We start from the raw sequence: 40526 nt of genomic DNA on the forward strand, positions 1-40526 counted from the left end.
CGGTTGAACAAGCTGCTGACTAATTTAAAATTAGTTTAAGATTAAATTAATGGGCTATTCGCTGCCTTAACTCATATATTTGCAAAAATTAAAAAATGATGATGAAACGTATTTTAATAACATTTTTTTCGGTTTGTCTTCTTCTGTCTTGTAGTTCAGACGACGGTGGTACGGATATCAACAATAATCCAACGGATGGTTTTGACCGACAAGCCATGTTGACCAACTGGGCGGATAATATCATTATTCCAGTATATTCAGACCTTAATGCCAAACTCGGAAATATAGTCAATGCGAAAACAAATTTCATAGATCACCCAACTCAGGCAAAACTAGATAATTTACGAATGGCCTGGCAAGAAGCTTACAAAGTTTGGCAACATGCAGAAATGTTTAATGTTGGTCTTGCTGAAAGCACGAATTATATTTTTCAAATGAATGTGTATCCAACCAATGTCAATGATATTGAAAGTAATATTCAATCTCAAAATTATGATTTAGGAAGCGTAAATAATAACGATGCTGTAGGGTTTCCGGCTGTTGAATATATGTTATATGGATTGGCCGAAACCGACTCTGAAATTTTAAGCTTCTATACCTCATCTACAAATGCTGATAATTATAAAACCTATTTGTCAGACTTGGCAGACAGAATGAAAACCCTAACCCAAAGTCTTTTAGATGATTGGAATAACGGATTTCGTGACAGTTTTGTTGCTAATACTGAAAACTCGGCAACAGGTTCTATCAATTTGATGGTTAACGATTATATTTTTTATTACGAAAAGGGTTTTCGAGCCAACAAATTTGGTATTCCAGCAGGTAATTTTTCGCCAAATCCACTGCCAGACCGTGTTGAAGCTTTTTATAAAACTGATTTTTCTAAAACCTTAGCTTTGGAAGGTATTGATGCTATTCAAAACTTCTTTAATGGTCGTGCATACAACAGCAGTGCTGATGCCGAGGGTTTGAAAGACTACCTCGACTTTCTCAACACCATTAAAGAAGGTGAGGATTTAAGTTCACTCATCAACAATCAGTTTGATGAGGCTCGACAAAAAATCAATACTTTAAATGAAAGTTTTGCCCATCAGGTCGAAACCAGTAATGTTGCTATGACCGAAACCTTCGATGTCATTCAATTGGCTGTAGTTTTGCTAAAAGTTGATATGCTCCAAGCTTTAGATATTAGCGTAGATTTTGTTGATGCAGATGGCGACTAAACTTAAGTAAAATAAAATTGAATCAAATTTTAAAGGGATTTTCTATACATGAAAATCCCTTTTTAAAGTTTAAAGCATGTCAATAAAAACCTATTTTGAGAAAACAACATCATCAGCACCATTGGCTGTGTTTCGAATAGGTTTTGGTGTAATGATGCTCATCAGTATAATTCGATTTTGGAGTTATGGCTGGATCGAAAAACTATACCTTAAACCGCAATTTCATTTTTCTTATTACGGTTTCGAGTGGGTCAAACCAATTGGAGATTGGACATACTTCATTTTTTTCATTTGCGGATTGACTGCGTTTTTTGTAGCCTTAGGCTTAAAATATCGCTTGTCCATCATCTTGTTTTTTTTGAGTTTTACCTATATCGAACTCATGGACAAAACCACTTATCTCAATCATTATTACTTCATTAGTATTCTCAGTTTTCTGATGATATTTCTACCCGCAAATGCTTATTTTTCATTAGACAATTATTTTAGACAAAAACAATACACCCAAATTCCAAAATGGACAATCGACAGCATTAAACTTTTACTTGGCATTGTGTATTTCTATGCAGGTTTGGCTAAAATTAATAGCGATTGGTTGTTTAAAGCTATGCCTTTAAAAATCTGGTTGCCCTCTAAATATGATTTACCATTTATTGGCGAAAACCTCATGCAACAAGAATGGTTTCACTACGTCATGAGTTGGAGTGGAATGCTGTATGACTTGAGTATTCCGTTTTTATTGTTGTATAAAAAAACGCGCGTTTTTGCTTTTGTTCTGGTCGTGTTTTTTCATGTGTTTACGCGTGTGTTGTTTCCTATTGGTATGTTTCCTTACATCATGATCGTCGGCAGTCTAGTATTTTTTGATGCTAAAGTTCATTTAAAAATTATCAATTTCATCCAATCACTGTTGAGATTATTCAAGATAAAAAGTCAAAATATACCGATTTCAAGTTTTCAATTCCCAAAACAAAAGATTGCAGTTGCTTTCTTAATGCTGTTTTTTGTTATTCAATTATTGATACCATTTAGGTATGTGCTTTATCCAGGTGAATTATTTTGGCGGGAAGAAGGCTATAGGTTTTCTTGGCGTGTAATGTTGATGGAAAAGCGCGGTTATGCCAATTTTAAAGTGGTTAACCCAAAAGACAAGACCTATTTTTATGTGGACAATTCAGACTTTTTGTCTTCTTTTCAAGAAAAACAAATGAGCACCCAACCCGATTTTATTTTAGAATATGCACATTTCTTAGGTAAATATTTTAAGTCACAAGGTCATGAACCAATAGAAATTTATGTTGAAAGTTATGTTGCCATCAATGGAAGACGAAGTCAAGCCTACATCGACCCAGATGTGGATTTATTAAAACAATATGAATCACTCCAACCAAAAAGTTGGATTTTAGCTTTTAAAGATGATATCAAAGGATTTTAGTTTATGTTTATTTATAGGTTTTTTATCGTTAAGCCTTTTTAGTCAACATAAAATTGAGGGTTATGTTATCGACCAAGCCAAGCAAGAGCCATTAAAAGCTGTCAAAGTTTACGATAAAACAGAAGGCTTTCTTTCTCAAACAAATGCTTCGGGGTTTTTTAGCTTTGAAACACAGAAACAAGATATCACATTGGTTTTTTATGCTTTTGGCTATCAAATCCTTGAAAAAACAATTCAATCAAACGATACAGCGCGTTTAAATATTCAGCTCGAAACCCTTTCTGAGGAACTCACTGAAGTTGAAATCATTGCCCAAAACAATAAAGTTTTTGAATTACAGCGTCTAAAAGATGTGGAAGGCACAGCAATCTATGCAGGAAAAAAAACAGAGGTCATTCAAGTTGACCAATCCATGGCCAATTTGGCGACAAATAACGCAAGACAGATTTACAGTCAAGTGGCGGGTTTGAATATCTATCAAAACGACGATGCAGGCTTGCAACTTAATATTGGTGGTCGTGGGTTAAACCCCAACCGGACGGCTAATTTTAACGTACGTCAAAACGGTTACGATATCAGCGCCGATGCTTTAGGCTATCCCGAAAGCTATTACACACCAGCATCTGAAGGTCTCGAGCAAATTCAAATCATTAGAGGTGCAGCGTCTTTGCAATATGGCACTCAATTTGGCGGATTGATCAACTTTAAAATGAAACAACCCAACCCCAACAAGACACTAGAAATTATCACCAGAAATACTGCTGGAAGTTATGGGCTTTATACCAATTTTACAAGCCTGAGCGGCACCAAAGACAACTGGAGCTACTACACTTATGTCAATTACAAGCGCGGCGATGGATTTAGACCCAATTCTGAATATGAATCTATCAATATTTTCTCTCATGTCGGCTACAAGTTTAATGATAAAACTAAACTCACAGGCGAAGTGACTTATATGAATTACCTCGCACAACAAGCCGGTGGATTGACCGATGACATGTTTGCTGAAGATCCGTTTCAGAGTAACCGAGAACGCAATTGGTTTGAAGTAGATTGGCTTTTGTATAATTTAAAATTATCACACGAATTTTCAAAACAAACCAATTTTACCTTTAGCTTTTTTGGTTTGAATGCCCGTCGAAGTGCACTCGGGTTTCGAACCAATCGCGTCAATCAAATTGATCCGCTTGAAGAAAGGGATCTCATAGAAAGCGATTTCAATAATTTTGGATTTGAAGCCCGATTACTTAGTAAATATAAAATTGGAGAGAAGAACGCCACCTTCTTAATTGGCTCAAAACTGTATAATTCAGACAATCAAGAACGTCAAGGACCAGGTTCAGATGGCTTTGGTGCTGATTTTAGTTTTAGAAACGAGGAATTTCCTAACTACCCCAATCAATCTGAATTTGACTTACCAAACATAAATGTTGCGGTGTTTGGTGAAAATATTTTTTATCTCAGCGATAAGTTTTCAGTCACTCCGGGATTTAGGTTTGAATATATTAAAACTGAAAGTGACGGCTTTTTTAAGCGCATTAATACCGATGCTGCGGGCAATGTAATAGACAATGAAACTATACAAGACCAAAGGGAGTTTGAGCGTTCGTTTGTGTTACTAGGTTTAGGCTTAAGTTATAAACCCAATGACAATCTTGAAGTTTACGGTAATATTTCTGAAAATTACCGTTCTGTAACCTTTTCAGATATTAATATTACAAATCCTGCTTTTGCTGTTAATCCTGACATTACAGATGAGGAAGGCTTTACAGCCGATATGGGGTTACGAGGAAATTACAACAACTTTGTGTCTTACGATTTGGGTGTTTTTGCGCTGTCGTATGAAGGTCGTATTGGTTTTGTTCAAAAAGTTTTGGAAGACAACCGTATCATAAGTGAACGTGGCAATGTAGGCGATGCCTTGATGTATGGCGTAGAATCTTTAGTTGATTTTAATTTTAAAAAACTTTTAAGTTTGAATTCAAATTATCAGTTTAATGTTTTTGTGAATACCTCTTTTATCAATTCAGAATATACCAGTTCTCAACAACTTGGTATAGAAGGCAATGAAGTGGAGTTTGTGCCAGACCTTAACCTTAAAGCTGGATTTAGGTTTGGTTATAAAGACTTTGCAGCAAGTATGCAATATACCTATTTATCTAGTCAATTTACAGATGCGAGTAACTCTGAGGAATCAAGCCTGAGTGGTGTGATAGGGGAATTACCTGAGTATGATGTTTTAGATATGTCATTGTCTTATCGCTATAAACAATTTAAATTAGAAACAGGAATCAATAACATTTTAGATGAAAAATATTTTACCAGACGAGCTACGGGCTATCCGGGACCTGGTATTATTCCATCAGCACCACAAAATTGGTATGCGACTTTGGAAGTGAAGTTTTAAATGAATTCTAAACTTAATAATAATTCATTTTGAGTGTATCATTTTTAATGCATCTTCTAAGATGGTTTTATGGTCAAAAGCTAGATGTTCTAAGTCTTTGATATCTTTCCATTTTGCAGTTTCAGCATCGTCCTTTCCTTTGACGGTAACTTCATTTTCAATTATAGCTGTAAAAGCAAACGTGATGGTTCGTCCACGCGGATCTCGTTGAGGCTCATCGTAAAAGTTAACAAACTTCAACTCTTCAGTCTTGATGCTAAGACCTGTTTCTTCTGCCAGCTCTCGTTGACAAGCCTCAATCACCAATTCTCCCTGATCTACAAATCCACCCGGAAAAGCATAAACATTTTTAAAAGGTTCATTTTTACGTTTGATAAGCAAAACCTTAAACCCTTGTTTGTGTCTATAGAACACAATAGCATCTGCAGTAATATTGATCTGTTGTTTCATGTTTGCGATGTTAATGCGTATACGAAATTAACAATCTCGTTGAGTTCTCCATTTTAAAATCAATAACTTTGAATATATTTATAAAATGCCTTTAAAACGACACGAAGCTTTAAAAAACCTTAGCCGAGAGCATCACGATGGCTTGGTGTTTGCACTGAGATTGCAAAAAGGAATCTCTAAAAAAGCTGACCTTAAAGCTCTTGAAGCCTATACTGATTGGTTTTGGAAAAATTACCTCCATCCGCATTTTCAATTGGAAGAACAACATTTATTTCCCATGTGTGTTGAGTCAAATGATTTGGTTTTAAAAGCCAAAGCACAACACGGTGACATAAAAAGTTTGATAGACACCCAGCCCAAAACTTACCAGGTTTTGAAAAGTCTTTACCAACATATCCAAGCCCATATCCGGTTTGAAGAGCGGGTATTTTTTATGCGTATCCAAGACCAGCTCTCAGAAGAAGATTTAGCAAAGTTTCACAAAATACATTCAAAACAAAGCGAATGTGGACTTTGGCTAGATCGGTTTTGGGATTAATTACTTTGCTTTTGTTTCTTAAAAACAAAAAAGACCATCTCAATTGATGGCCTTTAGAAAATTAAAAAAAATGAAGTTAAAACTAATCTACATTATCGTGTAAGAACGAGTTATTGTTTCGTAAGGTAATTTCATCATCATCATTGTGCAAAGTTGTTCTAGACAGCTTACCTTGCTTGTCTTTAGGGTCATCCAGCTCAACACCGGCGCGTTTGTATGCAGGTTGTTTTTCAATTTCATCAATGTTTTGATTTTGACTAAATCTGTAGTTAAACTGCTTCATTTTAGCTCGTCGCTCAGCAGCTCTCGCTTTCAACTCTGTGATAGAAGCATTTAAAGGATCTACTTGTTTTGGCTCCTCATCCTGAGTTGGAGTCTGTTGAGGTTTAGTTTTAGTTTCAAACTTTAAGTTTTCATCTTCATCAAATTTAGACTTATTTTGAGAATTCTCTGATTCAGGGTCTTCTAATTGATAGGTTTTTACTTTTTGGGTAGACTCAGGCTTAACTTCTTCAGGTTCATTGACTTCAATCGATCTGATATCTTCATCCAGATCAAAAATAATTTTAGGATTTTGTGACTCTTTTTGAGGTTGTTGATTTGTTGATGGAGATTGTTCTTCAAAAACATTTTTTGTGTCCTGCTGAAACAAATCAAAAGTCAAGTGCTGGTCATCATCATCTGGATTTTTTTCTGTTTTGTCTTCAGTTTTATCAGTGATCTCAAAATCATCAACCTCTAAGTATTCAGCTTCAACCTCAATATTTTCAATGGTTTCAGTAGTGTCTATTAAAGGATTTTCTTCAGCTTTAGAGTTTTGTTTGTCGTCTTCTTCAATATCTTCAAGCTGATGAACAATTTTGTTTTGTTTTTGAGGGCTTTCGTCATCTATACCCAAAGATCTGTCTTGAAAGTTTTCTTCATTCTCGGTTAAGTCAATTTCAGCTTTTTGCTCATCTTCAAGGGTGTGAATAATTTTTTTAGCTTCTGTATTGACAATATCGTCTTGCTGTTCAGAATTAAACCCTGTGGCAATAACAGTGACTGAAATAGCATCATCCAATTCTTCATCTTCACCAACCCCCATAATGATGTTTGCAGAATTACCGGCTTCGTTTTGGATATGGTCATTGATTTCACCTATTTCATCAATGGTAATTTCATCTCTGCCCGAAACAATGAGTAACAATACATTTTGAGCACCTGTAATTTTATTGTCATTCAGTAAAGGAGAATCTAAGGCTTTTTCTATGGCCAATTTTGAGCGATTGGTGCCTGATGCACTGGCAGATCCCATAATCGCTGTTCCACTATTGCTTAAAACTGTTTTTGCATCGCGAAGGTCAATGTTTTGGGTGTAATGGTGGGTAATTACTTCGGCTATACCGCGTGAAGCTGTAGCCAGGACTTCATCGGCTTTGGAAAACCCGGCTTTAAAGCCCAGATTTCCATAAACTTCTCTCAGCTTATTGTTATTGATAACAATCAGTGAATCTACATTTTCTCTTAACTTTTCAACGCCAGATTGCGCTTGTTCGTTTCGTGTTTTACCCTCAAATTGAAAAGGCACCGTTACAATACCGACGGTGAGGATATCCATTTCTCTAGCTTGCTTTGCAATAATTGGAGCAGCACCTGTTCCAGTACCACCGCCCATTCCTGCAGTAATGAAGACCATCTTGGTGTTTTTGCTTAACAAATCTTTGATATCTTCAAAGCTTTCTACGGCAGCTTGTTCTCCAATCTCAGGATTGGCGCCAGCGCCGAGCCCTTCAGTAAGATTGACTCCCAATTGAATTTTGGTAGGTATTGGTGAATTTTCTAAGGCTTGGGCATCGGTATTGCATATGACAAAATCAACGCCATTGATCCCTTGTTTAAACATGTGATTGATGGCATTTGAACCACCACCACCTACACCGATAACTTTGATGACGTTAGATTGATTTTTGGGTAAATCAAAAGAAATGTTGCTTAAATTTTCTGTGCTCATAATATTCTATTTTGTGCGTTTATTCTGCGTTATCTAAAAAGTCTTTAAGTTTGTCTACAAACTTCTCCATAAATGATTTTCTGGGTTTATGGATGGTTTCTTTTTGTTGTGCTGTATTCTCTTGAGGTTGTTCTTCATTTTCATCGGTTTCTACTTGCTCTTCAATATCTTTTTCGTGTTGCTCCTGTTTATTAAGGCTGTTCATAACTAGCCCAACGGCTGTAGCATAAATCGGGCTTGCGGTTTCTTTATCCGTATCGCCTGCGAGATGCTCATTTGGAAAACCGACTCTTGTGTCCATGCCGGTAATATATTCAACGAGTTGTTTAAGATGTTTAAGTTGAGCCCCACCACCAGTTAAGACAATACCAGCAATCAATTTTTTTCGCTTTTCTTCATGGCCGTAATTTTTAATTTCTAAAAAGACCTGTTCGATGATTTCTACAGCTCTATAATGGATGATTTTAGCTAAGTTTTTAAGCGAAATTTCCTTAGGTTCACGACCGCGTAATCCAGGTATAGATACAATTTCATTTTCTTTGTTCTCTCCAGGCCAAGCAGAACCAAATTTAATTTTAAGCAATTCTGCTTGTTTTTCTATAATAGAACATCCGTCTTTGATATCTTCAGTAATAATGTTGCCACCAAAAGGAATCACTGCGGTATGGCGAATAATACCATCTTTAAAAATTGCCAAATCTGTTGTACCACCACCGATATCGATTAAGGCAACACCAGCTTCTTTTTCTTCCTGGCTGAGTACTGCATTGGCAGAAGCTAAAGGTTCTAAAGTGACACCATTCAATTCTAGCCCGGCACTTTTGATACAGCGTCCAATATTTCTAATCGACGAAATTTGACCGACAACCACGTGAAAGTTGGCTTCTAGTCGACCACCGTACATACCTATGGGTTCTTTGATCTCTGCTTGACCGTCAACTTTATATTCTTGAGGCAGTACATGTATTATTTCTTCTCCGGGTAACATGACAAGTTTATGGACTTGATCACATAAGGCATTGATATCATCTTCACTGATAACTTCGTCAGCATTTTGTCTTGTAATATAATCACTGTGTTGTAAACTTCTGATGTGTTGACCAGCAATACCAACAGTAACTGCAGATACCTCCTTTGTTGCGTTTTCTTCAGCTTCTTTTATAGCCAGTTGAATAGATTGAATGGTTTGCGTAATGTTATTGACTACACCGCGATGAACGCCTAAACTCTTGGTTTTACCTAAACCTAATATCTCCAACTTTCCAAACTCATTTTTACGACCAATCATGGCTACAATTTTAGTTGTACCAATGTCAAGTCCTACTGCTATATGTTCGTTTTCCATAGTTTAAGATTCAATTTTTTCGCAGACAACTTGGTTGCCATACTGTAAGTCTATTCTTTTATATTTTTTCAAAAGGTTGTCTTTTTTAGCTTTCACATAAAAGGCTTTAAAATTCATAAACTTTTGATTGAGATGATCAATTTCACCAATAAATATTTTAAAATCTTGTTTTCTGAATCTCAGGCCAAATTGCGTGTTAGGATACACTCTTATTTCTGTGATATTTTGCTTTAAAAACAGGTCACGTTGAATAAAGTTTAGCAGTTTAAAAACCTCATGAATTTGATGGTTTTTTATCCCCCAAACTATAGGCACTCTGGCAGAGTAATTTTGTGACAAAGGCATCTTTTTACCATTTATATCAATGTAATATTGTTCTTCACTAATCACACGTGCGATAGGTTTTCTTTGCTTTATCTTGGCGTGTAATGTGCCATCAATATCTAAAAAAACTTCTGCATTTTCTATCATTGGATGTGCTTGTACATGGGATTCTATAACATTCAAATCTAAGTGTTCTTGGCTTAGATTCTCAACGCGTTTTTTATTTTGTATTAACAATTTATTAACCGTTTGTTTATCCACAAAAAATTGATTTTCTTGGTGATATGTGATATCAATAGCCTTAATTTTTTTTGAGCTATGGCGATGATTTGTAAAAGCTGCTAATATCACCATCAAGATGAGCATACAACTGATTTTTATATAAATCCATTTATTTTTCATCTTTGTAATAGTTTTTGATGTGTTGAGCTTCAACACCAATATCACCAGCACCCATAAGTACAATAACTTTACAACTGCTGGTTCTTACCGTGTGTAAAATATCAGTTTTTTGAATGAGTTGCTTGTGTGAAACATTTACTTTTTCAAGTAAAAATTTCGCATTTATTCCCTCTATCGGGTCTTCTCTAGCGGGATAAATGTCTAATAGTTTGACTTCATCAAACCGACTTAATTGTCGAGCAAAATTATCTGCAAAATCTCTTGTTCTAGAGAACAAATGGGGCTGAAAAATACCCATGACTTTTTGTTCAGGATGCATTTGTTTTGCCGCTTCATAGACAGCATTAATCTCTGAAGGATGATGTGCATAATCGTCTATGATATTCAAATCAGCTCGTTTGACGATATAGTTGAACCGCCTCTTCACACCTTTAAAATTGGTTAATGATTGCGCAAAACGCTCTCCCATTTCGGGTTTATAAGCTATTGCTAAGCATAAAGCGCTAATGGCATTAAACAGATTGTGATAACCCGGCATGGTGAGGCTTATATTCTTAATTTTTTGATCTGGACCAACCCAATCAAAATAGTAAGTCCCATCCTTGAGATTTATATTTTCTGGATGAAAATCAGCAGAATTATTTATACCAATTGTTTTACCACCAAAATTTAATTTGTCTTGATGGTATAATTGGGTTTTGTCTTTTAATTGTTCAACAAATTTATGAAAACACTGTTCTAATTCTTCTTTTGTATTGTAAATATCTAAATGATCTGCATCAATATTGCTGATTAATGCATAATCTGGCTGTAAGTTTAAAAAAGACCGATCAAATTCGTCTGCTTCAATCACAAATATATCATCTCCATTATGGATATAATTTGAATTATAGTTTTCTGCGATACCACCGAGAAAACCTGTAACGGGTAGATTATTGTCTTTTAGTATGTAACTGAGCATACTTGTAATTGTAGTTTTGCCGTGAGTTCCTGCTACAGCAATACATGTTTTGTCTTTGCTCAGCTGTCCTAAGATCTGTGCTCTTTTGAAAATTGAATATCTGTTGGACTTGAAATATTTATAAATTGGATGGTTTTCTTTTATTGCCGGTGTGTATATCACTAAAGTATTGTTTTTACGGGTTTTTTTAGCGATATTAAGATTTTCATCGTACTCTATTTTTGCTCCTTTCTTTTCAAGTTGTTCAGACATTGCGTTAGGTGTTTTATCAAAACCAAACACCTGCTTATTCATTTTTAAAAAGTGAAAAGCTAAGGCGCTCATCCCTATACCGCCTATACCGATAAAGTAAACTTTTTTGATATGATTTAAGTTTATCTTCATGCGTTATTAATTATTTTTTCTGCTATATCTACAATATCTTTTGTAGCCTGAGGTTTTGCCAAGGATTTTATGTTAATTGAGAGTTGTTGTTGCTTGGCTTTGTCTTCAATTAATTCATTCAAAGTAGTTTCAAACTTTTGATCCAATTCATGTTCTTCAATACAAATTGCTGCCTGATGTTTGGCAACAGATTGTGCATTTTTAAATTGATGATTTTCCGCAACATTAGGTGATGGTATAAAAATCACAGGTTTTGCTACCAAACTCAATTCACTAACTGCGCCTGCACCAGCGCGCGAAATAATAATATCGGCTGCAGCATAAGCTGCTTGCATGTTTTCTATATACTTCAAAATTTTTATGTCATCATTAGACAGATGTTTGTATTTTTCAAAATAAAAGGCGCCACATTGCCATAATAGATTGCAGTTGAGCTTCTTTATCAGTTTTAAATGCTTGGATATAGTTTTGTTCGGAACTGATGCGCCCAAACTACCACCAATGACCAATAAGGTTTGCTTTTGTGGATTTAAGTTAAATTCTGAAAGCGCTTCCTGTTTTGATAGTTTGTTGCCAATTAAATCCTGCCTCACGGGGTTGCCTGTCCAAGTAATTTTATCCTTTGGAAAGTAGCGATCCATATTATCATAAGCTACACAAATCGCGTTGGCTTTTTTGGCGACCCATTTGTTGGTCACCCCAGCATAAGAATTTTGCTCTTGAATTAGCGTAGGAAAATTCATCATATTTGCCATTTTCAATAGTGGCGCACTTGCAAAACCTCCTGTACCGATGACTATATCGGGTTGATGTTTTTTGAGGATTTGCCTTGATTTTATCAAACTATGTAACAATTTTACAGGGAAGAGTAGATTGGATAACGTCAATTTTCTTTGCAATCCACTTATCCATAATCCAATTATTTTAAATCCTGCTTTTGGTACTTTTTGCATTTCCATACGATCTTTGGCTCCAACAAATAAAATATCAGCATCTGGTTTACGTTTTTTGATTTCTTGAGCAATAGCAACTGCCGGGTAAATATGACCTCCGGTTCCACCGCCTGATATGATGACTTTCCAATGTGTCATATGGTTTGACTCAATACATCTAAGGGGTTTTCTTGTTCTTCGTCTTTATATTGTAGTTCTTTTTCACTGTAATCTTCATTGGATTTTGAACTTACACTGAGTATAATCCCAATACCAACACAGGTCATCCAAATGGAAGAACCACCGCTACTAACTAATGGTAATGTTTGACCTGTGACAGGAAATAAATTTACTGCTACACCAATGTTTATAAAAGCTTGAAAAACTATTGGTAATCCAACTGCGGCAACGAGAAGTTTAGCATATATGGAGTCTCTTTTCGTAAAAATAATAGCTATTCTCAGTAGGATAAATAAATAAAGAAGAAGAACAAAAAAGCCGCCTATTAAACCTGTTTCTTCAATAATTATAGCATAGATAAAATCTGAAGAAGACTGTGGTAAAAAATTTCTCTGTACGCTTTTACCTACACCTTTGCCTGTGAGGCCACCTGTAGCAATAGCTATTTTTGCCTTTTCGACCTGATACTGCTCTTGCTGAACATCATCAGATATAAAATTTTCGATTCGACTAGTCCAGGTATCTACACGATTTGGGAGCAAGCCTGGAAATGCTTTTGAGGTTAAAATAAATAAACTGGCTATTACAACTGTGGTACCAAGAATGTAACCACAATATTTTAAGGGATAACCGCCAAGATAGGCTAGAAGCAAAACCATGCAAAAAATGATTGCTGCAGTCGAGAAGTTTGCAGGAAATATTAATCCTACAATAGTTAAAACTGGAACCCAAAGTGGCCAAATCGTTTCTTTAAATGTTATTTTCTTAGATGCTATTTTTGATAGATATCTTGCTACATAAACCATCAATACAACAGCAGCAAAACTTGAGGTTTGAAAACTCATATTAAAAACCGGAATCGTAATCCAACGACTGGCATAAGCCCCATCTATAGTAGTGCCCTTTAAAAGGGTAAAGACTAATAAAATTATAGTAACAGGCAAAAGTAATATTGAAATACCTCTGAAATATTTATAGGGAATTTTGTGTACAGCAAATATGATGATAAATCCCATAAAGAGGTGAACAAAATGTTTGATAAGATAACTTATGGTACTTCCATTACCACCATTAAGATATGCTAAATTACTACTTGCGCTATATACTGGAATAAACGAAAATACAGCCAGCAAGGCCACTAAAGCCCAAATGGCTTTATCGCCACTCAGATTACTATTAAAAAAATGTACTAAAGAGTTTTTCATAGTATCTACAGATTATGAACAGCTTCTTTAAATTGTCTACCGCGATCCTCGTAATTATCAAACAAGTCAAAACTGGCACAAGCCGGTGAAAGCAACACCGTATCATCTTCTTGGGCAATGTGGTAAGCTATTTTTACACATTCCTGCATAGATTGAGTCTCGTAGATGTCTTCTACGCAAGATTTGAATGCGTTGATAATTTTTTTATTGTCAAGACCTAAGCAGATGATAGCTTTGACCTTTTCATTAACTAAAGGCAGTAAATCTTCATAGACATTTCCTTTGTCTACACCTCCTACAATCCAAATTAAATCTGAGCCTACAGAGTCTAAAGCATAAAATGTAGCATTGATGTTAGTGGCTTTAGAATCATTGATATAATTTACTTTGTTTATTTTTAAAACATGTTCTAAGCGATGCTCTACACCGTGAAAGGTTTCTAGTTTTTCCCTTATAGTTTCTTTTCTGATTTTTAGCAAATGTGCTACTGTTGAAGCAGCCATTGCGTTTTTTGTATTGTGTTTTCCTTTAACTTCTAAAGCGGATATTGGCATAATATGTAATTTTTTATTGAGGTTTATAATAATTTTATTGTCTTTAAGATAAGTTCCGAATTTCAATTCTTTTTCAGTTGAAATAGGAATACAGGTCGATTTTACAGGATGTTTTTTGAGCCAATTGCACAAATGTTCTTCGTCAGCATTGTAGATTAGGAAATCTGTGTTGAGTTGGTTTTCTGCAATTCTAAATTTTGAAGCCGTGTATAGATCAAAATTATTTTGATAACGGTCTAAGTGGTCTGGCGTAATGGATGTAATTATAGCTATATGGGGTTTGAATTTTTGAATACCATCAAGTTGAAAACTGCTAACTTCCAGTACATAATGTTTTGCTTTTTTCTCAGCTACAGTTTTTGCAAAACTCAATCCCATATTCCCTGCCAAATCTACATCTTCAAGTTCATCTTTCAGCAGATGATAAACCATATGTGCGACAGTAGTTTTACCATTTGAACCTGTAATACCAATAATATTGGCTTTGGTATGTTGAAAAGCAAATTCAATTTCTGAAATAACCGGAATTTGTCTCTTGTTGAGTTGTTTTACAATTTGAGCATCGTCAGGAATCCCCGGACTTTTTACAATAAGGCTAGCCTTGGCTATTTTTTTGAAGCTGTGCTGATTTTCTTCATATTCAATATTGAGGTTTTTAAAGCAATCAATTTTGGGTTGGGAAATGTTTTGTGAGTCACTCAGAAACACCTTATAGTTTTTCTTTGATGCCAGAATTGCTGCACCAAAACCGCTTTCACCACTCCCTAAAATTGCTATTTTTTGCATTATCTAACTTTTAAAGTAATGATTGATATGACGGCTAATAAAATTCCTATAATCCAAAACCTCACGACAATTTTACTTTCGTGAAATCCTTTCTTTTGAAAATGATGATGTAATGGAGACATCAGAAATATGCGCTTTCCTTCACCCAATTTTTTCTTGGTGTATTTAAACCATCCGACCTGCATCACTACTGAGAAATTTTCTGCAAGAAAAATTCCACATAGTATTGGTAATAAAAGTTCTTTTCTTGTGGCTATTGCTATAACTGCAATGATTCCGCCAATAGTTAAGCTTCCGGTGTCGCCCATAAATACTTGTGCGGGAAATGTATTATACCATAAAAATCCTATAAGAGCGCCCGTGAAGGCAGCAATAAAAATGGTCATTTCACCAGACCTAGGAATATTCATAACATTCAAGTAATCTGAAAATATAACGTTGCCAGACACCCAAGCAAATATGCCTAACGTCAAAACTATAATGGCAGAAGATCCGGCGGCTAAACCATCTATGCCATCAGTTAGATTTGCTCCATTTGATACAGCTGTTACAATAAAAATCACTATTGGGATGAAAATGATCCAAGCATAAGAGGCTAAATCTTCACTAATCCAGGTAATGATTTTAGAATAATCAAGTTCGTTATCTTTAAAAAAAGGAATAGTTGTGGTTGTTGATTTTTCTTCATTGGTTATCTGTACAATTTGGTTGGTTTTAGAATCGAGTTGAATATCGTTTCTCACTGTAATATCATCATGAAAATACATAGTTAAACCTATTATTATACCTAGACCTACTTGTCCAAATACCTTAAATTTCCCTTTTAACCCTTTTTTGTCTTTTTTAAAAACTTTGATATAGTCATCAAGGAAACCAATACTTCCCATCCATAGTGTGGTCACGATAAGCAAGATGATGTAAATATTGCTTAAATCTGTAAAGAGCAAAACAGGAATAAGTGTTGACATAATAATAATAAGACCTCCCATCGTTGGTGTACCTGCTTTTTGGATTTGACCTTCTAGACCTAAATCTCTTACACTTTCACCTACTTGTTGTTTTTGCAAAAACTTGATGATACGCTTACCAAAAATTAAAGAAATCAATAGGGATAAAATTGCTGCTATTGCTGCTCTAAAGGAAAGGTATTGATACAAACCTGCACCAGGAAAGTCATATAAGCTATCGAGATATTTTAAAAAATGGTATAGCATATTTATTTTTTAAAAAGGTTTAAATAAGATTTCACAATTTTCATGTCATCAAAATCTTTTCGAACACCTTTAACTTCCTGGTAAGTTTCGTGTCCTTTGCCAGCAATCAGAATAATATCATTGGTGTTGGAAATTTTGCATGCTGTTTTTATGGCTTCTTCTCTATTGGTGATGCTTAGTATCTTTTGTTGGTGTTGAGCCTCCACACCTTGCTCGATATCCTTGATGATTTCGTCGGGATCTTCGTTTCTAGGGTTATCACTTGTAAAAATCACTTGGTCACTAAACTTAGCTGCTATTTTGCCCATTTTAGGTCTTTTGGTTTTATCCCTATTTCCTCCACAGCCAACTACTGTTATCACTTTTTCATTTTTAGTTCTAATACTATTTATGGTCTCCAGCACATTTTTTAAGGCATCTGGAGTATGGGCATAATCGACAATTGCAGAGATGTTTTCGGTTTGACTTCTGAAATGTTCAAACCGACCATCTACAGGTTGAAGTTGGCTTAAAAATTTTAAGCTTTCCAGTTCATCTAAATTGAGCAAGTGTGCCACAGCATAAACGGCAAGGAGATTGTAGGCATTAAATTGACCAATGACTTTAGTCCAAACATCTTGATCGTTTATTTTTAGATGCAATCCACTAAAACTATTTTCAACGATTTTGGCTTTGTAATCTGCATAAGATTTTAATGCGTAAGTGTAGGTTTTGGCTTTACAGTTTTGAAGCATATAGCTTCCATTTTTGTCATCTATATTGGTGATGGCAAAAGCGGTCTTTTTAAGTTGGTCAAACAATTGTTTTTTGACATCTCTATAGGCTTCAAAAGTTTTGTGATAATCTAAATGATCATGGGATAAATTGGTAAAAACCGCAGCGTCAAAGTCTAATCCAAGTGAACGTTTTTGGTCTATGCCATGTGAGCTCACTTCCATAAACACATATTCTACACCATTATCATGCATTTGGCTTATATATTTGTTTATAGTCAAAGAATCTGGAGTAGTCAATTTTGTAGAATACTCATCGTCATTAATCAGAATCCTAACCGTAGAAATTAGACCAACGGGATATCCTAATTTCAAAAACAGCTGGTACAACAAGGTCGAGACTGTGGTCTTTCCGTTGGTTCCAGTCACCCCAATGAGCTTCAATTTTGAAGATGGATTATCATAATAATTAGATGAGATATAGGCGAGTGCTTCTCTGGTGTCTTTTACCTTGATATAAGTAACACCGTTTATTTTCAGCTTTGGAAACTCTTCGCAAACTATAGCAATAGCTCCTTTATCTACCGCCTTTTTGATGTAATCATGGCCATCAGAATGTGTCCCTTTTATGGCAACAAATATATCGTTTAGACCAATTTTTCTCGAGTCAAAATGTACGTTGGTAAAGGATTGGTTTGTTGATCCTTCAACCGCTTCAATACTTACTCTATACAATATGTCTTTTAATGTATTCAACCTAAAATGAGTTTGACGTTTTGATTCTTTTTTATTTTTTGACCTTTTTTGATTGACTGTTTAATCACTTTACCTTCACCTATAAAGCGGACGTTCAAATCCATATTTTCTAGTACAGATAATGCATCCATTAAAGACATTCCTTTGAGGTTTGGCATCGTATGGATTTGTTCTTGTATATTGGCTATTCTTTTATCCAAAAGGGATTCGTTTTTAAGCGCGTTGATAATGTCTATTTTGACTTGGTCTTTAATTGGGGTTTTGGTGTAGATTTTTTCAGCTATTTCTGCAAATACCGGAGCTGCAACTTGACTGCCGTAAAACCCTATTTTTGTATCTGGTTTATGAATAGTTACAATACAGGAGTATTTTGGATTTTCAGCAGGGAAATAACCAGCAAATGAAGCAATATATCTGCCACTTTCAATCCAATATTCAGTTTGGCATGTTCCTGTTTTTCCAGCCATAGAAAAACTCTCATTATAAATATTATCGGCAGTTCCTTTTTCTACTGTTTTCTTTAGTAATTCTTGTAAAATATTTGCAGTTTCTTTTGAACAGACACTATTTTGAATGATAGGTTTATTGTAAGAATTAATAACCTCTCCTTTGTCCATGACCTGTTTGATAAATCTTGGCTTTATTCTAATACCATCATTAGCAATAGCGTTGTAAAAGCTTAAGATTTGAAGTGGTGTCATTGATACACCATAACCAAAAGACATCCAAGGTAGAGTAGTGCCATACCAATTTTTGTCATCAGGGTGCGGAATTGAGGGCTGACCTTCACCTTTTATTTCAAGACCGATTTTTTTGTTTAGCCCCATATTTATTAATCTGTCGACAAATTTTTCAGGTTGGTCTTTGTAGAAATCATTAATTATTTGGGAGAAAGCTGTATTTGAAGAAACAGCGAAGGCTTGACCTACTGAAATTTTTCCATAACCACCTTCTCTTGAGTCTCTAACTGTTCTGTTGTAGTACTTAAGAATACCGTTTTGGGTATCTACGATTTTGGTGGTATCAACGACTTTATCTTCTAGGGCCACAGCGAGACTCATCAATTTAAATGTCGAACCGGGTTCATGACTTTCCCAAACAGCGTAATTTCTTTTTTCAAAGTAGGTGTTGTCTTTGGTTCTTCCCAAATTTGATATGGCTTTTATTTCGCCTGTTTTGGTTTCCATGACAATGACACTGCCGTGGTCCGCTTTAAATTTTTCAAGTTGTCTCAATAAAGCATGATGTGCAATGTCTTGTACGTTGACATCAATGGTAGACACGACATCTAAGCCATCCTGTGGCTCTACACTATTGCTATCATCAAGAGGTTTCCATTGGCCTTTGGATATTTTCTGTTTAAATTGTCTACCCTTTTTGCCCTTGAGGTATTCGTTAAAAGCACCTTCAAGGCCAACATTGTTATAACCTACTGTTCTTCGGCCAACTTTCCCCATAGGATGTTCTCGTTCTATACTTTGTTCAGCAATAAACCCACCTCTGTAAGGTCCTAATTTGAAAAGCGGAAAGGATTTAATCGTTTTGTATTCACTGTAGTCAACATTGTCAGCTATAAATAAATAACGGTTTTTCTGCTTCCTTGCATTTAATAATTTGTTTTTGTAATAAGAGACAGGTAGGTCAGAAAATTTTGAAAGTGCTTTTGATAAGGGTATTAGATTTTTATCAAAATCTTCTTTAGAAACTGTTACTGCGTCAAACCTAATTTCATATACGGGTACAGAGGTGGCTAATAAGTTTAAATTGGTGTCGTATAGATTGCCTCGGTTAGGTTCTATGATGAAGCTTTTGTATACACTTTTATTTGCAATATCTTTATAGTGATCGCCATCAATGATTTGAATTTGGATGATTTTATAGACAATAAAACCTGTAAATAAAACCAATGCCACAAGTATGACATAGAATCGCTTTAGTATGTTTTTTTGTTCTATCATTCAGACTTTGATTTTACAATAATTTCGTAAGGCGGTTCTTCAGAAAGTTTGATGCCTCTCTTGGTCATTATTTTTGTAACATTAGATTCCATTTTGAGTTGCATGACATCTTTTTTGGTATCCACAAACTCACTACGAAGCGCTTTCATTTGGGTTTTGAGTTCGGCAATCCGATACACTTTTCGGTCTGCACTATGAGAGCTGGCAATCATTACTAAAGCCAAAATGGCACAAAACAGAATAAAACTCCAATTTTTAAATGCACCATCTTGAATTAAAAATTTTCCTTTTATGATATCAATGACGCCTTTGCTCATATCTATATTTTTTCTGCAATCCTCAATTTTGCACTCCTTGAGCGATTGTTGTTTTCTGTTTCTTCTTGACCTGGCACTATTAGCTTACCTACTTTTTTAAATGGTTTCTTTACATTACCATAAAAATCTTTTTGGATATCATCATCAAAATTTCCACTTCTTATAAAGTGTTTCACTAACCTATCTTCTAGAGAGTGATAAGAAATTAAACTTAATCTACCTCCGGGTATTACAACTTCAGCAGTTTGCATTAGAAAATCTTTTAAAGCTTCAATCTCTTGATTGACTTCAATCCTCAAAGCCTGATATATCTGAGCTAGAAATTTATTCACCTTAGTCGAAGGCAAGAAAGGCTCTAAGACAGCGTTAAGTTGAAAAGTAGTTTCTATAGGCTGCGTTTGTCTGGCAGAGACAATTGCCGATGCCAGCTTTGGCGCCATTCTTAACTCTGCATATTGCTTTATGATTTTTGATAAGTGGTCTTCGGTATATGTATTGACAATTTGGTTTGCGTTGAGGTCTTGACTTTGGCTCATACGCATATCTAAATCTGCATCATACCTTAAAGAAAATCCACGCTCTGCTGTATTAAATTGATGAGAAGAAACGCCAAAATCTGCCAAAATACCATTTAAACAGTCAATTTTATAAAATTTTAAAAAGCGCTTGAGGTATCTGAAGTTTTCAGGGATCAATAAAAATCTCTTATCATCTATTTTATTGTTTACAGCCGCTTCATCTTGATCAAAACCAATTAATTTACCCTTAGCATTCAACTGACTTAAAATTTCACGAGAATGCCCGCCACCGCCAAAAGTTGCATCAACATAAATTCCATCAGGTTTTATGTTGAGCCCTTTAACGCTTTCCTTGCGCAATACAGGTATGTGGTAATCATTCTGTGTCATTATCGTTTCCCATTACGTTTTCAGCTAATTCAGCAAAATCATCGACATCTTCAATAGACGTTTCGTAAAGATCTTTATCCCAGATTTCAATAATATTAATGGCTGAGGATAACACGATATTCTTGCTCATGCCGGCAAAGGCTTTTAGGTCTTTTGGTATGAGTAGTCTTCCGTTAGTATCAACTTCGAGCACCTTGACACCAGCTGTAAATTTTCTGATGAAGTCGTTGTTTTGTTTTTTAAACCTGTTGAGTTTATTGATTTTCTCCATTAAGACATTCCACTCTTCCATGGGATAGAGTTCGAGACATTTTTGAAATACGGAACGCTTTAAAACGAAACCCTTTTCCAAATGGGAGTGCATTTGTTTTTTTAGAGCAGAAGGCACTAGCAATCGTCCTTTTGCATCTATTTTACACTCATATGTCCCAATATAATTTATCATTGACCCTATTGATTAGGTCAAATATATCAAAAAAATTACCACAATTTACCACTTTTACCCACATTGTTGATAAGTTTTTGAAAAGAAGCATTGGTTTTTATCCAGTTCTGCGTGACAAAGGTGCAAAACTAAGGCGATCAGCTTTTATCAAACATATTGAAAATCTAAGATAAATTACCTCTATTTTATTTAATTATATTTGATAATTAATCAACTATATATTTCAATCTACCATAATATGAATGATAAATTCGCAATTGTTTTAACAATACTTTTTTGTATATGTGTAATACAAATACCTCAAGCTCAGGTAAAAGTTGATTTGAAAAATGGGCAATGGTCTTTTTATATAAAAGATAAACCCTTTGATGTAAAAGGTGTTACATTTAGTTATAATGAAAGTAATAATTATGATAAATATTTTAAAGAATTAACCACTTTAGGTGTTAATACTATAAGAACTTGGGGAACAGATAACAACACTAAACACCTTCTTCATACAGCTCATAAGTACAACATAAAAGTTATGCTTGGTATTTGGATGCGTCATGGACAGCCAGGTATGGAAGCTGACGATAGTTTTGATTATTTAATTGATGAGCAAGGCAAACAAGATATGTATGATAATGCGATTAAAGTGGTAAATCAGTTCAAAAATCATCCTGCAATTCTAACATGGGGTGTTGGCAATGAAGTATATCTCAACACATCTACCGATGAGGAAAAAATAGCTTATTCAAAACTTTTAGAAAAAATTTGTTCAAAAATAAAAACTCTAGATCCTAATCATCCGGTAACATCAATTGAGGCTTGGACTTTTGGTGTTAAATGGTGGGAAAATTATGTACCATCCTTAGATTTATATGGCATTAATACTTATGGTAATGGCGCTGATGTTCTACATGAAGAATTGAAAAAGAAGAACGCCACAAAACCTTATGTCATTACAGAATTTGGAGTAAGAGGAGAATGGGAAATGAAAGCAGATGAAAATGGTGTAAAACCAGAACCATCAGTCCCTGAAAAATATGAAGCTATTGTTAAAGGCTATAATGAGTGGATTAAACCAAAACCAACTTGTCTTGGGGTATATATTTTCAGTTATGGCACAAGTGATGAATTTGTTGGACCATGGCTGCTCACCCATTTTAAAGGCATGACAAGACCGCAATATTGGGCAATTAGAGAAGCCTACACAGGTCAAAAACCTAAAAATTACGTGCCAAAAATTAAGTCTTTTGATATGCCTGATGCTAAAACCAAGAGCAAAACTTGGATACCTGTAAATCTAGAAGCAAGTGATAAAGAAAATGAAAAACTTGAGGTTTCTTTTTATTACAACCAACGCAAAGGCAGTCGAAAAAGACGAGATCAAATTTTAAAACTAAACTCTAGAGGTAATTTGGATTCTGGCTTTGAAATACAATTGCCAATTGTTCATGGCGGTATACAAGTATATGCTGTAATAAAAGACAGCTTTAATAATGCTGGTATAGCCACACAATCTATTTTTGTTGAAGACAAAAAAGAAGCCAAAAGGGAATTTCTCGTGCCACGTGTAGAATTACCATTTTATGTTTACAAAGACAATTCTGATTTGCCTTACACATTTTCTGCTTATATGGGAAATTACAAAGATGTTGAGGTTGACTTAGGACATACAAAAACAGTAAAATCTGGCGAAACGGCGATAAAAATCAGTTACAAATCAAAAAAAGGGTGGTATGGTTTAGGCTTTGTTGACCCTGCAAATGATTGGGGCGATATTCTTGATGGTTATGACATTGGCGACACTGAAACATCTAGCTTTTGGGCGAAAGCCAGTTATGGCGATTTAAACACTAAAATTGGATTTGGATTAATTGAAGATGATAAACCATACCCGGATTCTGATATAGAACTTATAGAAATTAAACTCACCAAAGAATGGAAAAAATATAGTATAAAAACCAAGCGCTCGGACTTGAGTTATTTCCGCTCAGGATTTGTGATTTTTACATCAGGCGAAGGTTTAACCCATGAAATTTTTATAGATGATATAGTATTTGAGTAATATTGGTTAAAATGGAGAGTATTTTATTGTTTTTCAATTGTATATACATTTAATAATACTAATTTAGGTTTATAATTAATAAGGACTACTATTAAAATCTAATTAAATTAAATAAAAATATTTAATTTTATAATCTATTAAAAATCATTTGCTATGATAAGCGATTCAACAGTTGATAAGGCATTGAAGATATTTGCCATTATTTTATTTTCTGTTTTAGTTATGGGTGAAATTGCTGAGTCGATAGGAGAACTTTTGGCTTTAGCATTATTAAAATAACACAATAAGTAATAATACCAATCAAAGTCTTAATTATCAACCTCATTTATTTCTTCCGCATATAAATATCAATAGGAACACCTTTAAAATCAAAATTTTCTCTGATTTTATTTTCAAGAAAACGTTTGTAAGGATCTTTGATGTATTGTGGTAAATTACAGAAAAAGGCAAACTGTGGATGATGTGTGGGAAGTTGAGTGATAAATTTAATTTTAACGTATTTGCCTTTAACAGCTGGTGGTGGAAATTTTTGAATCACGGGCAATAACACATCATTAAGTTTTCGGGTTTTGATGCGTTTACTTCGGTTTTGATAGACTTCAACTGCGGTTTCAATAGCTTTAAAAATTCGCTGTTTATTCACTACTGAAATAAACACAATCGGCACATCCGTAAAAGGTTCAATTTTGTGAAGAATGTGGGCTTTAAAATCTTTAACCGAATTGGTTTCTTTTTCGACCAAATCCCATTTGTTGACTAAAATCACAATCCCTTTTTTATTGCGTTGGACCAACCAAAAGATATTTTGCACTTGTCCATCAAAACCGCGTTGAGCATCAACTAGAAGCATACAAACATCTGAGCTTTCTATAGCTCTTACGCTTCGCATGACGGAATAAAATTCCAGGTTTTCTTTAACTTTTGCTTTTCGACGAATGCCAGCGGTATCTACTAACTTAAAGTCGAATCCAAATCGGTTGTAATGGGTGTCTATGGCATCTCTTGTGGTGCCGGCAACATCAGTTACAATATAACGCTTTTCACCAATTAAAGCATTTATAAAAGATGATTTTCCGGCATTTGGTCGACCTACAACGGTAAACTTGGGTAGGCTTTCATCATTTTTAAGAGTTTTTTCTGGTAGTGCTTTAACAAGGTCGTCTAGTAATTCTCCTGTACCGCTACCATTAATAGCAGATATGTTGTAATATTCACCAAGACCTAATGCATAAAACTCCATGGCATCCTGAATGTTTTTACTACTATCTACTTTATTAACAACAAGGAAAACCGGCTTCTTAGACCTCCGTAGAAGTTGTGCAACATCTTCATCCATTGCCGTAAGCCCATCTTTAACATCAACTAAAAATACAATCGCATCAGCTTCTTCAATGGCTAAATGCACTTGTTTATCAATTTCATTTTGAAAGACGTCATCACTGTTTTCTACATATCCACCAGTGTCTATTAAAGAAAATTCCTTACCATTCCACTCTGATTTGCCGTAATGACGGTCTCGCGTGACACCGCTTTCTGCATCAATAATGGCTTCACGTCTTTGAATCATACGATTAAAAAACGTAGATTTTCCCACATTTGGGCGACCAACAACTGCGACGATATTCGACATTAAATTTTAAAATTTTTGCAAAGATACATTTTTAATGTGGTAATTGTTTAATGCGTTAATTTGATAATGCGTTAATTTGATAATGCGTTAATTTGCTCATGCGTAAATTTTCAAATCCTTATCATTACAATAAGAACTTATAAATATTATTTAATGTGTTAATTTTTTTCTTTGGTTTCTTTTTGAACTTGAGATGATTGAGGATAGAATTTTTTTAATTTCTAATAAATCATCTTCTAAGCCTTCTGGATTTGGGTAAGTTTTTGAAAATTTACAAAGCCTCAACCAATAGCTAACTTCATTAGCTTCTTTATCAGCTATTTTTAATTTGTGAATAAAATCTAATCGACTTTCTGCACTTTGAGCCTCGTTTATGTTAGCACCAATTGACGTCCCTGCTTTTAAAACTTGGGTAGCAATAACATATTTCCTTTTGGATTCCAATAATTCAGCGTATTCAATAATATTTAAAGCAAACTCAAAACTCTTTTGTAAAATGATATTTTCCATGATTTAAATATTTTATTTAATTATAATTAAAATAACATCATTACAATCAAACAAATACTTCTAAATTTAATTTTTATAGTAATTATTTTTGTTTCCTAAAACCATCTAATTAACACATTATCACATTTTAAAATTATCACATTATTAACTCCCAGTACTCCCAAATCCGCCATCGCCACGTGAAGTTTCATCAAGTTTTTCAACCAATTGGAATTCGGCTTGTTCAAATTTAGCAATCACCATTTGCGCGATGCGCTTGCCGTTGGTAATTTCAAAATCATCTTGAGACAAGTTAACTAAAATCACACAAATTTCACCGCGATAATCTGCATCGATGGTGCCGGGTGAATTTAAAACGGATATACCGTGTTTAGCAGCGAGACCACTACGAGGTCTGATTTGTGCTTCATAACCTTCTGGTAATGCAATATGCAATCCTGTTTTAATGATTTTTCGTTCAAGAGGTTTTAATACGATAGGACTATCGCATACCGCTTTTAAATCTAAACCTGCTGAATCTTTAGTTTCGTATTGCGGTAAATTGTGTTCAGACGTATTGATAATCGGAATAATCATAGTTATGTTTTTTTAAGATAATGTAACAATTCTTGTTTTTCAAAAGTATAGGCTAAAATTAGATACCCCAAAATAAATAAAACGCCAATCCAAACTTGTTCTCTAAACAGATAAAAGGATAATGCAGAAAATGTAATGCCTAATAGAGTATAAATGGCTAAACGTTTTAATGGATATTTGATTTTATAATATTTTTGACCCAAAGTGTAAGACAACAGCATCATGCTACAATAAGCACATAATGTGGCAATAGCTGAAGCTTTAAATCCATAAAGTGGAATAAAAATAATATTGATGGCTAAAGTAACAAATGCCCCGATACTCGAAATTATTGCTCCAAACCTAGTGCGGTCAGTGATTTTATACCATACCGAAAGATTGTGATAAATCCCTAAACACAAATTTGCCAAAAGCAAAATGGGCACAACGTCTAAAGCTTCATAAAACACATCGTTTTGAATAATCAGCTTGAGATAATCTATAAATACTACAACAAACAGTAAGATAAAAATCCCACAAATCACAAAGTATTTGGTCACTAAAGCATAAGCTTTTTTTGGGTTTTTGGTTTGCGAATGGCTAAAGAAAAAAGGTTCTATACCGAGACGATAAGCCGTTGCAAAAAGCGTCATAAACATCGCTAATTTATAGCAAGCACCGTAAACACCAACTTGAGACTTTGCGATGTTTTCAGGTAATAAGTAGTTTAGCAAAATTTTATCTAAAGTCTCGTTGATTGAAAACGCCAAGCCTGCAATCAAAACAGGTAATGCATATTTCATCATGCTTTTCCAAAGCTTTGGGTCAAATTGATATTTCAGTTTTAAAAAAAATGGAGATAAGAGTAAAAACGTCAAACCGCTTGAAATGACAAAAGAAATAAAAATGTATTCTATTCTAAAATCAGCAACATAAATGCGGTTTAAAAACTCAAAATCATTTTTCCATGTGGGTAATTTTAAAAGTAAAAATAGATTCAACCCTAAATTTATAACGACATTGATGATTTTAATCACAGCATAACGAATTGATTTTTTATTGATACGCAGATAGGCAAAAGGAATCACACAAATGGCATCAAAAAATAACACCCAAACAATAAGTTTATAATGATAAGCATTCAGGTCTAAAGCTGTTGAAATTTCTGCACTAAATATTACTGACAACACTAAAAACAATAGACTCGAAAACAATATGGAAAGTGTTGCTGTACTGACAACTTTGCCTTTTTGATCTTGCTTGGTGAAAAATCGAAACACTGTGGTTTCCATCCCGTAAGATAAAATCACATTAAAAAAAATCAGATAAGAAAACACCAATGTAATGATTCCGTAATCTGAATCTGAAAAGAGTTTGGTGTAAAGTGGTACCAATAAAAAACTTAGCATTCGGGGTAAAACCGTCGCTAAGCCATAGACAAAGGTGTGTTTAAAAAGCGTTTTAAAAGGGTTCAATACCTCTGAATTTTCGGTAAAGGTAAGAAATGAGGTTAAATTTTATAACTGCAATGAAGTATTGTTTTGTGTTGGACTTTATGAGTCTATTGATTTAGAAAAATAAATTAAACTAAAAAAATGATGATAAAATTAGTAATGTCATGTTCTTTCACTTATTTTTTATTGAAAAATTTAATATGTACAAGGTTGTCAATACTTTGTGAATTGAAATGTAAAAATTGTAATAAAGATATAAAAGATTACGCCAGATTTTGTGAATCTTGTGGAGCGAAGGTTATGGATACCAAGATAAGTCTAGCGGTTTTGTTTCAGGAATTTATGTCTACTTATTTTGGTTGGGATATCAGTTTTGCTAAAAATTTAAGAGGATTGATTACCAAGCCTCACTTTGTCATCTCAGAATATTTGGGCGGTGTGAGAAAACGATACATGCCTCCGATAGTGTTTGTGAGTTTTGGAGTAGCTTTGTCTTCTATTGTGATGAATATCTACTCAGATGAATATTTAAATTTGACAAGTAGTTTTGGAGAAACACAGTTAGAAATCATTCAAGATAGTTATGACGAAGGGGTAATTGATGAAAAACAATATCAGGTTCAGCTTGACAGTATAGGAACTTCAAAAGAAATACAAAAAATAACATTAAAGTACTTTAATATAATCTCTTTCCTTTTACTACCTATTTATGCTTTATTCACATTATTGATTTTTTGTAGAAAGTACAATTATGGAGAACATTTAGTCATTAACAGCTATCTATTACTCTTGGACATTTGCAAAGCTTTTGAATTATGCACCAGGTAAAGCTGTATTAAAATTTTTGATACTTATCTTTCTACTTTTAGGTTTATTTATTATGACTAGTTTACTAATAGCTGTTTATATGATAACAAGTGAAATTGCGTAAGGTATATTGTTTTAAACAATTTGACAATTTTCAATTCATTTATCGATTGTTTTTTCGTTGCATTTCAGCTTGCCGCATCGGCATACTGTCAATGCGTTTAAAAAGTGACTTAGGGCTTACAGGCTCATTTCGCCTAAGTTTTATGGTGCCATCTAAGCCAACCAAGATGACTTCAAACGACTTTTGGAAAGAAATTTGGTCTTTTAAATACGCTAAAGGATTGTGTTTAGTTTTTGGATAATTAAATACTGGAGTAGCACCTTTGCTTGTCCAATGCATAATTCCGATTCTTCGCTCAATAGCTGAGGATTTGTCTGCTGTAATAGATTCAATCTGTTTTTGGTAGGCTGGATCATCTCGCTCAGCAACAACAATAAGCCAACGTCTGTTGGTCTGGTTTTGGGATAACATGGCAGTGCTTATTAATAATAAAATGATAAGGTAAAGCTTATTTTTTGAATCCATATTATAGGGTGTTTTTTATTTATCTTGATATGATACAGACTATTTAAAAAAATTACAGCTTAAAAATATCGGTGTTTTAATTGTGTCGACTTAGGCGACCCAATCTTCTAGCAAGTCTAAATTTTTAGGTTCGTTTTCTTGGAAAACTTCAGTTTTTGCTCTCAAGATAGCTTTCAAATGGTATTTAATAATTTTATCACGACCTGACTTCGTGTTTAGGATGTTTTGAAACTCCTCTAGGTTGTCAATAAAAAAATTTTCGGTTAATACAGCCGGCATCTTAGTTTTGGTCAAAACATAGAAACGTCGTTCTTTGTCCAGGTCGCCATCAGAAAAACCTGTTCTTAGTCTTCGGTCAGGAAATTCTTTTTTGTATTCTTCTCCAAAAATACTTGCTATTTGATCACTTTTGGTCACTCCAGGTGAGGTAAAAAATTCACAACCATGACCACCGCCTGCATTACTGTGAATACTCAAGTAAAAACTTTTTTTGGTTGGGTATTTATTAGCCCACCTTACTCTTGTATACAAAGTTACATCGCGATATTCCGGTGCAATGTTAACGTATGGAATTTTCAAAAAAGTTAATTTTTCAATCAAACCGTTGACAATGGCACGATTGAATTAGCCTTCGTAAATCACTCCATCTTTACCCCAGTTTTTTCTTTTGCCCGGTGTCACGTATTTACCATTAATAAGACCGCCATGACGATTATCTAATAAAACAATCATAATGTGTAATTTGATCTTTAAAAATACTAAAAAATTTTTGAGTGTCTTTTATACCTTGATTCTTACTTTAATAAATCAGAGCAATTGAACTTATATATGGCTAAATTGTCATAATTCATTTTCTCATGCTTACCTTTGTTAACTTATAATTGCGTAGATTGATATGAAATACTACATCATAGCCGGTGAAGCTTCGGGTGATTTACATGCGTCTAATTTGATGAAAGCCCTGCGACAAATCGATAACAACGCTGATTTTCGGTTTTGGGGTGGCGATTTGATGGCTGAAGTTGATGGAACTTTGGTAAAACATTATAGGGATTTAGCTTTTATGGGTTTTGCCGAAGTGGTGATGAATTTGAGAACCATTTTTAAAAATATAAAGTTCTGTAAGCAAGATATCCGAAGCTTTCAACCGGATGTTATTGTGTTTATAGACTATCCCGGGTTTAATTTTAGGATTGCCAAATGGGCGAAAGCACAAGGTTTTAAAACCCATTATTACATTTCTCCACAAATTTGGGCATGGAAAGAAAATCGCATCAAAGCCATCAAACACGATATTGATGAAATGTATGTCATTTTACCGTTCGAAAAAGACTTTTATGAACAAAAGCACAATTTTCTAGTACATTTTGTAGGCCATCCGTTGTTGGATGCCATTCGTGATTTTAAACCTAAAAGCTTCCAAGCTTTTACCAAAGAACATCAACTTTTGGATAAACCCATTATTGCCCTTTTGCCCGGAAGTCGTAAGCAAGAAATTTCAAAAATGTTGAGTATCATGTTGAATGTAGTTGATGATTTTCCAGACTATCAATTTGTGATAGCGGGTGCTCCAGGTCAAGATGCTCAATTTTATGAACAATTCAACGCCAAGAAACGCGTCTCTTATGTGCAAAACAAAACCTACGATTTACTCAGTGTTTCAACAGCAGCTTTGGTGACATCTGGGACTGCAACATTAGAAACTGCTTTATTTAAAGTTCCTGAAGTTGTTTGCTATAAAGGGAGTTTTATTTCTTACCATATTGCTAAACGCATTATCAGTTTAGATTATATTTCTTTAGTTAATCTCATTATGGATAAACCTGTTGTTAAGGAGTTGATCCAAAATGAATTGAATACTGTAAATTTAAAATCTGAACTTCGTAAAATTTTAGACACTGAACACAGAAAACAACTATTTTTAGATTATTACGAGTTGGAACAAAAACTCGGTGGAGCCGGAGCTAGCCAAAAAACCGCACAACTGATATTTGAAAAAATACAGTAAATTCGCAAATTATGACTAAGAGTATTCAATTATCCCACGGAAAATCGGCTTATTTTGCTAGCGATAGCCATCTCGGAGCACCCAATCAAGAAGCGAGCAGAGTTCGTGAACTAAAATTGGTGAGTTGGCTTGACGGAATAAAAGAAGATGCAGAAGTCATCTTTCTACTCGGCGATTTGTTTGATTTTTGGTTTGAATATAAAACAGTTGTCCCAAAAGGGTTTGTAAGGATTTTAGGAAAATTAGCTGAATTGTCTGATGCCGGAATACCCATCCACTTTTTTGTAGGCAACCATGATTTATGGATGAAAGACTATTTCCAAAAAGAACTCAATATACCGGTTTATCATAAACCGCAGATTTTCTTAATCAATGATAAGCTTTTTTTTATCGGTCATGGTGATGGCTTAGGACCAAATGACAAAGGCTATAAACGCATGAAAAAAGTGTTTACCAATCCATTTTGTCAATGGTTGTTTAGATGGTTGCACCCGGATATAGGTGTGCGATTAGCGCAACATCTCTCTGTTAAAAATAAATTGATTTCAGGTGAAGAAGACGCCAAATTTCTCGGCGAAGACAAAGAGTGGTTAGTGCAATACGCTAAGCAGAAACTAAGAGAAAAACATTACGATTATTTTATATTTGGACATCGTCACTTGCCTTTAAATATTCAACTAAAACCTAACAGTCAATATATTAATCTTGGAGATTGGATTAATTATTATACCTATGGAAAGTTTGATGGTAATAAATTTTTACTTGACGATTTAAAGTAATGAATAGCTTATTTTAAATTCTTTTTATCGTCATCAGGGGTTTTATCATCTTCTTTAGAAGCATCTTTAAACTCTTTTATACCACTACCAAGACCTCTCATTAATTCTGGTATTTTTTTACCACCAAAGAGGAGTAAAATAGCAATACCTATAATAACCCATTGCCAAGGTCCCATTGCGAATATTACATTAAGTGAATGCATGTCTTATATTTTAAGATACAAATTTAATTAATATCTAGTGATAATATGTGTTTATGACTTAAAATTAATTAAATAGTTGAAACAGTCAATTTTATTTCTTTTAATGATTTTTGAAAATTATAAAATATGTTAACCTCCTATTAACAGCATATAAGTACAACTTTCGTTAATTTTGTATAAATCTTTAAAATATATATATTATGTCAAATAACACTGGAAATACTATCGTCGCTTTACTTACCGGAGCAGCCATTGGTGCTGGTTTTGGTCTGTTATATGCTCCACAAAGTGGAAAAGAAACAAGAGAGCAACTCAAAGAAGAGGCAGGAAAAGCCAAAGATAAATTGAGTAAAGAATACGATGATTTATCTGCTCAAGTCTCAGATTTTGCAGATTCTGCAAAAAGTAAATTTGAGAAACGTGTCGATAAGCTTTTTAAATCTGCAAACAATCAAGCTGATGATATATTAGCTAATATGGAATCAGAATTAGAAAGTTTAAGAAAAAAAAACGCCGACTTAGTTAAAGAGTTAGATAAATTAAAAGCTTAGAATGTCTAATCAAAACATGGGTGAGCATCTCAATAACCTATCTGATGATGCTAAAACTTATATTGAAAGTGAAATAGCTTACTACAAGCTCGATGCTTATAAAAAATTAATAAAGGCAACGTCATCTTTGCTGAAATTCCTTATAAACGCTGGAATAGTCTTGCTCATTTTTGCATTTCTTTCAATTGGTTTAGGTTTACTATTAGGTAAATTGATAGGGTATTATTATGTAGGGTTTTTTATTATTGCAGGAATTTATTTTGTAATACTTTTATTAATATTAATTTTTGGAAAACCTTTTATAGAGAAATCCGTATTAAAAATTTACAACCAAATATTTGAGGACATTTAAATTATAGAATTTTGAGAAATTACCAGTCTATGGAAGATATCGATAAACACCTTAAAATTTTAAGGTTGCAAGCCGATATTCATAAACAGCGAGCTGAAATAGATTTAAAGTACATCAAGCACACTTTAAAGCCATCAAACCTTTTTGCTGAATTTGTGGCAATGTTAAGCCAAAAATATCTATACAAAAAAATTGTACAGATCATTGTAAATAAATTTAGAGCATAAAAAAAAGCACTTTCAAAAAAGTGCTTTTTTTTATTAGTAAAATAAATATTATTATTCCACTTCGATGTCTTCAGTGTTGTCTATCAATACTTGACCTCTATAATATAATTTGCCTTCATGCCAATGCGCTCTATGATATAAATGCGCTTCTCCGGTGGTTGGGTCAGTAGCAATTTGAGGCATTTCGGCCTTAATATGAGTACGTCTTTTATCTCTACGTGTTTTAGAGGTTTTTCTTTTTGGATGTGCCATTTTCTAATCTTTTAATAATTTTTTTAATTTATCCCAACGAGGGTCTATTTCTGGATTTTCAGTATTTTTTTGATTGATGCTATGACGATTTAATTTGTCAAGAATTTCAGAATCTAAAGTACCGTCTTCTACTCCAGGATGAACTTTTTTGGAAGGTAAAGCCAAAACTACGCATTCATAAATGAATTGTTCAATTTGTATTTCATCCTGTCCGAAGGGAATAATCAACAACTCTTCGTTTATCTCTTTGTATTCATCTCCAAATTTTACAACTAAAGATAAACTGTTTTCTATTGGCAAGTAAAAATGCTCTAAAGTCAAGTCACACTCGACTTCCACTTTACCTTCAATGTGAAAATCAAATTCGAGATGGGTATTTTTTTTGACCAAATAGATATCAACCTGAATATCTGATTTCAAAAATTCTTGGTAATCAAATTCATCAAAGAACGTATTATCTATCTTATACTCAAATTGATGTTCTCCTTCCTTTAGGCCAACAAAACGAATGGCATAATCTTCAAGATTCAACATCATCACATCAATTTTGAACTTACAAATATAAAAATTATTTAGAAATTATCTGATTTAAAATTTAATTTTATGAACCTAACCTCGATTACTTGACTTTAAGCGGGTTTTTAGTCAATTGCTTATATTCTGTTCTATTGTTATTAATTTTAATAGCCTCAAAAACTGCTTTTGTAAACGAACTTGGGTCTGCTTTACCTTGACCTGCGATATCAAAACCTGTTCCATGATCTGGAGAAGTTCTTATATAATTTAAACCCGCAGTAAAATTCACACCGTGTCCAAAAGATAAGGTTTTGAATGGAATTAAACCTTGATCATGATAAGCTGCAACAATGGCGTCAAAATTTTTATAGTTCTTAGATCCAAAAAAACTATCAGCAGCATAGGGGCCAAATACATAAGGCTCAGTTTTGTTTATTTCAGACAAAGTAGGTCTTATAATATCATCGTCTTCTTTACCAATAACACCATTATCTCCAGTATGTGGGTTGATACCTAATACAGCTATCTTTGGGACATCAATTTGATAGTCTTGTTTTAATGAGTTTTTGACTGTGTTTATTTTTTGTTTTATGCGATCTGGAGTGATATGCTTTGAAATATCTTTTACAGGCACATGATCTGTAAGTAATCCAACTTTTATAGGGTCTGAGACCATAAACATCAAGGCATTACCACCGAGTTCTTGTTCTAAAAAATCGGTGTGGCCCGGAAATTTAAAGTCGTCTGCCTGGATACTGTTTTTATGTATAGGTGCGGTCACTAACACATCGACATGCCCTGCTTTTAAAGCATTTGTCGCAGAACGTAAAGATTTAATAGCAAAAACTCCTGCGGCTTTGTGTTCTTGACCAAATTCTATTTTAGGGTTATTTTTCCATGAATTGACCACATTGATTTTTCCTTCAATAATCTTTTCCGATGATTTTACACCTTGAAATTTTAAGTTGAGTTTGAAATGTCTTTTTAAAAAAGACAACATTTTAGTATGTGCGAATATCACTGGTGTACAAAACTCAAGCATCCGCTCATCCTCAAAGGTCTTTAAAATAATTTCAGAACCAATGCCGTTGATGTCGCCAATACTTATACCGACTTTTGGAAGACTTTTTGAAGATTTTGTAATTTTTTTTGTCATAAATTCAGATCTCAATATACGCTAAATAAAAATTAACATAAGACTTTAAATAGATAATACTTTTTATTTAAACTAAATTTGCATGCAAAGATAATTAAATAAATCTGCTTTATGTTTACAGGAATCATTGAAGAAATTGGCGAAGTTATAAATATAGAAAAGGATAAAACCAATGTCAATTTTGACATTAAAGCCCAAATAGCAAAAGAACTCAAAATTGACCAAAGTGTCTCACATAACGGTGTTTGTCTTACGGTTGTTTCGGTAGATTACTCTAAAAGTACTTATAGGGTAACTGCCATTGATGAGACGTTAAAAAAAACCAATTTTGGAAAATTGACGGTTGGTAGCAAGCTCAACTTAGAACGTGGCGCTTTAATCAATTCTCGTCTTGACGGTCATATTGTTCAAGGTCATGTTGACCAAACGGCTCAATGTATTCAAGCTGAAGAGATAGGCGGAAGCTGGGTTTTTCGTTTTGAGTATGACTCAAAGTTTAATAATGTTACCATTGAAAAAGGATCGATTACAATCAACGGTGTAAGTTTAACCGTTGTCGATAGCGAAATCAATTCCTTCAGTGTTTCAATTATCCCTTACACTTACCATCACACCACATTTAAGACACTTGAAGCTGGTGAAATTGTCAATCTTGAGTTTGATGTCATAGGTAAATATGTAAAAAGGCTTTTCGAGTTAAAAAACGATTAGAGTTTTCATCTTTACTTTCATTACAGACTAGTTTAATTTCAGATTTAGGATTATTTTATTGATATATATCCAATTAAATATTGCCTATTGTATTCATGACAAAATATATTAATATCCAAAAATAATTTAGAACGCATATTAATCTTGATTTTAACAGAAAAATATCTTAAAATTTAATAATATTGGACTTTTAAATTTTGTGTCATTCCATTGTTTTATGAAAATTAATTTATACCCATATAGCCTAATTTTATGTTTTTTATGTTTTTTATGTTTTTCAAATTTAAGTGCACAAGATGATGAGGAATGTAATACTGGATTAGACATTCATATTGCAAATGATATTTCGGGTTCAGTAGATGCAACAGAATTTCAGCAATCAAAGGATTTTATAACTCAATTAGGGCTCTCTTTCGCTGGCTCCCTTGGAACTGACGATTCGGAAACAAGAATTTCAATTAGTAACTGGTCATCGGGTCCAGGTAACTTTTTAGAGTTTAATTTTCCTATAGCTGGTCCAAATTATACAACCGAAATTTCAGATGTGGTGGCATTTGGTGAATCTACCAGACCCTTTTCTGGTGGCACTGATATCTATACAGCACTTTTAAATGCTTTTAATTGGGTTAATCAAAATCCCGTAACAGACAGAAGTGTTCCTAAGGTCATTGTACTTTTAACCGATGCGTTTTGTGATCAAGTCCCAGCAAACCTAACCAATCTTGCGACTCAAATTAAAAGTCAAGGCATCATAATTATTTTATTAGCTGTAGATACTGCCTCTGGTTGTACAGAACTTCAAGGAACTAATGTGGCCTCTCCCAATGGCTACTTTAGTGCACCTAATTATACAGCGCTTCAGAATAACGCTGTAAATTTCGTTCAAGATATTACGCAAGTAGGTTGCGATGGTGACCCGCCAGACCTTTCAAATGCATTCGATCTTACTATTGAACTTTCTAACTATGAACTTATAAATTGTAATCCAGGACCACCAGAAGGCTCAGTGCAATACACCATAACAAACAATGATTTGCTAAATCCTTTCAATGATGTTTTAAAGATATCATATTATGATGGTGACCCTACTGTGCCGGGAACGCAGTATTTATTTACTGAAGATTTAAATGTGCAAAATATTCCTGCCAACGGAGGTACTTTTAATAGTTTAGTTACGAGCCAAACATTTTTAAGTGCTACACAATTGTATGCTGTGGTCAATTTTGATGGTAGTACACCTGGAAATGAAGTCCCTTTATTGTTTTCTGACCTGCCAGATCAAGTTGAAGTTGATTCTGAAGAGCAAGTTGCCAACAATATTTCTGATCCGATAGATCGAGTCGATGATGGCAATTGTGCCGAGTTTGCAAATATTGATGTTCAAGTCACAAATTCTGGTGTGGGTTGTGACGCACAAGTGTTTTACACAGTTGAGGTTTGCAATATAGGTACGGGAAATGCAGTAATGGACGCCAATGATATAAATCACCTACCACCAAATGGATTTAACCTCCAATCTTCTGATTTAGTTGGCTCAAATCCTTTTATTTCAGATATTGCTATTGGACCAGAACAAATTGTATCGATAAATGAAAATGATGAATTGGGTGATGTTTTTGCTGCAGATCTAGATGGCGATGGCGATCTAGATGTCATTTCCGCAAATTTAAATGACGAAAAAGTTGCCTGGTACGCCAATGACGGTGCGGGTAATTTTGGTGCTCAGCAACCCATCTCTTCAAACATGGGAACGGCAAGATTGGTTTATGCTGCCGATCTTGACGGTGATGGTGATCAAGATGTTTTAGCTGCCGGAGATTTTCCCAACGAAATCACTTGGTTTGAAAATGATGGTGCAGGTAATTTTACTAACCAAATAATTGTATCATCATCACTAGAAATCCCAAATGATATTTCAACTGCAGACTTAGATAATGATGGGAATTTGGATATATTAGTCGCTTTTGGTGATGACGATAATGTCGCTTGGTATCAAAATGACGGCACTGGTAATTTTGGTCCACAACAGATTATAACAGCAAATGCTATTGGAGCGAGTTCTGCTGCTGCAGGAGATTTTGATGGCGATGGTGACTTAGATGTCGTTTCAACTTCAGCAACTGATGATAAAATAGCTTGGTACCAAAATGATGGCTCCGGAAATTTTGGACCTGAACAATTTATAAATATATCTGCTTCTACAGACGAAGAAGTTAAGGTAGCAGATATAAATGGCGATGGTGCAATTGATATAATTGCTACCGGTGCAAATCAAGTCACATGGTTTGAAAATGATGGCAGTGGAAATTTTGGACCAGAAGTCTTTATAAGCAATACTGCAAATTCTGCTCAGTCCATATTTACAGTAGATTTTGACAGTGATGGTGACTTAGATGTATTAGGTTCTTCTGGAACATTTACATCTCAATCTAAAATAAGCTGGTTTGAAAATGATGGCAGTGGAAATTTTGGTGCAGAACAATTTGTCACCGGTAATATTAATGAGCCACAGACTGTTTTTGCTGGAGATTTTGATGGAGATAATGACCCTGATGTACTTTCTATATCAACATCAGAAGATAAAATTGTTTGGTATGAAAATCTTATCGTAACAAAGCTTCCAGCTCAGACTTGTGCTACTTATGAATATGTATATGACATTAATGGTTTACCCGCTGGTGATTATGATTATACTGTTGCTGTAGAGGCGACAGCCGAAGCTGGCATAAACCCTTTTGTCATCTTTAATCCAAACACAGATTTTAGTTTTGGTACTGAGACAGGCTTAGATGGTTTCGATGGTACAGCAAATACTAGTGATGATCTTACATTTAATGGAACTACATCAGATTGTGTGCCTGGAGAACAAATTACAGTTGATGTTTCAATGACTGGAGACGGAAGCTGTCCTGATGATTTTAGTACTGCTACAATAACGATTAACAACCAAAGCGGTTTAACCCTTAACAATACTGTGCTTACTTTAGACCTATCTGGAACAGGTACCGTTTTTAATGGAGAACCATATAATTTGACAAATGGACTTGTTCTTGCAGAACCTAATATTTTTGATCCGAATTATCCTAATGTTCCCAATGCCCTATCTCAACAAAATGGTATTCAATCTCTCGATATTTTCAACTTACCTGGAGGAATTTCAACATTTGATGTGGACATTTTTATCGGAACAGATCCAATTGATTTATCGATTGAGGTCTCTCAAATTCCAACAAATATTAATGACACAGGCGTTGCTTCAGGCGCAGATAGTATAACACCCGCAGCTCTCCCGACTATTACTGGATCTTGCCCGGGTGATGTCACCATCTCTGACACTACGATAGATTTGAACTTCACAGTTTCTAATGCAGCATCCATAACTTGGACTTCTGGAACTCAGGGCGATTTTACAAATCCGAATTCCGGTACAACTACATATCTTATAAGTGATCAAGATTTAGCAAATGGATTTGTAAACTTATCTTTACAAGCAGTATCTGCTGGAGGTTGTTTAGAGATATTTGATTGTCAAGTCAACATAACTGGAGGTCTATTTGATTATGGGGATGCTCCAATCACTTATGATTTGAATGAAAATAGTGTCCCAGTTGCAGCAGGAGCCTTAATTAATTCAGATGTATTTTTTGGCTCAATTTTACCAGGTGATGAACCAACAAATCAACCTACTCCTGATGCGACAGGTGATGGAAATGAAGAAGACGCTATTTCATTATTTTTATTTACAAATCCTTCACCTGGCGGGACTTTTGAAATAGATGTAGAAGTGACCAATAATAGTAATGAGCCAGTATTTGCACACGGCTTTTTAGACTGGAATGTTGATGGTGATTTTATAGCTGACACTGACGAGAAATCTGAACTTTTAACTATTCCTGCAAACTCTGGTTCAGACACCTATCAGCTTATTTTTAATGTTCCCAATAACTTTGACACCTCAGTTGAAAATAAATTTTTGAGATTAAGATTAAGTAGTGATGAATTGGCTGTTGGCTTACCTTATGGTTCTGCCGCTAACGGTGAAGTTGAAGACTATTTACTTACGATTAACGAGGATGGTTGTGCGTCCTTAGAAAATGATATTTCTGATCCAACACCTATCGAAGTTTGCCAAGCTTCATCCGGTGGAGACTTAAGTGATGAAACTGCAACATTTGACTTGAGCACTAAAATTAATGAGATTACACAAGGTGACACAACACTAGAAGTTGAGTTTTTTGAAAGTCAAGTCGATTTAGACAATGATAATCCGATCAACCCGATAAATAACTTCGTCAACACCGTAAACCCACAAACATTAGAGGTCAGAGTTTTTGACCCCTCAACGGGTTGTGAAGCATTCACAAACTTGACTTTAGTTATCAATGTTTTACCAAACTTACCACCAGATTTTGGCACATTAGAAGAATGTGATGATGATGCCGATGGTCAAGTAATTTTTAATTTGACGTTAGCTCTTTCTGATTTTTTAACTAATAATCCTAATTATAACGCAACATACCACATTTCCCAACCCGACGCCACCGGCGGAGTCAACCCGATTGGCGATCCTACGACCTACCAAAACACGAGCAATCCTCAAACCATTTGGGTAAGACTAGAAAACCAAGGCGATACAAGTTGCTTTGAGGTAGCCAGCTTTGAGCTGTCAGTGACAGACTCAGCCCCAGTCAACTTAGACCCACCGGATTTGGTCGAATGCGACGATGACAACGACGGGTTTTT

Annotated in this window: 39 protein-coding genes and 1 pseudogene (1 of these 40 cut by a window edge); 16 read left to right on the forward strand and 24 right to left on the reverse strand. The window is 34.5% G+C overall.

Features of this window, described 5'->3' with window-relative positions; all coding sequences use genetic code 11:
• The 4 genes from FCN74_RS04300 to FCN74_RS04315 form a co-directional block, all read left to right on the forward strand.
• Positions 1-23: the end of a DUF4856 domain-containing protein gene (locus FCN74_RS04300; RefSeq protein ID WP_138931344.1), read on the forward strand. Its footprint begins 1174 nt before the window's first position; only the last 23 of its 1197 coding nucleotides appear in the window; its start codon lies off the left edge, out of view; its stop codon occupies positions 21-23.
• 78 nt (positions 24-101) lie between these two features.
• Complete coding sequence (locus FCN74_RS04305; protein WP_317128761.1) at positions 102-1223, forward strand: imelysin family protein; 1122 nt, start codon at positions 102-104, stop codon at positions 1221-1223.
• 76 nt (positions 1224-1299) lie between these two features.
• Positions 1300-2658: an HTTM domain-containing protein gene (locus FCN74_RS04310; RefSeq protein ID WP_138931346.1), complete on the forward strand. Its 1359-nt coding sequence runs from the start codon at positions 1300-1302 to the stop codon at positions 2656-2658.
• Entirely contained in the window at positions 2639-5065 is a 2427-nt protein-coding gene (locus FCN74_RS04315) for a TonB-dependent receptor domain-containing protein (protein ID WP_138931347.1), read from the forward strand. Before FCN74_RS04310 ends, FCN74_RS04315 begins: the two co-directional genes overlap by 20 nt.
• A 24-nt stretch (positions 5066-5089) precedes the next feature.
• On the opposite strand, the gene FCN74_RS04320 is transcribed toward FCN74_RS04315, so the two are convergent.
• A complete protein-coding gene (locus tag FCN74_RS04320) occupies positions 5090-5515 on the reverse strand; it encodes an NUDIX domain-containing protein (RefSeq protein WP_138931348.1) in 426 nt (141 codons plus the stop codon).
• Between the two features lie 85 nt (positions 5516-5600).
• Here FCN74_RS04320 and FCN74_RS04325 point away from each other — a divergent pair, with 85 nt between their 5' ends.
• Entirely contained in the window at positions 5601-6053 is a 453-nt protein-coding gene (locus tag FCN74_RS04325; protein WP_246062549.1) for a hemerythrin domain-containing protein, read from the forward strand.
• Between the two features lie 82 nt (positions 6054-6135).
• On the opposite strand, the gene ftsZ is transcribed toward FCN74_RS04325, so the two are convergent.
• The 13 genes from ftsZ to mraZ are packed head-to-tail and all read right to left on the reverse strand — an operon-like array spanning position 6136 to position 21430.
• Positions 6136-8046 (reverse strand): cell division protein FtsZ, encoded by a 1911-nt coding sequence (ftsZ, locus tag FCN74_RS04330; RefSeq protein WP_138931350.1) that lies wholly within the window; start codon positions 8044-8046, stop codon positions 6136-6138.
• A 19-nt stretch (positions 8047-8065) separates the two neighbouring features.
• Entirely contained in the window at positions 8066-9391 is a 1326-nt protein-coding gene (ftsA, locus tag FCN74_RS04335; RefSeq protein ID WP_138931351.1) for a cell division protein FtsA, read from the reverse strand.
• A gap of 3 nt (positions 9392-9394) precedes the next feature.
• Positions 9395-10117 carry a cell division protein FtsQ/DivIB gene (locus FCN74_RS04340; protein ID WP_138931352.1) on the reverse strand — a complete coding sequence of 241 codons (723 nt, stop codon included), beginning with the start codon at positions 10115-10117 and terminating at the stop codon, positions 9395-9397.
• Entirely contained in the window at positions 10107-11462 is a 1356-nt protein-coding gene (gene murC / locus FCN74_RS04345; protein WP_138931353.1) for a UDP-N-acetylmuramate--L-alanine ligase, read from the reverse strand. The genes FCN74_RS04340 and murC overlap by 11 nt, the downstream gene beginning before the upstream one ends.
• Positions 11459-12553: an undecaprenyldiphospho-muramoylpentapeptide beta-N-acetylglucosaminyltransferase gene (gene murG / locus FCN74_RS04350; protein WP_138931354.1), complete on the reverse strand. Its 1095-nt coding sequence runs from the start codon at positions 12551-12553 to the stop codon at positions 11459-11461. Before murG ends, murC begins: the two co-directional genes overlap by 4 nt.
• Entirely contained in the window at positions 12550-13779 is a 1230-nt protein-coding gene (locus FCN74_RS04355) for an FtsW/RodA/SpoVE family cell cycle protein (protein ID WP_138931355.1), read from the reverse strand. The genes murG and FCN74_RS04355 overlap by 4 nt, the downstream gene beginning before the upstream one ends.
• A 5-nt stretch (positions 13780-13784) precedes the next feature.
• Positions 13785-15119 (reverse strand): UDP-N-acetylmuramoyl-L-alanine--D-glutamate ligase, encoded by a 1335-nt coding sequence (gene murD, locus FCN74_RS04360; protein ID WP_138931356.1) that lies wholly within the window; start codon positions 15117-15119, stop codon positions 13785-13787.
• Positions 15119-16333, reverse strand: coding sequence for a phospho-N-acetylmuramoyl-pentapeptide-transferase (gene mraY, locus FCN74_RS04365; RefSeq protein ID WP_138931357.1), 1215 nt, complete (start codon positions 16331-16333; stop codon positions 15119-15121). The genes murD and mraY overlap by 1 nt, the downstream gene beginning before the upstream one ends.
• 2 nt (positions 16334-16335) lie before the next feature.
• Positions 16336-17802 (reverse strand): UDP-N-acetylmuramoyl-L-alanyl-D-glutamate--2,6-diaminopimelate ligase, encoded by a 1467-nt coding sequence (locus FCN74_RS04370; protein ID WP_138931358.1) that lies wholly within the window; start codon positions 17800-17802, stop codon positions 16336-16338.
• Positions 17799-19760 (reverse strand): penicillin-binding protein, encoded by a 1962-nt coding sequence (locus tag FCN74_RS04375; RefSeq protein WP_138931359.1) that lies wholly within the window; start codon positions 19758-19760, stop codon positions 17799-17801. Before FCN74_RS04375 ends, FCN74_RS04370 begins: the two co-directional genes overlap by 4 nt.
• Entirely contained in the window at positions 19757-20077 is a 321-nt protein-coding gene (locus FCN74_RS04380) for an FtsL-like putative cell division protein (RefSeq protein WP_138931360.1), read from the reverse strand. The genes FCN74_RS04375 and FCN74_RS04380 overlap by 4 nt, the downstream gene beginning before the upstream one ends.
• 2 nt (positions 20078-20079) lie before the next feature.
• Positions 20080-20985: a 16S rRNA (cytosine(1402)-N(4))-methyltransferase RsmH gene (gene rsmH / locus FCN74_RS04385; RefSeq protein ID WP_138931361.1), complete on the reverse strand. Its 906-nt coding sequence runs from the start codon at positions 20983-20985 to the stop codon at positions 20080-20082.
• Positions 20972-21430 (reverse strand): division/cell wall cluster transcriptional repressor MraZ, encoded by a 459-nt coding sequence (gene mraZ, locus FCN74_RS04390; RefSeq protein WP_138931362.1) that lies wholly within the window; start codon positions 21428-21430, stop codon positions 20972-20974. Before mraZ ends, rsmH begins: the two co-directional genes overlap by 14 nt.
• Positions 21431-21668: 238 nt before the next feature.
• Here mraZ and FCN74_RS04395 point away from each other — a divergent pair, with 238 nt between their 5' ends.
• A complete protein-coding gene (locus FCN74_RS04395) occupies positions 21669-23483 on the forward strand; it encodes a glycoside hydrolase family 2 TIM barrel-domain containing protein (RefSeq protein WP_138931363.1) in 1815 nt (604 codons plus the stop codon).
• A 153-nt stretch (positions 23484-23636) separates the two neighbouring features.
• On the forward strand, positions 23637-23762 hold the full coding sequence (locus FCN74_RS12275) for a hypothetical protein (protein WP_262710017.1): 126 nt from the start codon (positions 23637-23639) through the stop codon (positions 23760-23762).
• 46 nt (positions 23763-23808) lie between these two features.
• Here FCN74_RS12275 and der read toward each other — a convergent pair whose 3' ends face one another.
• The 4 genes from der to FCN74_RS04415 all read right to left on the reverse strand — a co-directional run bounded on the left by der (position 23809) and on the right by FCN74_RS04415 (position 27653).
• A complete protein-coding gene (gene der / locus FCN74_RS04400) occupies positions 23809-25113 on the reverse strand; it encodes a ribosome biogenesis GTPase Der (protein WP_138931364.1) in 1305 nt (434 codons plus the stop codon).
• Positions 25114-25263: 150 nt separating this feature from the next.
• The gene (locus FCN74_RS04405) at positions 25264-25623 is read right to left on the reverse strand and encodes a four helix bundle protein (protein ID WP_138931365.1); all 360 of its coding nucleotides are present in this window, start codon (positions 25621-25623) and stop codon (positions 25264-25266) included.
• Positions 25624-25767: 144 nt separating this feature from the next.
• Positions 25768-26199 (reverse strand): dUTP diphosphatase, encoded by a 432-nt coding sequence (dut, locus tag FCN74_RS04410; RefSeq protein ID WP_138931366.1) that lies wholly within the window; start codon positions 26197-26199, stop codon positions 25768-25770.
• Positions 26200-26201: 2 nt separating this feature from the next.
• Positions 26202-27653: an oligosaccharide flippase family protein gene (locus FCN74_RS04415; RefSeq protein ID WP_138931367.1), complete on the reverse strand. Its 1452-nt coding sequence runs from the start codon at positions 27651-27653 to the stop codon at positions 26202-26204.
• A gap of 138 nt (positions 27654-27791) precedes the next feature.
• Between FCN74_RS04415 and FCN74_RS12400 the strand changes: the two are divergent.
• A pseudogene (locus FCN74_RS12400) lies at positions 27792-27926 on the forward strand (zinc-ribbon domain-containing protein); the annotation flags it as partial.
• Positions 27927-27932: 6 nt separating this feature from the next.
• Positions 27933-28460, forward strand: a complete 528-nt coding sequence (locus tag FCN74_RS04420; protein ID WP_246062550.1) for a DUF3667 domain-containing protein — start codon at positions 27933-27935, stop codon at positions 28458-28460.
• A 142-nt stretch (positions 28461-28602) separates the two neighbouring features.
• On the opposite strand, the gene FCN74_RS04425 is transcribed toward FCN74_RS04420, so the two are convergent.
• Together FCN74_RS04425 and FCN74_RS04430 are read right to left on the reverse strand one after the other, a co-directional pair.
• Complete coding sequence (locus tag FCN74_RS04425) at positions 28603-29028, reverse strand: DUF4174 domain-containing protein (protein WP_138931369.1); 426 nt, start codon at positions 29026-29028, stop codon at positions 28603-28605.
• Between the two features lie 90 nt (positions 29029-29118).
• Positions 29119-29607 carry an N-acetylmuramoyl-L-alanine amidase gene (locus FCN74_RS04430; RefSeq protein ID WP_246062551.1) on the reverse strand — a complete coding sequence of 163 codons (489 nt, stop codon included), beginning with the start codon at positions 29605-29607 and terminating at the stop codon, positions 29119-29121.
• 316 nt (positions 29608-29923) lie between these two features.
• Between FCN74_RS04430 and lpxB the strand changes: the two genes are divergently transcribed.
• Both lpxB and FCN74_RS04440 read left to right on the forward strand, forming a co-directional pair.
• A complete protein-coding gene (gene lpxB / locus FCN74_RS04435; protein ID WP_138931370.1) occupies positions 29924-31036 on the forward strand; it encodes a lipid-A-disaccharide synthase in 1113 nt (370 codons plus the stop codon).
• 11 nt (positions 31037-31047) lie between these two features.
• Positions 31048-31815 carry a UDP-2,3-diacylglucosamine diphosphatase gene (locus FCN74_RS04440; RefSeq protein ID WP_171047099.1) on the forward strand — a complete coding sequence of 256 codons (768 nt, stop codon included), beginning with the start codon at positions 31048-31050 and terminating at the stop codon, positions 31813-31815.
• 8 nt (positions 31816-31823) lie between these two features.
• Here FCN74_RS04440 and FCN74_RS04445 read toward each other — a convergent pair whose 3' ends face one another.
• Positions 31824-32018, reverse strand: coding sequence for a Sec-independent protein translocase subunit TatA/TatB (locus FCN74_RS04445; RefSeq protein ID WP_138931371.1), 195 nt, complete (start codon positions 32016-32018; stop codon positions 31824-31826).
• A gap of 200 nt (positions 32019-32218) precedes the next feature.
• Between FCN74_RS04445 and FCN74_RS04450 the strand changes: the two genes are divergently transcribed.
• Genes FCN74_RS04450 through FCN74_RS04460 form a run of 3 tightly spaced genes read left to right on the forward strand, consistent with a single transcriptional unit; the run spans position 32219 to position 33148 of the window.
• Positions 32219-32569 carry a YtxH domain-containing protein gene (locus tag FCN74_RS04450; RefSeq protein WP_138931372.1) on the forward strand — a complete coding sequence of 117 codons (351 nt, stop codon included), beginning with the start codon at positions 32219-32221 and terminating at the stop codon, positions 32567-32569.
• A gap of 1 nt (position 32570) precedes the next feature.
• Positions 32571-32921 (forward strand): phage holin family protein, encoded by a 351-nt coding sequence (locus FCN74_RS04455; RefSeq protein WP_138931373.1) that lies wholly within the window; start codon positions 32571-32573, stop codon positions 32919-32921.
• Positions 32922-32932: 11 nt separating this feature from the next.
• Entirely contained in the window at positions 32933-33148 is a 216-nt protein-coding gene (locus FCN74_RS04460; RefSeq protein ID WP_138931374.1) for a DUF6327 family protein, read from the forward strand.
• Between the two features lie 51 nt (positions 33149-33199).
• On the opposite strand, the gene rpmF is transcribed toward FCN74_RS04460, so the two are convergent.
• The 3 genes from rpmF to pdxA form a co-directional block, all read right to left on the reverse strand.
• Positions 33200-33400: a 50S ribosomal protein L32 gene (gene rpmF / locus FCN74_RS04465; protein ID WP_138931375.1), complete on the reverse strand. Its 201-nt coding sequence runs from the start codon at positions 33398-33400 to the stop codon at positions 33200-33202.
• 3 nt (positions 33401-33403) lie between these two features.
• Positions 33404-33934, reverse strand: a complete 531-nt coding sequence (locus FCN74_RS04470) for a YceD family protein (RefSeq protein WP_138931411.1) — start codon at positions 33932-33934, stop codon at positions 33404-33406.
• Positions 33935-34019: 85 nt separating this feature from the next.
• Entirely contained in the window at positions 34020-35072 is a 1053-nt protein-coding gene (pdxA, locus tag FCN74_RS04475; RefSeq protein ID WP_138931376.1) for a 4-hydroxythreonine-4-phosphate dehydrogenase PdxA, read from the reverse strand.
• A gap of 111 nt (positions 35073-35183) precedes the next feature.
• Between pdxA and FCN74_RS04480 the strand changes: the two genes are divergently transcribed.
• Both FCN74_RS04480 and FCN74_RS04485 read left to right on the forward strand, forming a co-directional pair.
• Positions 35184-35783 carry a riboflavin synthase gene (locus FCN74_RS04480; protein ID WP_138931377.1) on the forward strand — a complete coding sequence of 200 codons (600 nt, stop codon included), beginning with the start codon at positions 35184-35186 and terminating at the stop codon, positions 35781-35783.
• 217 nt (positions 35784-36000) lie between these two features.
• Positions 36001-40526, forward strand: a 4526-nt coding sequence (locus FCN74_RS04485) for an FG-GAP-like repeat-containing protein (protein WP_138931378.1), incomplete at its 3' end; no start/stop codon positions are given.

It is taken from the genome of Mesohalobacter halotolerans, from assembly GCF_006120725.1.
In the GTDB taxonomy this organism is placed as follows: Bacteria; Bacteroidota; Bacteroidia; order Flavobacteriales; family Flavobacteriaceae; genus Psychroflexus; species Psychroflexus halotolerans.

What these genes read in the sequence shown, in the direction of transcription:
- FCN74_RS04305 (WP_317128761.1), top strand. Translation starts at nt 102, where the DNA reads ATGAAACGTATTTTAATAACATTTTTTTCGGTTTGTCTTCTTCTGTCT.
- FCN74_RS04310 (WP_138931346.1), top strand. Translation starts at nt 1,300, where the DNA reads ATGTCAATAAAAACCTATTTTGAGAAAACAACATCATCAGCACCATTG.
- FCN74_RS04315 (WP_138931347.1), top strand. Translation starts at nt 2,639, where the DNA reads ATGATATCAAAGGATTTTAGTTTATGTTTATTTATAGGTTTTTTATCG.
- FCN74_RS04320 (WP_138931348.1), bottom strand. Translation starts at nt 5,515, where the DNA reads ATGAAACAACAGATCAATATTACTGCAGATGCTATTGTGTTCTATAGA.
- FCN74_RS04325 (WP_246062549.1), top strand. Translation starts at nt 5,601, where the DNA reads ATGCCTTTAAAACGACACGAAGCTTTAAAAAACCTTAGCCGAGAGCAT.
- ftsZ (WP_138931350.1), bottom strand. Translation starts at nt 8,046, where the DNA reads ATGAGCACAGAAAATTTAAGCAACATTTCTTTTGATTTACCCAAAAAT.
- ftsA (WP_138931351.1), bottom strand. Translation starts at nt 9,391, where the DNA reads ATGGAAAACGAACATATAGCAGTAGGACTTGACATTGGTACAACTAAA.
- FCN74_RS04340 (WP_138931352.1), bottom strand. Translation starts at nt 10,117, where the DNA reads ATGAAAAATAAATGGATTTATATAAAAATCAGTTGTATGCTCATCTTG.
- murC (WP_138931353.1), bottom strand. Translation starts at nt 11,462, where the DNA reads ATGAAGATAAACTTAAATCATATCAAAAAAGTTTACTTTATCGGTATA.
- murG (WP_138931354.1), bottom strand. Translation starts at nt 12,553, where the DNA reads ATGACACATTGGAAAGTCATCATATCAGGCGGTGGAACCGGAGGTCAT.
- FCN74_RS04355 (WP_138931355.1), bottom strand. Translation starts at nt 13,779, where the DNA reads ATGAAAAACTCTTTAGTACATTTTTTTAATAGTAATCTGAGTGGCGAT.
- murD (WP_138931356.1), bottom strand. Translation starts at nt 15,119, where the DNA reads ATGCAAAAAATAGCAATTTTAGGGAGTGGTGAAAGCGGTTTTGGTGCA.
- mraY (WP_138931357.1), bottom strand. Translation starts at nt 16,333, where the DNA reads ATGCTATACCATTTTTTAAAATATCTCGATAGCTTATATGACTTTCCT.
- FCN74_RS04375 (WP_138931359.1), bottom strand. Translation starts at nt 19,760, where the DNA reads ATGATAGAACAAAAAAACATACTAAAGCGATTCTATGTCATACTTGTG.
- FCN74_RS04380 (WP_138931360.1), bottom strand. Translation starts at nt 20,077, where the DNA reads ATGAGCAAAGGCGTCATTGATATCATAAAAGGAAAATTTTTAATTCAA.
- rsmH (WP_138931361.1), bottom strand. Translation starts at nt 20,985, where the DNA reads ATGACACAGAATGATTACCACATACCTGTATTGCGCAAGGAAAGCGTT.
- mraZ (WP_138931362.1), bottom strand. Translation starts at nt 21,430, where the DNA reads ATGATAAATTATATTGGGACATATGAGTGTAAAATAGATGCAAAAGGA.
- FCN74_RS04395 (WP_138931363.1), top strand. Translation starts at nt 21,669, where the DNA reads ATGAATGATAAATTCGCAATTGTTTTAACAATACTTTTTTGTATATGT.
- FCN74_RS12275 (WP_262710017.1), top strand. Translation starts at nt 23,637, where the DNA reads ATGATAAGCGATTCAACAGTTGATAAGGCATTGAAGATATTTGCCATT.
- der (WP_138931364.1), bottom strand. Translation starts at nt 25,113, where the DNA reads ATGTCGAATATCGTCGCAGTTGTTGGTCGCCCAAATGTGGGAAAATCT.
- FCN74_RS04405 (WP_138931365.1), bottom strand. Translation starts at nt 25,623, where the DNA reads ATGGAAAATATCATTTTACAAAAGAGTTTTGAGTTTGCTTTAAATATT.
- dut (WP_138931366.1), bottom strand. Translation starts at nt 26,199, where the DNA reads ATGATTATTCCGATTATCAATACGTCTGAACACAATTTACCGCAATAC.
- FCN74_RS04420 (WP_246062550.1), top strand. Translation starts at nt 27,933, where the DNA reads ATGGATACCAAGATAAGTCTAGCGGTTTTGTTTCAGGAATTTATGTCT.
- FCN74_RS04425 (WP_138931369.1), bottom strand. Translation starts at nt 29,028, where the DNA reads ATGGATTCAAAAAATAAGCTTTACCTTATCATTTTATTATTAATAAGC.
- lpxB (WP_138931370.1), top strand. Translation starts at nt 29,924, where the DNA reads ATGAAATACTACATCATAGCCGGTGAAGCTTCGGGTGATTTACATGCG.
- FCN74_RS04440 (WP_171047099.1), top strand. Translation starts at nt 31,048, where the DNA reads ATGACTAAGAGTATTCAATTATCCCACGGAAAATCGGCTTATTTTGCT.
- FCN74_RS04445 (WP_138931371.1), bottom strand. Translation starts at nt 32,018, where the DNA reads ATGCATTCACTTAATGTAATATTCGCAATGGGACCTTGGCAATGGGTT.
- FCN74_RS04450 (WP_138931372.1), top strand. Translation starts at nt 32,219, where the DNA reads ATGTCAAATAACACTGGAAATACTATCGTCGCTTTACTTACCGGAGCA.
- FCN74_RS04455 (WP_138931373.1), top strand. Translation starts at nt 32,571, where the DNA reads ATGTCTAATCAAAACATGGGTGAGCATCTCAATAACCTATCTGATGAT.
- rpmF (WP_138931375.1), bottom strand. Translation starts at nt 33,400, where the DNA reads ATGGCACATCCAAAAAGAAAAACCTCTAAAACACGTAGAGATAAAAGA.
- FCN74_RS04470 (WP_138931411.1), bottom strand. Translation starts at nt 33,934, where the DNA reads ATGTTGAATCTTGAAGATTATGCCATTCGTTTTGTTGGCCTAAAGGAA.
- pdxA (WP_138931376.1), bottom strand. Translation starts at nt 35,072, where the DNA reads ATGACAAAAAAAATTACAAAATCTTCAAAAAGTCTTCCAAAAGTCGGT.
- FCN74_RS04480 (WP_138931377.1), top strand. Translation starts at nt 35,184, where the DNA reads ATGTTTACAGGAATCATTGAAGAAATTGGCGAAGTTATAAATATAGAA.